This is a genomic window from Paenibacillus rigui (assembly GCF_002234615.1).
In the GTDB taxonomy this organism is placed as follows: Bacteria; Bacillota; Bacilli; order Paenibacillales; family NBRC-103111; genus Paenibacillus_S; species Paenibacillus_S rigui.
This window is the reverse complement of sequence record NZ_NMQW01000046.1, coordinates 1-57,671: the sequence shown is the minus strand read 5'-3', so window position 1 is coordinate 57,671 and position 57,671 is coordinate 1. Positions and strand designations below refer to the sequence as shown.

The window sequence follows — 57,671 nt, the reverse complement described above, 5'->3', positions numbered from 1 at the left end:
CTTTCCGCGCAAGCGGGTGGTCGTCCGTAATCAGTACGCGATATATCATCAAGTCTCTCTCCTTTGCAAGTTCCCTGTAACTGTCAGTTCGGTGCCGCCCTGCTTCAAAGAGTTCACCTGGAGCTCGGCACCCAGCGCCTCGGCATGCTTGCGCATTTGTACCAAGCCGTATCGGTTCGGGACAGAAGCCGGTTTGACGTCCGCACCCTCACCAGCTGTGCTGAACTTATCCGTAATGCCGATCCCGTTGTCGCGTATGGACAGCCTCCAATGCTGTCCGTCCTCCGCCAAACCCAGCTCGATAGACGCATGATCCGCCTCCGAATGCTTCCGGATGTTCGTAAAAGCTTCGCGGATGATGGCAAACAGCTGCACCTCCGTAGAAGGAGCAACCACCCCGGAATGGATCTCAACCGACTGCTCCACGGCAATGCCCGTGATCCCGCTCCATTCGTCGATCCATTTGCCGAGACGGGAAGGAAAATCTGCGGCATCCTCCGGCAAGCTTCGCAAATTGAAGATCGCTTGGCGCAGATGATGATCGATCTCGGAAACCGCGGAACGCGCCTCGTCCAGCTGGCCTTTTTTGAGCTGCACATTGAGAAAAAATAAAATCTGGGCAATATTATCATGCAGCTCCTGTGCAAGCCGTTCACGTTCTTCGTACACGGCACGCTTCGCTTCCTCTGCCGCGAGGCGCTCGTTCGTCCGCTCGATGCTGTGGAACATCCAGGTCGCGAATACATACGACAGCAGTAAAGTCAGAAGCGTTATATACAGGTTGCCGGATTCCATAGACAGCTCGGACAACAAAAAATCATGGCGAATATATTCAAACCCGCCAATAATGAGCGGCGGAACAATAATCGTGAGTCGTTTCAGCATGCGTAAGGACACAGGGAAAGCACCCGCTTTCATAGAATAGAGCATAGTGCTTGTAGTATAGCACAGCAGAAGCGCAAGGATAAGCGCCTTAGGCTTCCGAAGATTCCGAGGCTGACGCCACCTCGGCCAGCCCGGTAGTTAACGGCTGAGGCACTTTAATCCTTGCCAGTGCGACGACCTCGTCAATTCCTTTCAGGTGCCGCTCGAAGCGTTCCATCTCAGCCCGGTAGCCGCTCAGCATGGCTTGAACGCCGGGCCTGTCAGCACAGGCCTGGCTGACCATAATGTCCCCACCAAGACTAAGTCCTTGGGTCCTTGAGGCAAGGTTCACGGTACGTCCGAAGTAATCGAGCATCCCGTTAGAGTTCACCACTATGGCCGGACCGTGGTATAACCCGATTTTGATGACCATCGGCGTGCTTGACGGGTTGCCTTGGTTAAATTCATCGACATGCGTTTGAATGTCCAGCGCCGCTTTAACCGCATGCTCAGGGTGTTCAAACACAGCCATGACGGCATCGCCGATCGTTTTGACCAAGGTTCCCTTGTTCAAGTGCACCCAGTACAGCAGGAAATCAAAATGCTTCCTCACTTGACCGTAGGCAAGCGCATCGCCGACATGCTCATAGTAAGCCGTCGAGCCAAGCAAATCGCTGAACAGCAGCGTTACATTCTCGATGCCGACCTGCTGTCCTGGAGCCAGCACCTCGGAGGAGAACAAGCTGCGGAATTCATGCATGGTTGTTACCTTGGCCGCCGTCACCGTGTGTTCGTCCCAGTCATCCTTCTCTAACGCAACGATGATGCTGCCGCCGCTTCGATTCTCCAGTCTCAGCTGCGAGCCGGACTGCGGCCGTGTGGACAAGGCTGGCGACCACTCGGCGCCGTCATAAATCACATGATATGTATCCTTCAAGTCAGCGGCGCTCCTTTGGCTCACCCGCTCATGGTCATCGTACAGCGGCAGCATATGATTGTGGCGCAGCACACGGATGCGGAGCTTATCCTCCACTTCGGGGTAAACCAGTGTGGTCTCTGCTTGATCCGCTATTTCCTGCTGCGCATAAATATGCGGGGTTAGCATGGGGCCCCCTACACAAAATACGTGCTTGATAGCCCGGCGAATCGAAGGATGGACGGAAAAACACAGCTCCACATAACGGTCAAATTTAGCCTCATAATCAATACCGCAAAAATCACAATGGTACTGTGACGTCAGGCCTGACATCGTATCCGCTCCACCTTTAGTGACCCGGCAGTTCGGACATATTAAATGCCAGCTTAAATTAGTAATGCCGAGCTTGGTTGCATATAAAAACAAGCGAAGCACCGCTTCCCGCTCGGCTCTCCAACTGGCAGCCAACACATAGGGACGCATATCGATCACATCGTCGTCCCCGCTGACGCTAAGGTGCTCCGCCAGAAGCTGTACGAGCTTCTCCTCTCCCGGCAGGCTTTCCCTCAGCTTCGCAAGAAGCGGGTTCAGTTCCTCCTGCTGAACGGAGTAAGCTTGCGCAGGCTGAGGCAGCAAATGCTCCTTCATCTGCTGCTTCAACTGGACAAAGCTGTACAAATAGCGCATCGTTTTGCGCATGGAGCTCAAGCCTATCAGAGGAATCGCCAGCAATCCCAATGCATTGGCCGGGGTAAAATAGGCGAATAACCGCACCCGGGTCGCCCTCGTGCCATCGGGCAGCACCGTATCGGCATCCTCCAGCTCGATTCCCCCGTAGAATCGCTGCAACGGTCCTCCGCTATATTCACGTATTACGGCGTAACGCTCTTCCTTGACCCATTCAAAAGGATGCTCCTTCCATCGCATGGGGATCACTCCCGCCACTTTGGCCGCGAGCTCCCGAATGAACCCGCTCCCGCCCTTCCGCGTTTCCAGGCGGTTTGAACGAATGGGATACAGCCCGATCACCCGGTTTAAATGATCGGTTTGGCTTAACAGCTCCCACACCTTCTGACGGGACAGGGGGAATTCTTCCTCCAGTACATGCTTTTGCTCCTTTAGTCCCATAGACCTATCTCCACCCTCTCTATCTGTGACTAATTATACACGCGATAGGTCCTGTGCAAAATAGGCTCCTTCTTCATTCACGCGAGGTGAAACTAGGAGCAGGATCACATAAGGATAAACGGCTTCGCCATCTTTTAGGATGGCATGCGTTTGTCAAAGACGAAAGTTGTGAAGCTTATACTTTCCTATCTACTGAGAAAAACCGAAGGCTCCTTATGTGCCCTCGGCTTTAATGATGGTTAAGTCCAGTCTGCAGATGCTCCCAATGACCCATGTTACGCTATTCTTTACGAACACTGCTAGAGTATGCGGTCCACGGGTCCTTTATCTTAATAACGCGAACAGCCGTTTCCCTATGTCCATTCGGCCATACAGCTGTAAAATGAAAAGAGTAGTCCCCATCTGGCAGCGTTTCGAAATCCCCCCTCTCCAGCTGTCCTTTCCATGTCATACGGCCGGCAGCTGCTGTCAAGTTAGCCTGCATATTCGTATAACTCATACGTACAGTCACCTGATCGGCAGGCTGATTGGTCTCCGCCTCGACAACAAAGGCCTCCCCGGACCAAAACGTATCCGAAGATCTGGGCTGCTCCGTATTCCTGGATTTCATGAAATTATATGCTTTACGGTTCTCCTCCCACCCGGGCGTATGCTTCACATAACCGTCCAGACTTAAATCTCCTACAGGTACAGCTTTGGTGATGGTATCGGAAGCGCCATGGCTATCGTTAACGGTTAGAGTCACGATGTAGTCCCCCGGATACCCGTCTGTAACCGCAGCGGGAATGACCGCATGGATAGAAGTGTGTAGTGCTGCCGTGTTATAGCCTGGACCTGTCACCTGCCAGCTGTAGCTTAACGTATCGCCATCCGGGTCAGTCGACTGATTCCACAGGGTGACCTCATCTCCCTCAAAGGCCGGCTTCGGCGTCCAATCGAAATTCGCAGTCGGAGGCCGGTTAATGTACATCCATACCTGTGGCGACCATATCGACTCCGCGCCATATTGATCCCATACTTTAACCCGTACGCGCAGCTTTTGCCCGGACGGCAAATCATTCGGAACCACCCATTGATTGCTCCCGGCTGAAGTGTTCTGAGCCAATTTACCGCTGTCCAGCATCATGACATTGTTGTCCTCGTTCGTAATTTGAAGCTGAAAGTGTTGAAACAGGGTTCCGGCATCCGGATCGCTTTGTACCCACTGCAGCGTAGGCCGCAATGTAGTTACAATCGTCGGTTCAGCCTGCGTTCCATAAGGAAAGCTCATATATGCCGCAGGCGGGCTATTCGTAATCATCCAACCAACATTGCTCCACGCTGACCAAGCAAACCCGTCACTGACTTGGACAACTGTTTGGTACTTCTTGCCCATCTCGAGCGAATGATCCAATGTCCAGGACCAGCTCGTATCGGTTGTATTCATAGATTGATTCTGGATCGTATCTATGTCATTCCCCCATTCATCCTTTACTTGCAGATTAAATGCAGTGAACGTCGTTCCGGGGTCCGGATCACTTTGATTCCATAGAATTGTAGGATGTAATGAAACAGGCGTTGGATCGCTTTCTGTTCCATCCGGGAACGTTATTACGGCACTAGGAGGATTGTTCGGCGGCGCAGCATCAAAGTATACCGAAGCGACAGCCCAATCGGACCAAGCCCCATACTCGTCCTTGACAGCCTTGCGCAAAATATACATCCCCGGTTGATCCGGTCTTGTGATCTTACCGTCATGTGTAACTCCAGCTGTGTCGGTGTAATTGTATCTTTCATCATAAATTCCCTTATTGGCTCCATAACCGGCAATATAATTCCACGACGCCAACCAACGGTCCGGGTCATGGCTATCCTTGTCTGTCCATGAAATGGTGTAATCCGATCCCTGGCTGACCGAGAAATCCGCAATCGGCTTCCGGTGAACAAGCAAATTCCGGATATTGCCCGTCGTATCCTGCCTGTAGGCAGCATAGGCGCTGCTTAACCACGGTGCCGGTGCCGGATCATCCTGGGTAACATATTGCACCTTGTAGTTGCCGACTTTATCCAAAGAGGCTAGTGCCGGGTTTTGAGGCTGCCCGTTTCTGCTGAACGTTCCGCTGGCTCCATCACCGGCATCCAGAAATCCTCCCCCGTCCACTTGAGAGTAATAAAACCTGTCTTGATTCGGAAAATTCGGGTCTCCTTCGGGATCCGTATAGCTCGGTGTCGTCACAATCGGCATGTTGACAACGGCAATTCCGTCGATTTTTGTTTCTTTGGGCCTCGGTGTCGTCACGGTTAAACCCTTGAATTTGACTCCATACAGATTTAGAAAAGGTCCGTACTTCCCTTCACCGAAGGTTCCATCGGAAACGTCAAATACCGGTGAGCCGTTTACGGCCACTTTCATTTTGCTGCCTTTTGTAACAATTGAAATGCCGTACCATGTATTTTCCGCAAAATTGTAAGCCGCCTGCCCAAGAATGATCCGGTTTCCATCCACGATCTTACTTAGAAAAAGGGTTGTGCTCGTCGCTTCAAAACGATACATGTTCTTGTAATCCTGCATTCGGAAGGAAAATCCCGACGTCGAATTATTCGTTGTCACCCGTTGACCCAAATTCATGTAAAAGGCGTAGTCCCCTTCGGCAACCACATGATCCTCGTTTCGCAGCTGGCCTCCAGCGATCGTTTCATATGGGATACTTGCTGCCCCGGTTGCTTGAATCCGGTATACCCAGTACTCTCTGAAATTTTCGTTTGTCGGCTTATATACAATCCCGCGGGTTCCATCACGATACTTCGCATGGTCTCTTTGAGTTAAAGCTACCGTTAAGGTGCCGTCCTGTTCAAAATCAAAATAATGGAGATAAAACTGCTTCGATTCCTCACTACTGTCACTATTGTCGTAATGGAGATAACTCGAAAAAAACGATTTACCGATATAAAACGATTTAACGAACGCTCCATTCATATCGTATACTTCCACGGAATCTGCATTGACCAAGGCAAATACATATCCGTCAGAAGAGACCCGGATTTGGAACGATAAGTTTTTATAGGAGATCGTAGCGCTATCCTTTCCAACTGATGTGTACCCTTGGTTATACTTTACCTTGTCCCTTACTTTGACCGTTTTACTCGTTTTCGTATTGGCATCGTAATATTCGAGTGAAAAGGTGTAATAGTCGTCGTTGCTAGATGATGAGACCGGCTGAACGGTCGTTTTGGCCGTGACTCTCTTCCCGTTCAGCATATACGTCGGGCTCTCCCAAACCAATGGAACAGGTTCCAAAGTGACTCCTGCGCTATAAGGGATAGTGGATGTATACGAGCCATCCGATGTCTTGTAGAAATCAGTTTTTGTTACGCTGTAGCCACATGAATTATATTCATCATCCCAATATTGGCAAACATCGTAGATGAATCCCCAGTAAGAAGAGTCACTCAAATGCCGGATACCGCCGAATAAACCGGTGATTTTTGTCAAATCCGTCGTTGTAATCGATTGCCCGTTATGATATGGAACCGTATAGCCTCCCCCGCCTGCTAACTGGACCACAATGGAGCAAGTGTACTGGTAAGGTCCACTGCCGCTGTATAAACACTCAAAGGAAAATGTATTGCCGGCATTGTCCCTCCCCCCACTCATAGCAACGTTGGAGCCTAAATTACCGCTCAATATTTGCAGGTCCGCTTTATTGTCCGGATTCGATGCATTGGCCATCGTCCCAGCTACAGGAAACCTTAAGTCTGATCCTCCATAGGTAAATCCCTTTGGTAAGGCTTCAGGCAGGGCTACATCGACATAATCGTTCGCAAGCCCCTCATAACGGTAATGGGACGTCGCCATACTCCCGGGCAGCACGCCCATCGAATACGGATTGGAAGAATTAATGACGCCTAAAGAGTCGGTGGACAGGTTAAGCTGCAAACCATTTTGTCTAACCTTGTCCGTATCACCTATACCGATGATGGATCCTTTCCAGCTATCTTTGAGCAGCAAGTCCTGTGTCTTATAACGGATGATATCCAGTTCAGGCGGCTCCGGGTTGGAACCCATGATACTTACATCCGTTTCACCGGATTGGTTAATGACGTCTGCTGTGTATGTTTTAGAGTCGCTTAGACCATAGTCTTCGACCCCCCAAATGTAAAACTTGATCTTGCCCACGCTTGCCGCCTGGATCGAATACGATTGACCCGGCATAAAATGATCCACTACATACCCCGTTTCATCGTTAAAATTTCCATCATTATTACTGTCGAACCAATATTTCAGCTGACCATCCACAATGGTGTCTCCATCAATCGATCTGGTATTGTTCGTTACAGAGAACGTTCCTCGTGTCATGACAGATGGATATATCAGCTCTGCAATCGGCGGCTTGTCTTCAACCACGTTGATGACCTTGACTGCCTTATCCTCCGGTAAAGAGTGAACCCCTTTATTGTCCGTCACCTCCAAGGTGACTGTTTCGGGTCCGGGTGCCGGATACACATCCCGTTTGTTCGTCCATTCGTCTTTGGTGTGATCAATCGTTCTTCCGGGAGCGGCTGTACTGCAATCTCCATTAATCGCATTTGCAGCGAGTGTACGACCCGCTACGACTCTGGACGGCACGTTAATACAAGGAATCGGGTAAGGCGAAACGACATTCAACGTATCCGACTGTGTACTGCATAATCCGGAAGGATCGCAAGCCCTGGCCGTGATGAGATGGGCTCCCTTGGTTGTCGTAAGAAGATTTGTGAACTTTAGATCGTTTACGTTTAGACCGTATGTACTCTTCAGTCCTTGAACCCAGGTACTCGTGCTGCTGGAAAACTGCCAAGTCATGGTTACCGCATCACCGTCCGGGTCACTAATATTAAATGCCCTCAGATTGACCTTATCTCCAACCACAACGGAAGGGTCGTTATTCGCATCGGGCTGTGTTCCCGTCGTATTACTTGCTTTAAACCAGCCAATTTGAAAATTGGGCGGCCGGTTGGCTGGCTTGGGGCCGACCTCGAAATGGGCTCCGCCGATGCTGGTAATACAGTTGGTCCCCTGATCCCAGACCACAAATTCCACGGTGACATCTCCGTCCGCAAATCCGCCGGGATAAGCTCCATTTGTTTGCTTGTAATAGTTTGCTTCAAAACCTGCGGTGCCTTTGTTTGACCAAGTGCCGTCAGGTAAATCAGTGGATACCCCATTTTGCCAAAATCTAAACTTGAACTTGTAATTTACGCTGGTGTCCTGGAGAGTTCCGGTAACATAGTTGGCTTGCCCCCAGCTAATAAAGCTTTTATCAACTTTCACGGTACCAATCAAATCAGGTGCATAACAACCGCCATTCCCTCCACCGTTGCAATCCGATTGAGCGGTGACCGAAACAGTCGTACTGTTATTGGCTAATGTATTCGTCGCTTCTCCAACGGCATTGCCTGCATCAATCACAATGGTAAAATCCTGCGGTGCTGTAGTACTAAAAGAATAGGTGATTTTTTTTGTAAACGTCTGGCCGCTTGATGCCCCGCTGATCGTTTCCGTGTAGGATGGGTTGACGACTCCATTGACTTTATACTCGACTTTAAACGTGGCTGAGGTGCTCGGACCAAAGTTTTTGTAGTTAAAGGTGATCTCGGCTGAAGTGCCGGCTTTGATGCAGCCGGATGGGCCGGTGGCTGAGATGTAGCCCAGGTCGGGTTTGGTTGGTTCATCGTAGTTAATAGTGATCGTTGCGTCTTTGTAGAGATACGTTGTGGCTAGCCAATTCGTATATACTGCCATAACGTAGTTAAAAGGATATCCACCGTCAGAATCTATTCCAGTTGAAGGGTCTATATTGGTATTATCGAAAAGGCAATCTTGATCATCTACTTGAATACCAACACACCACGAATTTAAAACCCTTCTAACAGCAACTTGATTAGTTTGGTCGCTCGCTTTTCCCCAAAAAAAAGGTTCAGTACCATCTCGCATTTTATTGGCATCAACCATAATTACACTGCTTTTATCATAATTTTGAATTTCAATACCAGAACCTGATTCAATGTCATTTGGATCTGCGAAGAACTTTGTAGGCGGGTCAGGGGAATAAGATCGTGTTACCACTGCACCTATCATGTTCCAGTTAGGTGACTTATCTGATATACCACTACCAGAGTAATCATATTGAGGATCATATCTCAAATCCCTACCATTGTAAGATTCTGGGCCTGAGTTATATGATGTCAGAGTACTGTTTGCTTTATCACTGCCAGTGGGTCTTATCCATCCTTCTTGAGGAACATAACCAGGTTTATTCGTCTCCCCATTTGATAAAGTACTACTATCTACAAACTGATATATCGCACTCCTTTCACCTTTGTGCTCCCAACGAGCCCCATTAGGTAATCTATAAACATGATGCCCAGGATTAGTTTTTGATCTGCCATACAAAGTTTTTGTTTCACCTGAGATAGTATTTTGAACCTTAGTCCCCGAAAGCAAACAGGGACTAGTCTTACCATTGACGGATATATTACAACTAGTAATGCTACCGCTTAGATAACTTGCTAAATTGAAATCCAAAGTCTTTGTTTGAACTGAATCATAATACTCTGATGGAGCTGATGTTGGAGGTGATGTTGTTACGGTGTTATTTTTAAAATCAATAAAAAATGTTTTGGTCGTTGCAGCTTCGACTTTATCCTGAAGGTTTTCGGGAAGCAGTGGAAGAATAATTTCAAAAAACATCACCATAGACATAACATAAGATATCAAAAACCTCCGATATTTCTTCGACAAAACCAATCCCTCCAAACTACCTATAGCAAAACAAAAACATATATTATTATTACTTGTCGTATGACTCCGCTACAGTCGGATAACTTTCATTACCAACTTGATAATACGGTATAAATGCGCTTGCTTTATCAGCCTTGGCCTTATCTATCACAAATATCCGGTATGTTTCAAATGTGTAAACTTTACCATTATCAACAGCCCCGACTATGCCACTTCTAGCCACACTATCCCATCCTAGCATGTCAAAAATATCTAGGATTCTAATTGCCACCTGTGCAGGCGAAGTAATATCAAACTTCAACTTATAAGCAAATACATAACTATGCTCGAAATTATCACTCAACCCATAATAACCACTGCGCTTCGCCCCATCCAACATCCACTTAAACGGCGAGTCCTTATCCGTATCGATAAAAATAATTTCCTTAATCGTCATCGTACCGTATGGAATATCATACGTTATCGGCATCCGCCTTGCCGGAGTCACATTCTTCGTGCTCCGCAAATTCGTCCCCGTCGCAGCCAGCTCCGACAGCTCCTTCGCCGCCGCATCCGTCGGCAGCACCTCGCCTTGCTGCAGCTTCAGCACGCGCTCAATAATTGTCGTCGACTGGGCTCTTGTCGTCTGGCCACCGGGCTCCAGCGCACCACCGGACATGCCTTGGATCAACCCCAAGCCTACGGCGTTGTACATGATTTTGGAGCTGTCGGCATTCTCCGCCCCTTCCGGAACGCGGAATTCTTCCTTGACCGCACGCAGTGCGACGGTTGCGAGTTCCAGGCGCGTCATCGGAGCATTATAATCGTCGAACTGTCCGGCGTAGACAATATTGTCTTTTTGCAGGCCTGCGACGTAAGGGGCAAACCAATCGCCGCTGGCGTCTGTTTTTTTATTCAACGCCTTGGAAAGCAAGGTAATAAACTCAGCCCGGCTGATGCCCTGATCCGGCTTGAAGGTACCGTCGGGATAACCGTCGACGATCCCTTTGGAGATGGCGGCTTGGATGGCGTCATTCGCCCAATGGCCTTGAATATCGGACAAGGTGAGCTGCTGCACGGCAACGGCCGCCTGGCTGTCCGGAAGCTTCGGGGCGGCAGCACTCTCCCCAGTGACAAGACTCAGCGCAACAAGGGCTGGCATGATTATACGTTTACTCATCTGTTCATTCTCCTTTTCGACTGCAGCATGAAACAAAAAAAGCACCCCAAACATAGGCAAAATCCCTCTGATTGGCGGTGCTTCCGTCCACGTGTCTTATATGATTGTCATAAATTCCAAAACTTTCCTATGCAGATCGATTATACTCGAATCGTGTCCATTTTTGCAATAATTAAATGTATGAGGCATCCGTGGGGCTTGGGAGCAACAGCAGCATTAACCCCGCCAAATGATCGGCGCCGTCACTCATCCCATACCAAAATAAATCCCTCACCCTTCGGCTCGGCGTGAGTAAGTAAGTATCGCGATATTGTCGAATCGCTTCCCGTTCCCAAAGAATAGCCTGGCGCAGGCCGCCCTCGTATGTGCTAAAAGTAAGCGCAGCAGGCTCAGCCTTAGGCGGTACGCCCTGCAGCTCCACGAAAAATTGCTCGAGCAGGGCAAAATAAGCTTTTTCCTCCTGCATCATGCGCTCGAATTCATCAGCTTGCTCTGCCGTCGGAGCCAGCTTAACCAATGCCGCGTAGGCGCGAATGCGTGTTGCCGTATGGTTGACACTCCATTGAAGCTGGGCCATCAACCGGCGAAAATCCCGGTACGGAAGCTTGTCGGACAAGTAGGCCGTTTCGTGCGGGGAAAGGGCTTTTGTATGCATGCTGCAACCTCCATTTCCTGTACTGCAAGGATGGGTGAATGACTATAATATAGCGTATTCACGACAGCTTGCCCTTGTCACAGAAAAGATGGCACAGCCCGTTCCACCGCATAGAACTACGCATACTGGCTGCCCTAAAAGCAAACCGCGCTCGTTCCAGCACCAGAACCGAACTGCCCCTGTGATATGTCCCCGGGCCGGGCCGCCTCATTGACGCCGCAGCTTCTCATGCAACCATACCTTGCCCGGCTCCCCCCGGCGAAATTTACGGATGCGGATACCGGTCAGCTTCCCGGTCAGCTGCTTCTGATAGCTGCTGATCACTGTAAGCTGAGTCAGGAGCTGCTGACTCGCCTCCTCGCAGGAGCCCCGCTCCGCCCCCGAACGGAGGCGGTTGTGCTCAGGCCTAGAGCTCTCCTGCGCTGCATCGGCCATGCTTTCGATAATCCGGGCCAAAGCCCGCTGACTCCTCGCCAGGGAATGGAGGATATGGAGCTTCACTTTATTTTCCGCCTCATGCCAATTCATTTGGCATTGCCTCCGAACGGAAACATATCGCCGTAATCGCCTCCGCCTTGTTCATTCTCTTCGCTTTGCCCGAGCAGCACATGCATGTTTTTGGCCAGAGCCTGCTCCATCTTGGTGATCCCCTCGATCACCTCGATCAGCTGCTCGTGCATCTCGACGGTCTTTTTGACCTGAACACTGTGATCTTCAAAATGCGAGGATTTCATATGCTGGCAGATCCATTGGCAAGAGCGGGCGGCCTCCACCGCTTTGGCCTCAAGAATTAAAGAAATGTTCCACTGCAATTGAGCTGCGGCCTGCAGCATTTTGTGATAGGAGTCTTCTCTGTTCAAGGCTTACCCTCTTTTCCATGAATCATATTTAAAATGGGAGAAGCCTGCCGGCGTTCCCCGGCCGCTTATTCCTCCCCTTCGGGGATTTCCACTTCCTTCATGACGATGGTCAAATTATCAGCCAACGCATCTTCCAAATCAGCCAAGCTGCTTAAATACGCAGCAACATTTTTGGTGACGGCCATAGAGCTTTCAGTCAGCTCATCGATATCGCCAAAGGACGGGTTGCGTTCGGGGATAGCTTGAAACAGCTGCGACATGCGGACGGCGATGTGTCGCTTGGCTTCCAAAATTTTGGCCATCTCTTGTTGGGAGGCCGCCATGTGCTCTATGATTTTGGTAACTTGCCTGTGCACGTAAAATCCCCTCCTAAGCTCGAAACTTGCCTAGCCTCTACTTATACTCCCATAACATATGCGGGCAGAAGCTGAAGCGACCACGGCATCCGCCCAGACTCGGAGTGAAAACCTTGACGGCCGCTCAAATGAACTGGTGGGGATCCACCGCCCATTTCTCCATAAATTTGCGGTAATTTTGCTCGATTAGCTGCTTCACCGCCTGTTCATTCTCCTTCTGGAAGCTCGCGCTGCCGTGATGATAAATGAACGAATCGCCGGCAATCATGAGCCGGTAGCCTGCCTGACGGGCGCGATAGCAGTAATCGTCATCCTCAAAATGCCCTGGGGAAAATCGTTCATCCAGCAGCCCGATCCGGTCCAGCAGCTCCCTGCGGAATAAAAAACACAGACCTACAATACGTTCGACCTGCCGCCATTTGGCGCTGTTCGGCTGGTTGATCCGTGCCGCCATGTCCTCCACTGAGGTAAAAGGCTCCTCAAGCTGCTGTTTGCCGCTCGCATAATTGGTCATGGGACCCACGATACCGATGTCCTCGCTGCTGTACAAACAGCGCAGCATATTCTCGAGACCGCGGGGGGTCATCAGCGTATCGTTATTGAGCAGCAGCAGCGCATCCCCCCCGGCCACACGCAGCCCCAGGTTACAAGCCATGGGAAATCCCCGGTTAAAAGGTACGGAGACCAGCTTTAATTTGTGATCCAGGCAGTACTCGACAGAGCCGTCTTTGGATCCGTTGTCCACGACAATGACCTCATAAGGCGTGTGCGTATGCTGGCGGATCGATTGAACACAAGGCTTCAGCCAATGAAGACCGTTGTAGTTCGGAATAATAATGCTCACCATTTGCATCAGCCCGCACCTCCCGCAAGAGTGCGCTTGCGCATCTCGTCTCTAAAAGATAGCCGTTCGCCCGACAAGTCTCCGGCGAGCTTCAAAGCCTCGACATGATCTCCAATGATGAGATCCGCTACTTGATTGGTTCGGCCCGTATTTTCCGTACGGCGCTTATTGCTGCGAATGACATTGATGCTGCCGGAGGCCTTGATGTTCAAATGATGATGAACGGCCAAAGCTTGTGCCTTAGGCGGCACCATAAGGGCAGGGATGCCCAAAACATCCAAAGCCTTGCGCGACAGCGCATGAGGCACGGCGGTCAATGAATTCGCCCCCAGATCGCTCCGGCCGAGAGAAGCGTTAAGAAACTGCTTCATATGCGTCACCTGATCCTGCTTGGCAAATGAATGCATATACGGGGTAATGTCGTTCAACGCTACATCCAGCCCTTGATCAATCATTCCGATAAAAGGAAGCAGCTCTTCTGCGGTAACCATAATATCCCCATCCAGAAACAGCAAAATATCCGCGCTCGCAAGCTTTGCTCCCAACGCACGGCCTACATCATGGCCGAGCGGTTCGGGAAACGACAGTACCACGGCATGAGACCGCTCCCGCACCCGCTGGAAGCTGTGGTCAACCGACCCGTTTACAATAACATAGACCTCATCGAACGGCAGCCGGTTGAGCTGATGCATGATCGGGCCGATCGTACTTTCTTCATTGCGGACCGACACGATAGCGGCAACCGATTTGGCCGTAGGCAGGAGCACCCAGTCATGGGCATGCTGGCTTTTTGCCCGAAAAAATCCGTGCACATAGCCTTTGGACGCTTCACTGAACCTTCCCCACGGCGCACCCGCGAACGTCTTCGCTTGCGCATGCTGCATCCAGTGGCGGTTCAGCGCCTTCTTCTGGTACGGCTCCTGCTCGATAGATATGCGGGCGCCATCCTCCAGACCCGCTCTCCACCCGGCCTGGTAGGCGGCAGTGGATATTTTGGGTGTTAAAGCGCCCCGGCGGCCCCGTACGGCTCGACGGCTGCGGAGCAAAGGACCGGGACGTTGGCGCAAGCGTGCCGCCTTTTGCGTGCGGGCAGCCGTTCGCAGAGCGCCACCTGCCTTGCCGGCACGCCCGGCAGCACCGGTTCTCACAGCACCGGCCTTCACGTTCCTGGCCTTCGCGGACTTGCTCCTCGCTCCCCTGACTCCAGCTCTGAAGGCAGCCGTCCGTGAGGCTGCAACTTTCGCGATTCCGGTCCTCATCACACCGGCCCTTACTCTGGCATGAGCAGCAGTGCCTCCGGCTCCCGACCTAACGGCCCGGACCCGAGAGGCTGCATTTTTAACGGCACCCATCTTTCCGGCTCCGATCTTCACGGCTTTGCCTCTCACTGCACTGACCCCCGCAGCCGCAGCACTGGCTGTCTTTGCACTCACTCTGGCGGCACTTCCCCTGCCTGTCTTCGCGAATCCGCCCCCCGCTGCTCCAGCCTCGGCCGCAGCAGCTAAGTTCGCCCCCGTCACGCTTGTCTTCTTACGTAAACGCGCACCTCCAGGGACACGGGAACCCGGCGCAGCGATAGACCCAACAGACCCAGACCGTTTCAACCCGCCAGCGGCCAACCGTCTAAAACGATGTCCTTGCATAACATATCACCTCACCATGTGGCGATTTCTAAACAAATCCGTTCGCAGGCCCCGTTCATTCGTCGCCTCCGTATACCAACGGATCGCCTCCAAATGATCGCCGATAATTAAGCGCCCCAGCGGGTCGGAGCCTTTTTCACGCCGGCGTACCGGATTGATTCTTCCGACTTGCACCAGATGCACGGCAGCTACCTTCAGCTTCCTTTGAATGGCGATAGCCTGGGCTTTGGGAGGAACCGCAAGATGCTCGACGCCAATCGTTTCAACAGCCCTTCGGCTTAACGCGTGAGGAATGGTCGTCATGGAGGCTCCCTTTAAATCCGGGCGCCCCAATACCGCGTTCAACGCGTGTTTAGCCAGTACGACGGGGTGGACGGACGTCACTGCGACTTTGCCGTTATATTGATTCAAGGCGACATCGACTCCGCGTTCGACAGCATGCAAATAAGGCATCAGCTTCGCAGCAGGGATCACCATATCCCCATCCAAAAACAGGAGAATGTCCCCTGTAGCGTGCCTCGCGCCGATGCTGCGTCCCACATCATGCCCTAACGGCTGCTCGTAATGAATAACCTTCGCCCCTGACATGGAGGCAATGGCGGCCGAGCCATCGGTAGATCCATTGACAACAATAATCAATTCCAGCTGCGCCCGCAGCTTCTTGACCTCGCGAAGCACAGCCGGCAGTGTCGTGCGTTCATTCATTACAGGAATAATGACAGACACCCTGGAGCGGGGCGTCCACATCCTCGCAGAAGGGCCTTTGCGCAGAATACGCATAAGTTGAATCCACTCCCGTCTCTGCAGATTGTTTTGGCTTGGGCAGGCGCTTTGCCTGACCCTCTCCTTAGTTTATGTACTTCTATCACGAGAGCGAGGGCAGGAGCGTAGCAGAGGCAAAAAGGGCGGCAAAAGCCCGTCCGAAGCCTCGGCGAAGAGAAAACCTCTATCGAAGCCTTGCGAAGATGAGCGACCGCATTCAGCGTAAAATAGGCTGCCTTTCAAGGGCGCCAGTTCAGATTCAACTACACCCGTTGCACCCTATCGACATAAACTAGCAGAAGGATTGCCTGTGCAAATTCGCTTGACAGAAACAGGCCCACACGCTTGCATGCCGGAGGAGGTTTGAAAAAGGAATGAAGCTCTTATTCTCGTATTATCTTCCAAGCGGCGGGGTGGAAACCTTGCATCGCATCCGTGCGGAAAATTTGAAAAGGCATGGGATCGAATGCCATTTGCATTATCAAAGAATGGCTGCCGGAGTGCAAAATATTTCGGGCATTCCGACTTTTATTACGAATGTGGACGAAGAGCTGTACCAGCTGCTGCATAAGGAACGCTATGATGCCATTTTTGTTTCCTCCGACTTCATGATGATAGAACGAATGCGGGGATGGTCGTTTCACGGTCCCTTAATTTACGAGGTGCAGGGCCTCGGCCAAAGGGAGCAGGCGATTCAAACGTTAACTACGGCTTCGCCTTACCTGAAGCATTATTGCACGGCGGCGCTGTATCCCCAGACCCAGCATTTGTCGGAGCTGTTTCAGTCGATGTTTCCCGATTTGAGGCAGTTTTCCATTGCCAACTTTTTGGACACCCGGCAGTTTTACCACCGCCCCTTGGAACGTCTCCCTTATCCGGTGATCGGCTGGGTTGGGCGCATCGAGAAAAATAAAAACTGGCGGGACTTTGTCGAGATCGGCTTTCAGCTGCGCCAACGGGTACCCAATCTAAAGCTGTGGATGTTTGAAGACGCGCATTTGTATGAACCTGAAGAGAAGGCCGCCTTTGAGCAAAAAATCGTCGAGCTCGGACTGACGCCCCATATCATCCGGCATTCCAACATTCCGCACCGAAAAATGCCGGAATTGTACTCTATGATCGGCGATTCCGGCGGATTTCTTCTCTCGACATCGATCCTCGAAGGATTCGGCTATGCCGTTTCCGAAGCGATGAGCTGCCGCTGCCCCGCGCTATCCACCGATTCCGACGGTGTACGAAGCTTTATTTCTCATAATGCTACGGGCAAATTTTACCCGATCGGAAATATTGAAGAAGCCGTGAACCAGGCACTTCAATTAATGTACGACACGCCGCTTCGTGATCACATCCGGAATCAAGGGGCCGCCCAAATACACATTCACTTCAACCCCGAATTGTACTGTACCCGGTTTATAAACCTGCTGCGGGAACTAGGCTTAAACCCCTGATCGGCAAAGGCATCGGAGATAAACGGCTTCGTCTTATCTACTGAAAAAAGACATCCCACAACCGCGCGATTTCTGCGCAAGGGATGCCTTTTTTTGCTTTATCCGCTTAATTCCTGAATGTAAGCCCGTAAGCGAGCACCGTACAACGACTGGACCCACTGGATTTCATGTGTGATCCTCGCCTGATGGCGAACGGTTCCCATCTGGGCATGCTGCCGGTATTGAATCAGCGACTGGTCCAGAAATATGAGATCCTGTCTTGCCAAAATAATCCGCAGCCACAGATCGTAATCATGCGTAAAAGGAAGCGCCTCGTTAAACAGGCCCACCTGCTCCAGCAGCTCTTTCTTCATTATGACGGTGCAGCCGTTAATCGGGTTGGCGCTGAGCATGGCCGTATAAAATGACTGGACGTTCGGAAACCTCCCTGCCACCCCTTGCTGCGTGATTTGGTTGTGCTCATTGATGAGATCGAAGGCCGTAAAGCAGAAATTGGCACCGCACGCCTGCATATAGGGAATTTGCATGGACAGCTTGTGCGGATAGAACAAATCGTCCGAGCTGAGCCAGGCAATATATTCTCCCGAGGCCATGCGGATGCCGTGATTCAAAGCGCTGGCGGTCCCCCCGTTCGCCTTGCCCAAATAATGCACCCGATTTCGATAGGGCTGAATCAAATCCGCATGCCGCGTGGATCCGTCGTCCACGACGATAATTTCTACATTCGGATACGTCTGTGACAGCGCACTCGTAATCGCCTGAGGAATATACGGGTCGTTATAAAATGGAATAATAATGGAAACCAATGGAACCATCATCTGACCCCCTTCCCGATTTCGTTCCGGTAATAGGCAAGAATATCGTCTATCGATTTGCGAAAAGGAATCGCCGGCTGCCAGCCCAGCGCCCGCGTTGCCTGCAGATCGACGCGGGTCTGGGGGGCGTCCGCCGCCTCGCCGACCGTCAGCCGAAAAGGCACGGCGGTGCGCTCCAGCATCCGGCTCGCAACCTCGCCGAGCGTTCGGCTGTAGCCCGTGCCGATGCCGTACACGACGCCGGGCGTCCCCCGGCGTAAAATCAGCTCGTACGCGCGCACGGCATCGCGTACGTCTACAAAATCGCGCGCCTCGGTCGCCGAGGAGAGCCGGAATTCCGGCTCCCCGAGACCGGCTTCGGCGCGCGCGATCCGATCGGCCAGCAGCCCGCAGATGCCTGCGGAGTGCCCCGGGCCGATCAGGTTCGAGGGCTGCCCGATCATGACGGGCAGCCCGAACAGCGCGCCCCACCAGCGCGCGAGCAGTACCTGCGCCGCCTTGCTCAGCCCGTACGGGTGCGGCGGCAGAGAGGGCCTCGCGCTGGACAGCGCCGCAGCGCCGAGCATCGAGCCCGCGACGACGACGCGGCAGTCGTCGGCCCCGAGACGCCGCAGCGCGTCGAGCAGGCGCAAGGTGCCCATGACGTTCGTCTCCACGAACGTCATGGGCTCGCGCCACGACTCGGCGACGGCGCCGAGTCCGGCCAAGTGGAGCAGCTCCTGCGGGCGGGTATCCGCCAGCAGCTGCTCCACCTCGTCCGCGTGATCGAGGCTGCAGACAGCCTCGGTCACGCGGATCCCCGCAGCCCCGTCAGGGGGCTGCAGGCTGCCCGGTCGCCGCACGACAGCGACGACGTCATACCCCAAGGCGGCAAAATGCGCGCATGCATGCCGCCCGGTAAAGCCGGCAGCGCCGGTGATGACAATCCGGCGCGGGTTCATCGCAATGCCATCCAATCGCGCAGCTCCACCAGCATCGCGGCGAAGTCCTGCGGCGCATAGCCCAAATCCGTGCGGGTGTTTTTGAGCGTACGGTCGAGCACAATCGTGTCATCCGGACGGATGATGACGTCATCCTTTGCGAATACCGACTGGAACTGCTCCAGCATCCGGCATTTGCTGAGCGGCCGGGCAGCCGTCAGATGCACAAGCCCCTGAACCCCGCTCCCACCCTCAATCAAATGACAGACGAATTTGGCCAGCTCCAGCGTCGTTACCCCGTTCCAGGGCACCTGCAGGAAGCCCTTGATCTCCCCCCTCTGCTGCATAAACCAATGGAGCAGACCGATGCCGTTCGCCCGGATCTCCGGTCCGATGATAGAGGTTCTTATCGTGACATGAGGCGGCTTAACCACTTCCCCAAGCGCCTTCGTTTTTGCATATACCGAGGTCCCGTCCGGTACGTGCCGCTCCTCATAGGCCCCACGTTCGCCGGAGAAGACGCAATCCGTGCTGATATGAATGAGCCTGGCCCCTTGACGGTCCGCCAGCTCCGCAAGCAGATGCGGCAGCAGGCCGTTAATGCGATAAGCCTCGACCTCATGAAGCCGTGCAAAATCGTTCAAAATACCGATGCAGTTGACGATAATGTCCGGCGCTACTGCTCTGACCAGATGTGTTACAGCCTCGGAGTCTCTTGCATCCAAATACAGCCCGTTTGAACCGGCAAGCCGTTGTTCCCGCTGTCTGACGGTATAAAACAGGTCAAAAGACGTCTCACGCGTCATGTATTGGACCATCAGATGACCGGCCATCCCGTTCCCACCGATCACCAGAACCCTCATGACAAAAATCCGCCCTGCAGCAGCATCATCCGGATTTCTTCCTTATTCATCAGCGAATGCACGGAAGAATAGCTGTCGAGCCCTACCCTCGGATAGCGGCTGTAATACGCTTTTAACCCAGGGATGTCGAGCGTTGGTAAAATGACCAAATACTCATCGTCATAAACCACTGTATTTTGCGCCTCGTAATCTGAATATAAAATTTCATGAATTTTTTCTCCGGGCCTCACGCCAAGCTCTACAAATTCCACATTCCTTCTTCCTAGCGATTCGGCCAATACCTCGGCCAAATCCATAATTCTGCAGGTTGGCATCTTAAGCACGAAGGTTTCCCCGCCCCGGCCCTCCGCCGTCGCTCTCAGCAGCATGCCGACCGCTTCCTTCAGCGTCAGGAAAAACCGCGTCATCTCTTTATGCGTAATCCCGATCTGATTCTTCTCCATAATCTGCTTGCGGAACAAATGAATGACGCTTCCGTTCGTCCCGAGCACATTCCCCCCGCGAACGCAAACAAAGGTTGTTTCCGAACGAAGCAGGTTGGCATATATAATTAATTTTTCGCCGATCGCTTTCGTCATTCCATAGAAATTGGAAGGATTCGCGGCTTTGTCCGTCGAGATATTAATCACTTTCTTCACCCTTGCCTCGATAGCGGCCTCGATAACGTTTTGGGTGCCGACCACATTCGTCTTTAATGCTTCATAAGGCTGATCCTCGCACACCGGGACATGCTTAAGCGCAGCCAGATGGAATAAATAATCGATGCCTTGGCACGCCTTGACCAGCGCCTCCTTATCCCTTACATCCCCAATGCAGAAATGGAGCCTCGGGTCCTCAAACGTACGCTTCATCGCGACTTGACTCGATTCGTTGCGGGAGAACACGATAATCTCCTTCGGGTTATGCGTCAAAAGCTGACTGACCAATTCGTGCCCCCAGGAACCCGTACCCCCGGTGACCAAAATCCTGCTGTTCGCAAACATGTCATTTCCCTCCCAGTACAAATTTAAGAACCCTTCCGGAAACGTCCCGGTCCAAATACCCTTCCGGGCACGACCAATCCCGGGGCAGCTGGCTCATCAGCTTGACGGCCGACACGATGCGGTCGGATTCCAGACCGGTGACCACATTGCTTCCGCAGTCCACCGTTTCCGGGCGTTCCGTGCTGTTGCGGACCGTCACCGTCGGCACATGAAACAGGCAGCATTCCTCCTGCACCGTGCCGCTGTCCGTGATGACGCACAGAGCGTGCTTCTCAAGCAGCACAAAATCAAAAAATCCGAAAGGCTCATAAAACTCCACGAGAGGGTGCATCCCCATTCCCGGATTTTGCGTTATTCTCGACCGCGTACGCGGATGAATACTGCACAGCACCCGAAGCCCGGACCAAGCTGCCACCTCATTTAACGCATGCAGAATCGCTTGCAAATGGAGCGGATTGTCTACATTTTCCGCACGATGCGTCGTCACGAGGAAGTAGCGCCCCGTCTCCACGCCCAACGTTTGCATAATCCGGCTTGCTTCGATCCTTTCCCGGTAATGCTCCAGCACCTCATAGATCGGGTTGCCGGAGACCACGATTTTATGGCTCGGGATGCCTTCACGCAGCAGGTTCTGCTTGCTCTGCGGCGTATACGGCATATTCGTCGAGGAAATCGCGTCGATGACCCGCCGGTTTTTCTCCTCAGGCACCTCGAGATCGAAGCATCGGTTGCCCGCCTCCATATGGATGACGGGAATCCCCATCCGTTCAGCCAGTATCGCACACAACGCGCTATTCGTATCGCCGAGCAGCAGCACCTTGTCTGGCATCTCCCGCAGCAGAATCGTTTCGACCTCCTTGAACATGGTGGAAAGCTGATTCCCCAGCGTATGGCTCGTATGGTGCAGCATATAGTCAGGAGCCCGTAATTTCATTTCATGAAAAAAAATATCGCTCAGCGCAGGCGTAAAATTTTGACCCGTATGCACGATCACGTGCCGTTCCGCCAGTTCATCCAGCTTCGACATAATGAGACTCAGCCGTATAATTTCGGGACGTGTCCCGAGGATTGTCACGATTTTCAACACATGTCACCTCATTTAATAGAACGGTTCCGCCTGCTCCGCTGCTTGTTCTTTCTATTTCTAAGCGGCTGCCCGCTTCCTTTTTCCAGCCTTCGGACGCCGCTTCGACGAGCGTCCAGTCAGCTTTCGGCTTCCCCTCTTGCTCCTTCTCACTCGCTTTGGCTTACCTGCCTTTCGCAGGGTGCCCCGTCCTCCGGTCAACCGCCGCTTTCTCTTGCGGCCTCGTTTTGCCGGACTATTGTCATGAGCCAGCTCCTCCAATGGTTCCCCGACCCCGAGCTTTACCAGCTCATCGTCCGGAATCGTCACTATGGATTCGGGACGGAAGCCTCGCTGCCGAATGCTTCGCATTGAAACGAACGGAAACCTCCGGTCGGCTGTCAGCAAATACACAGTGGGTCCTCTACCCTTCGCCAGCATGACGGAAGGTCGATGCCGGTGGAACGGTGCCTCCATCGAAACCACAGCAGAGGTCGGAAATCGGTGAAGCACCGCGTCGGTTACCGGATGAATGTCACTCCAGCGGTACTTGAAGAAACGGAACGCCTCCGGCGACGCGAAGGGACGCTTGACTCCATTTTCGATTAAAAAGACGGCAGCTGCCGCCTCGCTTTTGTACAGCGCATTCGTCAACAGCGGAGGCAAAGGACTGCTGTTAGGCTCCGTGGCAGCCGATGAGCTTTTCGTCTGGAACAGGCTGACGAGGCGCAGCAATCGCTTGCGGTACGCCTCTATGCCAAAGGCGGCATCCGCCTCCCGGCGACTGGCCTCCTGCTCCGTTTCCGTCATCGGAGCTTCGAGCTTTTCCAGCATCTTCAAGGTCAGCGCATCGGCGTTGCCCTTTTCCACTAATCCGGATGCATGACCGGTGGTACGCAATATTTCATCGAGACCTCCTGCACGGTAAGCAATGACGCTTTTCCCGAACACAAGCCCCTCCAGCGCTGTCATGCCAAAGCCTTCCTCAATCAGGCTTGGAATGACCACATAATCCATAGCAGGATAGAGCCTCTCTATTCTCGGCTCGAAAGCCAGACGATGGAATCGGCTTGCATAACCGGACTGACTGATCCGGGTCTCGCAGCGCTCTACGTACTGTTTTTGGGTCGTGTTCCCCACGATCAGAAAGTGAACGTCCGGTGTGCCGGGGCAAAGCTTCAAGGCCATATGCAGGAAATGCTCGAGCCCCTTCTCCGGATGAAGGCTGGACGAAATGTAACCGACCACCCTTTGCTCAGGGGTCAGCCCCAGCTCCGATCGCCGAAGCAGCCGATAATACGGCCACATGTCGGGCTGCAGCTCTTCCATTTGCCAGGTTGGCGGGAGCAAATACAGCTTGCCTTCCAGTCCAACTTTACGGAACGGCTGGAGGGTAGATTCGGAAATCCCGATAATCCAGTCGGCATGCTGATCGATCCAGCGGACACTGAAGGCCCGGTCGGCCTGCTCCGCAATCTTTTCCGTAATACACCAGGCCACCGGGATACTTAATACCTTCGCGGCGGCAGCCGGTATCGGGTTGACAACCGTGTTCACAATCACCAGATCAGGCTGGTGCATATGAAGTAAATTAAGGATAGCTCCGTGCTCGTTGCGGCGTAATTTGCCCTCGAGCTCCTGCGGGCTGCTCATTTCCGGATTGAACAGGCTCCACACCAAAGGAATGGGATGAACCACCGTCTGGATCCCTTGCTGCTTGGCTTCCTGCAGCAGCACCCCCTCATCCGGAACGACAAGGATGCAATCAAAATGCCGGCTCAGCTCACCCGTCAGCCTTAACAAATATTTCTCTGCGCCCGTAATAAAGCTGCTGCCGCAAATGTGGGAGAACAGCATGACTTTGGCTCTGCCCATCGTATGGCCCACATCCCTTCAGTGGAGTTGTACCCAGGAGTTAACAACGGTTCACGCTGTGCTTTTATACCGTAATCATTTACACATGATGCGGCTGTATGAGACAAAGCAGCAGTATACTTCGTTTTGGACTGTCTAGGTATTACAATATATTAGGTGGACAACTGCATCGGCACGACACATATCCCCTGCCATTCGTACAAATTTCCTGATTGTACATGCTACGGGGCTGCACCATCACCAAGAGCATTCCTCTTGGCAAGAACGGCATGCCAAAGAACCGAGAGAAACCCCTTCCCTCGGCAGCGAACGGCAAATAGCCGTTTGTGATGTTCCGAATGCTCGGCAGCTGCGTTCACCGCTGCCAGCTGCATGGCCTGAACCCGTCCGGTCTTGTCAGGCAGCTTGCCGAAGCCTTCTTGGGGGCGGGCGACCCCGGTTATCCCGGAAGGCTAAGTCCCTCTTCCATCCCTCTGTTAAAGCCGGCGGCAAAGCCTTCGTTATAGGCCCGATCGAATGCGGTGTTGTACGCACTTCTATAGCTGGGTACCAGTCTTCCCTTGTGCCGGACGGTTCTAGCAATACGTCGGACCGTAGAAGTCCGTTGTTTACGGACAGGCTTGGCTGCCGGTTTACGGCTCGGTTTACGACGTTGGGCCGTCTTCCCCTTCAAAGCGGGTTTGCTGGATACAGCGGGCCGCTTTGCCATCCTTTTTACTCCAGGTCGTTTCATGCGAATGCCTCCTCTCGTGTAAGTTGGCTTAGCCAAACACCAGTCTCAGCATTTGGGAAAGCCTGTGGGCATAGGTATGCTCCCCGAAGGTGCGCCTTAGTGCGTTCAACGCGATCGCTCTGCGTTCTTCCTCATGATGCAAATAATAATCCAGCTTGTGCACCAGTTCCTCTGCCGAGGCATAGGTCACGATCTCCACATCCGGCGTGTAAAAGCGTAAAAGGTCACTTCGCACATCCGTCAGCTGGAGGGTGCCGCACCCTGCAATTTCAAATGTACGCGGATTGGGAGATACCGCCTGAATCCCCTGACTGTTATTGTTGAAATTTTTATCATCATGGGCACGATGCATATTAATCACAATCCTGCTGCCATTGTAAAAGCTTGACGTTTCTTCGGCGCCCATCCATTTGTTTAACTGAATCCGGGAGGATAACAGCTTATACTGGCGGAGGCGGTCCCACCAAATGCCGGATATATACGTATTCCTCGCTGCCAAATACGGCGCAATGCGATCGAAAACAGCGATCCGGTTCCAATATCCCGATCCGATAAAGCTGATTTCCTTGCGATATTGAATAGGAATCATTTTGGGACGAAACACGGAAGCATTGGCCCCGAATGGCAAATAGTGGGTCTGACCGACGCCAGCCCGCTGATAAAAAGCCACACATTCCAGCTCCAGTGTAAATACATAGTTGTAGTGGGTGACCATGTTGACAGTGATATCCGTATAATACGGGTCATCTGTAAGCCAAATCGCCGTACGGATCCCCTCCGCCCGCACCTTGTCGATCTCCTCCACGGATACATTCAGTCCGTCCAGCACGAGAACGTAATCAGGACGCAGCTTACGTGCTGCGCTTGTGAAATCCTGCATCGGCGTCAGGATAACAAGCTCGCGTACCAATCCCTTTAACGCCTCAATAATGGATTGATCGAGCGGTGAATACGGGAAGCCTTTTCCTGAGGTAATATAGAGCACGCGAATATTCCACCAGCCAAGAGGCGCAGGATTCATCTGCCGGATGACCGCCTCGCAGCGGCCAAAGTGGTAGCCGTAGCCATTCCCGAGCTGATAGCCCCGGTCCCAGCCTTTCCGCCAGGCCGCTGTCGATTGTATCGCAGGCGCTTGAGCGCGCGAAGCTTTTCTAGCCATGCCAGGACCCTCCTTCTTCATGTCATTGGTTTACGCCCGATGCCTTTGCTATTCCAAGCAGCTCCAGCAGCTCGCCGATCCGCGATAAGAATGTGTGCTGCGCAAGCGTGCGCCTGAGGCCGTTATAAGCGATTTCCCTGCGCTCCTCTTCGTGCGTTAAGTAATAATCCAGCTTTGCCATGAGCTCCTGAGGCGATTGGTACACCGCCACTTCGTTATGAGGCTTATATAAAGCAGGCAAATCGGCCCTCATATCGGATAACTGCATCGCCCCGCAGGCCATAATTTCATAAGTTCTCGGATTTGTAGACTGGGCCGGTATGGCCCGGCTGTTGCGATTATCGATTTCGTTGGAGAAACCGCGATGCAGGTTGATGACGATTTTGGCTCCGCTATAGTATTTGACGCTTTCCTCAATAGGGACCCAGCCTTCGCGAATGTGGGGACGCAGCAGCTTGTAATGCGCCAGTCGATCCCATAGGCCACCGGCCAAAACCACTCTCTTACCTGCCAAATATCGCGCCAAGCGATCGAAGACGGCAATCCGATTCCAGAAGCCCATTCCGATAAAGCAGATGTCGGACCGGTACATCGGCTCCACTTGCCGGGGACGAAACAGCTCCGTGTCCACTGCGAGCGGCAGGTAGCCTACCTCCCTGCACCCAAGCCCCCTGTACAATGAAACGCAGCTTTGCTCATGGGTTATGACCACATCATAATGCGGTGCGATCACCGCTGTATCGTCCGTAAAGTAAGGATCGTCCGCAAACCAGATCACCGTCCGGATACCCAGCTGGCGTATACGGTCGATCTGTTGAAGGTGGTCGGCTGGAAATACATGCAGCCCGTTCATAACCAGCACGATATCAGGTCTCGTCTGCTTCGCCAGCTCCAGCATCTGCCGGGGCGTTCCGACGATCAGCTCCTTCACCAGTCGCTGAAGCGCCTGTACAATCCCGTGATCGATAGCATGAAACCCTTGCGGAATATACAATATCTTTACCGGGGCGCATGGAGGAGCGGCCGGCTTATACCTGAGGCGTATCGCCTCGCAGCGGCCCAGATGGTATCCGTGTGCCCAGCCCAGCGTTCCGCCTGCGGCTTCCCCCATGCGTTGTCCGGCCATTCTCGTTTGCCGCATCGGCTCCCCTCCTCATCGTTAGCGCGCAGCCATCTTATGCCTTGTATTTATAGCGTCACGAAATTATTTAAACTTTGTCGTCCAGTCGAAGCCAATGGAAGGATCGTTGTATGCAATCCGGTACTCATCAGGCTGCGCCGGATCATACGCCATATTCGTAAAATAGACGATGGTGGCCGGTTCGTTCCCAAGCACCCTGTACCCGTGGGCGACACCACGTGGAATAAACAGCAGGTACGGATTCCCCGCGTTCATGTAATATACATCGGTTTGGCCGAACGTACCGGAATCCTCCCGCATGTCATGGAGCACGACCTGTGCATGCCCACTCGGGAAATACCAGATGTCATCCTGCAGCTTGTGATAATGAAATGCCTTGATGACACCGGGAAAGGACATCGACAGCGATGCCTGGCCGAAGCGGCCGAAGATCGCGTCATCCTCCCTCAGCAGCTCCATAAAATACCCTCGATCATCGCAATGCTTGATCAAGCTTTTTTGCTGAACTCCGTTAATTTTGCCCATTGCCGCTTCCCTCCCCTTGTTGATTTCCGGGTAAATCCTCCTCCAGAAACATGCGCAGCGCCTCCTGCCAAGGCGGGAGCGGCTCCAATCCGTTCTCGCGAATCGCCTTGGCATCAAAAACCGAATATTCCGGCCTGCGTGCCGGTGTCGGGAATTGATCGGAGCTGACAGGCTGCAGCTTGATGTGGGACTTCCCGGCAAGACGCAAAATTTCCCGGGCAAATTCCAGACGCGAGCAAGCTCCCCGGTTCGCCGCATGGTAAATTCCGTAATGCTCCGTCGCAATTAATTGATGGATGAACCGTGCCAAATCATACGTGTACGTAGGGGAGCCAAACTGATCATGAATCATCTTCAGCTCCTCTTTTTGCTCGGCCCAGGACAGCACTTTGGTCACAAAATTAGTCCCGTGCTTCCCGTACAGCCAAGAGGTACGGACAATATAGTAACGTTCGCAGGTGATTTGAACGAATTTCTCGCCGTGCAGCTTGGAATTTCCGTAAATACTGATCGGATTCGTCCGATCCGACTCGGTATAGGGGATTCGCTTCGTCCCGTCAAACACATAATCCGTACTGATATAAACGAGCTTCGCTCCTGTTTGCGCTGCTGCCAGCGCCACATTCCGGGTACCGAAGGAATTGACCATATACGCTTCCTCCATATGGCTTTCGGCCAGGTCCACCTGCGTATAAGCGGCGGCATGAATGATGACCTCCGGCCGGATGGCGGCTATCGCCTTGAATACGGCGTTCTCGTCGGTCACGTCCAGCTCCTGGCGGGACATGGCTGACACCCTGTGCTCCCCTGATGAACCAAGTACACGGATCAGATCGTGCCCGAGCTGCCCGCCTGCTCCGGTAATGACAATGTTCACGGGCGCTCGCCCCCATTTCGCCCTTCTGCCGGAACGGCAGCCCGTTTCAGCCACCACTTTGTATGGGCGGCATACCAATCCAGCGTACGCTTCAGCCCTTGGTCCAGCATACATTGAGGCTGCCATCCCAGCTCACGCCGCAGCTTGGAAGCATCGATCGCATACCTGCGGTCGTGCCCCGGACGATCCGTCACATAACGGATGGAGGATTCCGGCTTGCCGAGCTCCGCCAACAGCTGCTTGACGATATCGAGATTCGTCCTCTCATTCCCGCCCCCAACGTTGTAGACCTGCCCCGGATTGCCGTTATTGAGGACACAATCGATCGCTGAGCAATGATCCTCTACATACAGCCAATCACGCACATGCAGCCCGTCACCGTATACGGGAACAGGCTGGTCTTGCAGCGCCCGCGTAATAATCGTCGGAATCAGCTTTTCAGGATATTGATATGGTCCGTAATTGTTCGAGCAGCGCGTGATGACCACAGGCAGCCCGTACGTTTCATAATAAGCCCGCGCGATCAGGTCCGAGCCTGCTTTACTGGCAGAGTAAGGACTGTTCGGCGAGAGCTGCGTCGCTTCGGTGAATAGCCCGGCCTCTCCTAAGGTCCCGTATACTTCATCCGTCGATACATGAACAAACTTGGTTAGATTCCCCTGCCTGCGTGCCTCCTCCAGCAAGCACTGCGTCCCCAGCACATTCGTTCTTACAAATGCATCCGGCTGCAAAATACTCCGGTCCACATGCGATTCCGCCGCAAAATGAACGACATGGGAAACAGCCTCTTCTGTAAAAATACGGCGAACCGTCTCGGTGTCCGTGATATTGCCATGAACAAACCTGTAATTCGGGAGGTGCTCGACCTCCGCTAGGTTCTCCGGATTCCCGGCATACGTCAGCCCATCCAGATTAATCACGCGGTCCTGCGGATAACGGCTCAGCCAATACAAGACGAAGTTGCTTCCGATAAAACCGGCGCCTCCGGTGACGAGCAAGGTTCTCCTTGCCGTATTCATAGCTCCTCACGCTCCTGCAGCCGGGTACCGGCTTCGAATAAGGAGCTGTGCGTTCCGGCATCCGTCCACCAGCCGTCGAGTAAGGTCCATGTCAGCTTCCCCTGCTCCGCATACGCATTGTTGACGTCGGTAATTTCCAGCTCTCCCCGGTTGGACGGGTTCTGCTTGCGGATATAATCAAACACCGCAGTATCATATAAATAAATGCCGGTAACGGCATATTGGGAAGGGGGCTGCTCCGGCTTTTCCACAATTTTCGTAATGTGACTCCCTTGAAGAACAGGTACCCCATAGCGCTGAGGGTCCGCTACCTTTTTCAGGAAGACATGCGCTCCTCCGGACTGCTTCCCGAACCGTGACACGGCTTCCTTCAATGAATTTTCAAATAAATTGTCCCCAAGCAGCACAACGAGCCTTTCGTCAGGATAGACGAAGGATTCCGCTAACGCCAAAGCCTGGGCAATCCCCCCGGCTTCTTCTTGAATTTTATAGGTGACCTCGAGTCCCCATTGCCGTCCATTACCGATGTAATCAATATATAATCCCGCCGATTGCTTCCCTAGAACAAGCAGCAGTTCTTTCACCCCGGCCTCGGCCATTTTTGCGATAGCATAATGGATCATGGGATACTTTCCCACCGGCAGCAAATGCTTATTGACGATGTCCGTCAAAGGGCGTAATCTCGTCCCCGTCCCACCAGCCAATATGACGCCTTTCATGGTAATTCCCCTTTCCGTGCGAAATTTCGGCTTGCTGTTCAAATGCCTGCTGCTATGATATGCGTTTGCCGATGCCCGCAAATGGACGAATACCATGATGCTTGGAAAATTGGCTGATGACCCGTGTGGAGCAGTAACGAATTGAAAAGGGCTGGACTTCCGCTTTGCCTTGATGTGAAGACCGCTGCGGATCGTGGAGGGGAGGAGGGGGATGGTTCTGGCAGCTGACCGCACTCAAGCAGCCCGCCCGTTCCATGCAGACGAAAAAAACGCCTCTAAATCCACTTGGTACTGTGAATTTAGAAGCGTTGCTGAACACGTTGCTATCATCTGTTGCCTTTTCTGCCGGGTCTGCCGGGCTCACTCACAGCAGCCTGCCGCCCAGCCTTAAGCCTTCAGCTGCACCACAAACCGCTCTGTTCCCGGAGCGGGGCTAACCATGATGCCCGCAGGATCAGCATGCCATGCCGCTCCTTGGACCGACTCCAGCTCGTGGATGCCCCGCAGCTGCAGCTGCCATGGCTTGCCGCTGCCGCCTGCCGCCACTTCGATGGAGGAGCCGCTGCGCACGGCCGTCACTTCAAGCTCGAGCTCTAGCGATGGACTGTATACGGCTGTGGAAGCCGCAGCTCCGTCCTGCAGCTCGAACAGCTGCAGCACGGCTCCATCGGCATAATCGTAATCCGGCCGCGTCTCGTCCTTGCCGACAGCGATCAGGCTGCCGGGCTTCACAAGCAGGGGCAGGCTGAAATAATGATGCTGCTCCCGCACCCAGCGTCCTCCCTCCAGCGTCTCGCCGGTCAAGAAATGGGTCCAGCGTCCTGCCGGTATGTAATACGTGACCTCGCCATCCTCGCGGAAGATCGGAGCGACAAGCAGCGAATCCCCAAGCATATACTGGCGGTCCAGCGAATCGCAAGCCGGATCCTCGTTGAATTCAAGCACCATCGCCCTCATCATCGGCAGCCCCTGTACTGAAGCCTCATGAGCTGTGTTAAACAAATAAGGCATCAGACGGCACTTGAGCTTCGTGTAAAACCGCAGCACGTCCACCGCTTCCTCGTCGAACAGCCACGGTACCCTGTAAGACGAATTACCGTGCAGGCGGCTGTGGGAGGACAGCAAGCCGAACGCAACCCAGCGCTTGTATACGTCAGGCGTAGCCGTCCGCTCGAAGCCGCTGATGTCGTGGCTCCAGAAGCCGAAGCCGGACAAACCGAGCGAAAGGCCGCCACGAAGCGTTTCGGCCATGGATTCGTATGTCGAGGAGCAGTCGCCGCCCCAATGAACAGGGAACTGCTGCCCTCCGGCTGTAGCCGAGCGGGCGAACAGCATCGCCTCTCCCTGGCCGCATGTCTCCTCCAGCACCTCAAACACCGCTTTATTATATAATTGCGTATAATAATTGTGCATTTTAATAGAATCGGAGCCGTCATAATAGACGACATCGGTAGGGATCCGCTCGCCGAAATCCGTCTTGAAGCTATCGACGCCCATGTCGATCAATCGCTTCAGCTTCCCTTTGAACCAGGTCACCGCAGCCGGATTCGTGAAATCAACCAAACCCATGCCGGCCTGCCACAGGTCCCACTGCCATACGCTTCCTTCCTTATCCTTTACCAAGTACCCGTCCTGGGCACCTTCCTTGAACAGGTACGATTTCTGGGCGATGTACGGATTGATCCATACGCAGATCCGCAAGCCTTTGTCCTTAAGCCTCCGAAGCATCCCTTCAGGATCGGGGAATACTTTGCTGTCCCATTCAAAATTGCACCACTCATACTCCTTCATCCAGAAGCAGTCAAAGTGAAACACGTGCAGAGGGATATCCCGCTCCTTCATCCCGTCGATGAAATGATTGACCGTCGCTTCATCATAATCGGTTGTGAACGAAGTGGTCAGCCACAGCCCGAACGACCAGGCCGGCGGCAGCGCAGGCTTGCCGGTTAATGCCGTATAATTGGCCAGCACCTCTTTGGGTGTTGTGCCGCCGACGATGAAATAATCCAGCGCCTCCCCCGGAACGCTGAACTGCACCTTGGAGACGACCTCCGACGCAATTTCATACGATACCTTCTCAGGGTGATTGACGAATACGCCGTACCCGCGGTTCGACATATAAAAAGGAACATTCTTGTACGCTTGCTCGCTGGAGGTGCCTCCGTCTTCATTCCAAATATCTACCGACTGGCCGTTTTTCACAAAAGGAGTGAACCGCTCTCCCAGCCCATAGACATACTCGCCCACACCCAGGTCCAGCTGCTCGCGGACAAACGGCTTTTTATCCGCATCCCGGATATACGCCGGACCTTTGCTGTTCGTTCCGGTGAGCCTCCGCCCGTCGTAGAAGAACTCCGTTTTCCAGCCTTCCTGCTTATGAATGACTACGCAGGTTTTGCCGCTCTGCAAAGTCACAGTCTGCTCGTTGTCCTCTATGCTGAGCTGTCCGTGAGTCTGCTCGTTCAGCTCAAAGGCCGGACCCTGGCTTGCCTTCCCCTCATGATGGACCCATTGCACCCGGATCACATCCGGAAGCGGCGAGCTGAACTGCGCCTTAAGCAAAGCCCCGTTCAACGTATCGCCCTTGCGCGTAATTTTGCGGGTCGCCGCATAGACCGTGACCTTACCCGATTCGATCTCGATATCTCTGACGTCCTGTGGATTTTGAAGCTGAACCCCTTCTCTGACCATCCAATAGCCATCTGTAAACTTCATAAACGGAAAGCCTCCCCTGTTCTATTCTTTTACCGAGCCAAGCGTTATACCGTGAATAAAAAACCGCTGCAAAAACGGATATACGATCAAGACCGGAATCATCGCAATAAAAATTTTGGCGGCATTCAACGTCTGGTTCGACAGCTCACTCATCTTCTTGATCTGTTCGCTGTCCATTGTATTCGCATCAATGATGACGACCAGCTGCTGAATGTACGTTTGCAGCGGATAATTTTCCGCCTTGGACATGAGCACAAGCCCGTTGAAAAACTCGTTCCAGTGGTAGACGATACTGAACAGGGTCACCGTCGCCAGTACAGGAACCGCCAGCGGAATGAACACCTTGACCAGCATGTACCATGGGCCCGCTCCATCCACCAGAGCCGCCTCCTCCAGCTCCTTCGGCAGGTTGCGGAAAAAGTTAACGACCAGAATTACGTTGAATACCGGTACGCTGTGTCCCAGCACAAGCGCCCAGATGCTGTTGATCAAGCCCAGTGATTTGACTGTCTGATACCACGGGATCAACCCTCCGTTGAACAGCATCGTGAACACGAGAATCCACATGAAAATATTCCGTGCCGGAAAGCTTTTCGTGTTCTTGGACAGCGGATAAGCCATCAGCACGGTCACCACAAAGTTAAGGCTGGCTCCCAGTATGACCCGTTTGACCGAAATGCCGAACGAGTTGAAAAACTTGCTGTCCCCCATAATTTCCTGATACGAATTGAAATTAAACCCGACCGGCCACAATCGGACCAGCCCCGCGGAAGCCGCCGAATTTTCGCTGAGCGACACCGCAAGCGTATACCAAATCGGGAGCACGCATAAGAGCGAGATGCCGACGAGCAGCACAACCAACAGCACATCGAATGCTTTGGAGCCTAATGTTGTTTCCCTGACCATGTTCATGCTCCTTTCTTCAGACCATAAAAGCCGACCTTTATATTAAAAAATACGATAATTAGCAAATTTAGAGGCTAGAAAATAAGAGGTTGTAATCAGGATGAAGCTGATGACCGATTTCAGCAGGCCGGTAGCCGTAGCCAAGCCATACTGTAAATCCACTAGCCCCGTCCGATATACCCACGTATCAATAATGTCTCCGCTGGAGTAGACGAGGGGATTGTACAGGTTGAAGATTTGATCGAAGCCCGCGTTCAATACGTTGCCCAAGCTGAGTACAGCAAGCAGCACGACGGTAGCGGAGATGCCCGGAAGCGTCACGTTCCGCAACCGCTGCAGCCGTGTAGCCCCATCCATTGCGGCCGCTTCATACAAGGAAGGGTTAATTCCCGTCAGAGCCGCCAGAAAAATAATCGTGTTGAAGCCGAATTCCTTCCAAACGTCGCTCCCAACAATAATGAAGGGAAACAAATCCGCTCTTGCAAAAAACAATATCGGATCGATTCCAAACACCGATAAGCTTTGATTAACAGGCCCTTTAAACGAAAAGACATCCAACAAAATACCTGCCAAAATAACCCAGGATAAGAAATGAGGCAAATACACAATCGTTTGAATCCATCTTTTGAGCACCATCATTCTCAGCTCATTCAGCATTAAAGCAAATACGAGCGGCACGATCAGGTTCGCAACAATTTTCATGACGGCGATAAAGATCGTATTGAAAAAAATTGTTTTACTGTCGTTCAGCGTAAACATATATTTGAAATTGTCCAGTCCGACCCATTCGGAATGAAGCATGCCCGTGCCGGGATTGTAATCCTGGAAGGCTATGACGAAGCCGAACATGGGCACGATACTGAACAAGGTTAACCAGATCATCCCCGGCAGAAGCATGATATAATAATGTTTAATAAATCCTGTCGTTTTCACGCTTCACTCACTCCCTGTCTCCTGAATTAGCTCAGAAGGCGCCAGACTTGCGCCCGACGCCCCGTGAGCTTCTTTTTATTTCGAGCCTTCTTCAACTTCCGCCGTAATCTGGTCTCCGCCCTGCTTCTTCCAATCCTGTACGAACTGGTCAAACGTATCGATAGGCGCAGCGCCCATGATGATTTTCAGGAACGTTTCCTTCTCCATTTTATCGAGGGTTGCCCATTTGCCCTCCATCGTTTTCGTTTGAGAATATGTGAGGCTGTATGTCTTCTTGAACGGCTGCTGCAGCGGTGCCATACCTACGAAGGTGGAGTACATTCTTTTCCATACCCCCATATCGGCGGTTGGATTCCAGTACTGGACATCCACCTTGTCATAAGGCTCCAGCTTCACTTTTTTCACGTTTTGCGCGTCCGCCTTCAACAGCTTATATCCCGGCAGATCCAGCTCCTCCGGCTTTTTCGTCCCTGCCAGCACTTCCTTCAGCATCTTATAGGTGACGTCCATTTCGTCCATCGGCGCGTAGACCAGGCGAAGCGGATAATTATCCAGCGATACTTTGACGTCGAGCTTGGATTCGTCTCTTAAGAGCAGGTTCAATATTTTGAAGACCGCTTCCGGATGCTCATAGCCTTTTCTCACGACAACAAATCGATTGGAAGGCGTCCCCATATGCGGCGTGAACTCACCCTTCGCATCCAACGGCACGGCATACGCCTGCCAGTTCGCCTTCGGATCGTTCTTGATTGCATCTCCGAGAGGACCGTAGCCGCCCCACCACATACCGAACCAGATCCCCGATTTACCGCTTTTGATTAGCTCGGAAGCATCCTTGCGGACGCCCATCTCTTTATCGATGAGCCCTTTCGCATACAGCTCGCTCAGCTTAGCCAGCGCCTGCTTCGTTTCCGGTTGAATGGAGCCGTAGATCGCTTTGCCGTCTGCGCCCTTCACCCAGAAGCCGGGATAGGAGTGAAATGCGGAAAAGATCGGATCGAAGCCGTAGTTATTATTGTTCGGCGTTATGAAATTCGCATTGATCAGCCCGCCCAGCTGAGGCCCGGTGATCCCGATCGTATCCGCTTTGCCGTTGCCATCCGGATCCTTCTCGACGAAAGCCTTGGCGACTTTCTCCAAGTCGTCGAGCGTTTTGGGAACCTCGAGGCCCAGCTTATCCAGCCAGTCCTTGCGGATCCACATCATATGCACCATATCCGCTTCGGCGGTAACGTTCGGGATCGCCATCATTTTGCCGTTAAAGGTGACGGCTTTCATCGCCTGTCCCTTGGTCGTATCGATGATGCTCTTCATCGTCGGCGAGGCAAATTTGTTGTAAACCTCCGTCAAATCCGCAATCTGTCCGGCCTTAACCATTTGTCTGAGCTGGGTATCGTTCACGATCATCGTGTCCGGCAAATCATTGCTTGCGATCGACAGGTTCACCTTTTGGTCGTAATCCTTGCCCTTGGCCGCCTGCCAAGTCATTTTGGAATCGATATTCAGATTCTCTTTAACGTATTTCGTATATTGATTGCTTTCCGGTGTATCTCCGGTAGGCAGCGTTTTATCGGTAGGATCGACCTCTTTGCCAATATTCACCGTCAGCGGCTTGTCATATTTGCCGAACGGATCAGCGCTTGCCGCATTACCGGCCTCTTGCTTCGGCGCAGCCGGTTTCGCTTCCTCCTTGGCCGTATTGGAGCATGCTGTGATAACAACCAACATTGCTGCAAGTGCTATCTGTATGCCTGCCTTGGTTTTTCTGCGCATGAATTCCCCTTCTTTCGTTATCTTTTTATTGTTGTTGCCACACTTATAGACTAACATAAAAAAACCGCTTTCAAGGATAGAAAGCAGTTACGAGTATAGGGGGAATAATGACCGGAGCTGCCCGGGGCTCTGCAGCTTGAACCTGAGCCGGCTAACAATTGTCCCCCTACTTGGAAGACAACGGTCTACCTTCCCGGTTGGCTGTGCGAAACTCGCTTGGCAGCATGCCGGTCAGCTCACGAAACGTCCGGCTAAAATATTTCTCGTCGGAATAGCCAGTATTCTCCGCTATCCATATAATGGTTTTATTCGTATGCAGCAAATACTGCTTCGCTTTATCCACGCGGGCCTGCCGCAAATAATCGTTGAATGTTTTGCCTGCAATATCTTTAAAGCATTGGCTGAAATAGCTGCGGCTCATCGAGACTCTCTTGGCCAAGTCGGCTGCGGTAAGCTGCTGGTCCAACGCTTCATGAATCATCGTCAACGCCTTCATGATGGAATGAATGACCTCCTGGGAATAGGAGGTTTTATCCATTTGCCCCCGAATCATGTCTCGTACCGATTCATACCAGGCTGCCGTCTGAAACCAATAATGAAACGAAGCCGGCAGCCTCATCTCACTTACATGATGGAACACGCGGTTCCAATCATCGAATAGGGAGTACACGAGCCCGAACAATTTGGCCTGGGGCAGCCGAAGCCGCTTCAGCTTCTCCAGCAGCGAAACGAATTGCTCCTCTTGATGAATCCAGTCATAGGAAAGCCACTGCGCCTTCCAATCCGCCAGCCCTTCCTCTGACGCTGCGGGTTTCGGTTCCGCATCCCGGTTTAACGACAACCGGATCAGCTCGTGACGGGGAGCGTACTCGTAAAACAGCTCCTTCTCCCTGTATTCTCTTAATGCGCGATGCACGTCCTTAGGCTGCATGCCACTGAGCCCTTCCAGCTCCACAAGGGCCCAGCCCTCCAGCTGTGCTGCCTGCTGCCGCTTGAAAGCCTCCAACGGAAATTCGCTTACTCCCTCGTTCGAAGCAACCCACAGCCACAAGTTCAGATCGACCTCCACGATAGGACCCGACGCATCCGACCATTTGCCGAGCCAGCTGCCGTCCAGCTCGCTGTCCAAGGTAACAAAAGCATACCCTCGATCCGCGGTATAACCTCCTTGCTCCTGCACAGCATCGCCCGGCTCAATGCCATCGGCATGCGTCTGCACCCCGGATCCCTGCTGGCGATGATCCTGCTGGATCCGGTGAATAATGCGTTCGAGCACCTCTTCGAAACGCTCCTTCTCCAGCTGCACCTTCGCAATATAATCGATCGCTCCTAACCGAAGCGCCTCCTGCACATATTCAAAATCCTGATGCAGCGTCAGCACGACCATATGAATGTGAGGGTAGCTTTTACGCACCACCCGCATCAGCTCGATACCCGACATGACCGGCATGGCGAGATCGGTAAGCAGCAGGTCCACTGCATTCGACTGCAGAAAGTCCAGCGCCTTCTCCCCGTTATTGGCCTCCCCGACAACCTCCATCCCGAAATCGCTCCAGGGCATCGCGGAAATCAGCCCTTTGCGGACCAGCTTATCGTCATCAACTACAAGAACTTTGATCATACGTTATATTTCCTCCCTGATGGGCAGGTTTAAGAAGACGGTGGTCCCTTGCCCCATCACACTGTCAATGCGAAGCTCCGCATCGTTGCCATAGTGGGTCTCGATCATTCTTTTCACATAATTCATCCCGATCCCCATGCCCACCTTGCGGGATTCTACCTTCTGGCTATTGAGCAGGCTTTGAATCGTTTCCTCGGACATGCCGGTTCCGTTATCACGGATCGATATTTCAATGCAGCTCTGCAATCTGGCAACATTCACCCGAATGAAGCCTTCATCGTTTAACCCGTGGTAAAGGGCATTCTCTACAAGCGGCTGCAGCAAAAACCGGGGAATCGGCATCTTCAGCACCGCCTCCTCCACCTCAATTTTCACATCGAACTGAAAATCATACCGGATTTGCTGCAAAGTCAAATACTGCTGAAGCGCGTCAATTTCCTCCTCCATCGTTGCGATTTCGCCAAGCTTGCCCAGATTGTAATACAGCAGCTTATTCAGCGACAGAATGAGCCGGTCTATTTCACTTTGACCGTTCATCACAGCAAGCCAGTGCACCGTATCGAGCGTGTTCATCAAAAAATGCGGATTAATCTGATAGCGCAGCTTCTCTACCTCCAAGTCGACTCTGCGCTTCTCCTTCTGCTCCACTTCGGCGAACAAATCCCAGATTTGCTCTTTCATTTCTCTGAATTGATGGAGCAAATAATCAAACTCAGGGATTTTGGTCCGCACCAGCCCCGGCTGAGCATTGCTTTGGGCGAGCAGCTTGATTTCTTTATTGAAATTGTTCAACGGCCGGTACACCATTTTCCATAATAGCCACGCCAGCAGCAGGCTGATCGCTACGAACAGCAGGGCAATGAGCAGGATCTGGACGAACCAGCGGTTCATTTCTTTATTGTAATCCACCTTCGGGATAATGGAAATGACGCTCCAGCCCTGGTTGCTTGTCTCTTTAAACCACAAATAGCCATGAAGACTGCCCGACTTCTCCCCTCCCGCAAAGGAGGAAAAGAGCGAATCCCGCGGAAACGCATCCGTCACTTCGCTGTAGGCGATACGGCCGTCATTATCCAGAATAAGGTGGGATACGGTACCTCCAAACTGATTGTTGTTCAAAATATTTTGCGTCAGGCGGAAACCGCTTTCAATATAAACATATACATCATCCCGCTCCGGCAGGTCCACCTTTCTCAAGGCCGACAGCACATACTGGTTATCGAACCGGTTGTTGCTGATATGCGGCCCGTAATACGAAATGCCGTAATATTGCGCCAGCAGAGGCATCGTATCCAGTGAAAAATTACTTTTGACGCCGGAATTTTCAAATATATAGCTTCCGTCCTGTTTAAAATAATACATCGTCAGTCCAATGGACGGGTTCGTAAACGTAACGAGACTCAGCTCATTTTTCAGCTCATCGGCAATATAGGACCTCTCGAACGGCTGGTTTGCACCCAGCAGCTGATCCAGCTTTTTCCCGACTGTCCCCTGAAAAGCCAGCTGCTGTGACACATGGTTCAGATTGCTGATCGTATTCTCCAGAGAAAGCTCCACCTGCTTCAAATTGCTTTGGATGCCGCTTTGAATTTTGTTGGTCAGCAGCGAATAAATCGTATAATAAGAAATCAGCCCGATACTGATAAAAGGAATCAGCGAGCTGAATAAGAATATAATGAAGATTCTTTTTTTCAGTGTCAAATAATCATAAAGAAACGCCCGCATGATTTCCCCCCTTTACAAATTGTACGGCCGGAGAGTCGCCCGCACCATATCAAGTGACCGGGTTAAACTGCTCCTGCCTATACCTTTGCATGTAACTCCATAATACCTCACGATCCATCGGTTTGCCCAGCAGGTAGCCCTGCACACAATCGCAGCACATGCGACGGAGGCATTCAAGCTGCGCTTCCGTCTCGATGCCTTCGGCCAATACGTCAATGCCTACGCTGCGCGCAAGCAAAATAATCGATTCGACCAAGGCCTTCTCCTTGGAGGAATGAAGCATATCCTCGACGAAGGAACGGTCTATTTTCACCAAATGAATGGGCAGCCTTCTCAAATAGCTGAGCGAGGAGTACCCCGTTCCAAAATCGTCCAATGCGATCCGGACTCGCTGTGTATGCAGAAGGTTCAACGCGTGAAGCGCGGTTTCCCAGGAGTCGATCAGCTTGCTCTCCGTTATTTCCAGTTCCAGCTGCTCCGGGGAATGCCCCGTCTCCTTCAAGATGCTCAGAACATGTTCTGCAAAAAAAGGAGCCTGCAGCTGCACCGCCGAAATGTTGACGCACATCACAAACGGCTCAACCCCCGCCTCCTGAAGGAGACGGTTCGTTGTACAGGCTTCGCGCAAAACCCACTCGCCTATCGGCACGATCAGCCCCGTTTGTTCGGCAATCGGAATAAAAGCATCCGGCGGAATAAAGCCCAGCTTGGGATGATGCCAGCGAAGCAGCGCCTCGAAGCCCCTGATATGCCGGGATTCCGTCGAGAACTGAGGCTGGTAATGCAGCATCAGCTCGCCCCGGTCCAACGCTCCTCTCAGCTCTTGCGCCAAGCGGTCGGAGCAAGAGAAGTCGTCACCTGTGTCCAATACCGCTTCTGTATCCGGTGACGGCCCCGAAGGGCCTTTTTTCCATGACCCTGCCGTCGTGTGAAGCCATGGGTATATAAGTAAACATCCCAGAACGGTGCAGACGCCTGCCTGAAGCAGGGTCTGCATGTCGGGCTCTTGCTGAATAAACAACCATCCGAGTACGATGAGCAGCAGCGTTATGCCATAAATCGCCGCAGTGCCCATCCGTCTCCAAAGTATGGGCCAATGCGGTGTATGAACAGACAACCGGTTCACCGCAAAGACAGATACAATGAGCAGTGACGTATGATTGGCAAGCTGAACGATGACTTTCACAACCTCCAAAGCAAAATCCTCCCTCATCATGAACTTTGAAAAGAGCCCTGGATGGATGGTGAAAGTCTGCTCCGTTTGACCGGTGTACGAATGTACATGCTGTCAGGGTTCGAAATGTATTATGGCAACAAACTGTGCAGTAAATTGATGGATCGGTATGAAATTCGTATTAAATTTCTTTGCAATGTCACTTTCGACGTCAAGTTTCGACAGGATTCGATCCTTCTATCTTGTTCCCGCTGTTTCTCGAACCAATTGTTAACAAAGTGTTAGCCCTTCTCTCCGATCCGCTAATCAAATAAGGGATGAATCGCGGTCAGCAGCTCCTGCAGGCATGCCTCAATTACGTCCATGGCTTGGTCCAGCTCCCGACTTCCTGTTGGCTCCATGTCCCCGGAGGAGGCCTTGCTGTCTGCCTTCTCATCGGGCACTGCAGCCGCCAGCGCGTCCTCCATCTTCGCTGCCGCTTCATAAAGTCCCGCTGCAGACAAGCTGCCGGCGGCGCCTTTGAGCGTGTGCACGAGACGTCTCGCGTCCTCCATTCTTCCTTCCTCCAGCGCCGCATGAAGCTGGGCCGTAAAGTCATTGTAATCCTGCTCGAAGGTGTGAAGCATTTTCATCAGAATGGTTGTTTTCCCATTCACCCGAGCCATCGCCTTGGAGACGTCCATTCCCGGCAGAGAAGGGAGCCGGACCGGGGCGCTTATCGCTAAACCGTTCTGGCCGCCGTTTCGCAGCAAGCTCGCGTTCGGCTCCGCTTCTCCCGCCCATTTCCGGATCGTGGCAAACATCGGCTCACTCTCCAACGGCTTTGTAATGATGTCGTTCATCCCGATCCGCAAATATTGTTCATGATCCGCTTTCATCACGTTCGCCGTCATTGCAATGATCGGAAGCTTCCGATAGCGGGAATCGCTTCGGATGATGCGTGTCGCTTCGATGCCGTCCATCTCCGGCATATGGATATCCATCAGCACCAGATCCCATGCGCTCTGCTGCAGCTTCAGCAAAGCCTCTTTGCCGTTCTTGGCGACTTCGACCCTGTAGCCCTGGGCGGTTAACATTTCTACGGCAACCTGCTGGTTAATTTCGTGGTCCTCCGCCAGCAATATGCGTTTGCCCGTATCGCTGTGGACGGATGCCGATGCCTGGCGAGGGGAGCTCTTCACCAGCGTCGGGTCCTCCTCATTCGCCAATCGGCTGCGCGACAGCACGGCTTCCAGCGATTGGAACAAGCCGAGCCGGCTGAACGGCTTCACGATAATGCCATCCGGCCTGTCCTCCGGCGGCATTCCGAGCATCTCATCCCGCCCGTAGGCCGTCGTCATGACGACAGTAATCATCCCCGCTGCTTTGGCGGCCTGCTGAAAATGAATCCATGTCTCCGGCCCGTACATATCGGACATCTCCATATCCAGCATCGCAATCCGGCAAGGCTTCCCACCTTCGGGCGCTATCCGCTCCTCCTCCAGCAAAATCGAGGCCGCTTCCTTCCACGAAGACAGCGTATGCGTCGGAACAAGCGCAAAGGATTCCAGCACTCCCGTCAGGTGCGCTCTCATCGTATCATCGTCTTCCACAATCCAGACCGGCAGCCGCTGGTACTGCTGCCTCATCGTATGCTCGACCGCATGGGATTGCGGAGAGCGCCGGAACGGAAGGACAAATTCAAACAAACTTCCCTCTCCCGGCTTGCTTGCCACCTCCAGCTGCCCCCCCATCATCTGGATCAGACTGTCCGAGATAACAAGCCCCAAGCCCGTCCCCCCATACTTACGGCTTGTAGAGCCATCAGCCTGGGTGAATGGCTGGAACAGCTTGCTTAGCTGTTCCTTCGAAATGCCGATACCGGTATCCTTGACCGCAAATCGAAGCTTTACCGAATCGGCCTGTTCGTCCACAACCTCCAGCGTGATGCGCACATACCCTCTTTCCGTAAATTTGATCGCATTGTTGGACAGGTTCAGCAATATTTGCTGCAGCCGGATGGGATCGCCGATCAAGGCGTCGGGAACGGACGCGGGGGTTTCGATAATAACTTCAAAATGCTCCTTCCCGCCCATAAATACGCTCAGCAGCTCCGATAACCGGTTCATAATTTTCTCCGGATGGAACACCACCTGATCCAGCTCCAGCTTACCGGCCTCGACCTTGGAAAAGTCAAGGATGTCATTAATGATACGCAGCAGTGCGCGCGAGGAGGATACGACTTTCCGCATGTAATCCGCCTGAATTTCCGACAACTCCGTCTTTTGCATCAGCTGGGACAACCCGATAATCCCGTTAAGCGGCGTGCGGATTTCATGGCTCATCCGGGCAAGAAAATGCCCTTTGGCCATATTGGCCTCCTCCGCCTCCTGCTTGGCCTGAATAAGCTCCTGCTGCACCCTCTTATGATGGGTAATGTCGCGTGAGATGCTGACGACCCCGATAAAGCCGCCGTTCCGGTCGCGAAGCCCGTTCGTATTGTGAGCAACCGGAAAGCGCGTCCCATCCTTGCGAACAAAAGTCCACTCTCTGTCGTACGTAAAATGCAGCTGTCTTAGTTCTTTAAATACAGAAATATCCGGAGGGATGGTTCGGCCTAATTGCTCGGACAGCTCCTGCGCCGCCTGAGCAAGCTCCTCCGGTGCGACGAAAAAGGAGGGATCCTTCTTGTACAGCAGCTCCTCCGCCTTATATCCCAGCATTTTCTCAGCGTTTCGGCTGAAATAGTTAATTTTATAGTTTTCATCGAGCGACATCATCGCAAAATCATTTTGATTAATAATCGCCTCCAGCCGCTCGAACATTTCCTTCAAATGGGACATCATCCCGTTCACCGAGAGCGCCAAAGCCCCAATCTCATCATGATGCTCGATCGATATCGGGTTCAGGTCAAAATGCCCTTCCGCCACCTTTTCCGTAACCGATACGATATCCCGGATTCTTTTGATCTCCCGGTTGAAGGATACGATCAGCAGCCAGATCATGACGAGCTCCGTCGCCATAATCGTCAATACCGTTTTCCACAGAAGTGAGGCAAGCGGTTTCTCGAATTCCGTCACCGGAACCTCGAGCACCATCGTCCAAGGGGTGCCTGCCACCTCCGAATAAAAAACCTGCTGCTCCCCTTTGCCTTCACCTGCTACACCGGAGCCTTGTTTATTGCGCAGCATATCCCCGGCCAGCTCTTTCAGAATGGAGTCGTTATCATTAATATTGCTGTTACCGATGGATAGAGGATCCGGATGGTAAATAATTTGGCCGTTTTGCGTGAACAGCAGAATCGTATCCTTCTGGCCCACCTTGAAATTGGTATACTGCTGAAAGGCCGTCTCCACCCGAATCGACGCATTGACAAGCCCGATCACCTTGTTGGAATCATCGTAAACCGGTACCTGAATGGTAAACAGCATGTCGTGCGTAGCCTGCCCGCGGAATGCATCCGACAGTACGCTTCTTCCTTTCAATGCTTCGGCAAAAGCCGGCTCCTGGCTTATGTTCATTTGCTTTCCGATAGTCAGCTTTAAATTCCCTGCTAGATCGGCGAATCCGATCCAATCGAAATTGCCCGGACTTCGTTCCATCTCCTTTTGCAAATATTGGAGACGGTCCTCGTCCCTCCCGAAACGCACCTTCTCCGTACGGCTCATGACCTCGACCTCGGCCATCCGGTTCTGAATCCATACGGATAAATTATAGGCCCGCGTTGAAATTTTGGCATTCGCATTATCCTTCAGTGAATCGCTGATCAAATACTTAGCGGATTCATAGTTGGTGACGCCAACCAATATGAACGAAATGCTGGTAATGATGAATACAAATACCATCATTTTAAATCGCAACGACCGCGTTTTCATAAGCTGCCTCCCATCAATTCTTGCCCCAAATAAAAACTCTTAAGAAGTTTCCCTCTTAAGAGCTGCCACCCATATATTTGTAACCGATTCCCCACACCGTCTTAATCAATTTCGGTTCTTTCGGATCGTGTTCGATTTTTTTGCGCAGATTGGCTATATGTACATCAATGGACCGGTCGTTCACGAACGAATCGATCCCCCGCAGAGCATTAATCAGCTCGTCTCTGCTAAATACCTTCTCTTTATTTACGACAAAAAGCTTCATAATTTCAAACTCCGAGTACGTCGTTTCCACAAATTGTTGATTGACAAAAATAGCTCTCCGTTCATAATCAAGCGTAACGGGATCCCCATCCTCCATCAGCTTCAGAAGCGGCATCGACTGATAAGCATAATCCTGAGGGTTCATATGCGTACGGCGAAGCAATGCAGCTACCCGGGCCGTCAGCTCGCGCATGCTGAACGGCTTGCACAAATAATCGTCCGCTCCGGCGACCAAAGCATCCACCCTGTCCAGCACGTCCGTTCTCATAGAGACAGCAAGAATAGGAACAGGAGAAACCTTACGCAGCTCCATGCAGAGATCAATTCCGTTTACGTCAGGCAGCACGATGTCCAATATGATCAGATCCGGCTGAAATTGCTCCAGCTGCAGCATTCCCTCTTTACCGTTGGCGGCTCTTTTTACAGCGTAACCTTCTTCCGATAAATACATTGTAGACATATCGCCGACCATATTATCGTCTTCAATAAGCAGAACTTTGTACATCTTCTGAACCACCTGTTTCCAATCAAATGTTAGTAAAGTGTTAGTAAACATAGGAGTTAATTCATATTCAATTGATACTTATTACACGATTTTTAAGTAAAATGTAGATTTGAGTCACCCTAGATAAAATTACCTATCCATACTATACTATATGTCGCAAAAGGTCGTCCATAAAATTAGACGAAAAAGTCCGCCTCCGCGCCGACAAAAAAGAAGAAGCCTCTCTGATATAGCAGAAGGCTTCTTTCACTATGGGTATTTGTTCCTATATGTCCGGTGAATACGTGCCTGCTGCGCGGGCAGAACGTTCCCCCAACCGCTGCCTCACGCTTCTCCGCAGCGATTCCACCGACTCCGCTGCGTTTTACCGGACCCCGAGTCTACCTCGTCGCAGCTCGTTTTCCGGCCGATAGAGCACTGCCGATAATGCCCGCATCATCGATATTTTGCGCTGTTGCAATGGCAAGTCTCTCCCAGTAGCCGCTGTATACCGATTGCTTCAACTGCTCTCTCATTGGAGCAAACAGGCGTTCGCCCGCTAATGCCCCGCCTCCGCCAATAACAATCATATCCGGGCTGTACATGGTAACCGCATAGGCCAGCCCTCTGCCCAACAAACGACCGGTGTGGTTCATCACTTCCACAGCTACAGGGTCGCCCAGATCATACGCTCTGGACACATCTGCCGCGGTAAGATGATCGATAGAGGTGTCCTTGAACCATTCCTGCAATACGCTCACTCGGCCCCCGCGAAGGAGGTCCTTAGCCTGTCGGGCCATGCCGGTCGCCGAAGCGACGGTTTCCAGGCATCCTGTCATGCCGCAGCCGCACACATAAGGAATGTGCTCCGGGAAAGTAAAGTGACCGATCTCCCCGGCCATATAGCCTCCGCCATAGTAAAGCTCTCCGTTGTTGACAACCGCCGCTGCCAGCCCGGTGCCGATCGTAATGCCTAACACATGCTCATAACCCTGCGCCGCACCGCGCACCGCCTCCCCGTACGCATACATCCGGACGTCGTTGTCGATAAAAGCGGGAATCCCAGTCCGTTTGCGAATTTCCTCCGCCGTCGGGACATCCTTCCATTTCAGATTGCCCGCGAACAAAGTGACTCCGCGAACCGGGTCGATAAAGCCCGGCGTTCCTGCTCCGATAGCGGAAATATCCGTAAGCGGCACATCGGATAATTGGAGCAGCTCCTTGATCATGCTTTGTATTTTATCAAAAACGTACTCGCTTCCTTTATGAGCCTCTGTCGTCTTCTTGATTTTGTTCATCAGACGGCCTTCTTCGTCCACAAGGCCGCACACAATGTTCGTGCCCCCAATATCCATTCCAATCAGCAATCCCATGCCTCTTCTCCTCCGCTCCCTGTTGCCTCGTCTATGCTATGATGAAAAGCCGGCCCTCTCGGCTACATATAAAGCTACGTTCGCTGCCTTCAGTGCGGCCTCCAGCTCCGGTGCCAGCACGGCATCCGTAATACAGCCGTCCAGAGCGGTCAGAGGGACAATACCGAATAAAGACGCTTTCCCCATCTTCGAATGGTCGATGACCGCAATGGTTTGGGCAGACCGCTTGATCAGCAGTTTGGCAATCTGCGCTTCCAGCTCGGAATAAGTCGTCACTCCCTGCTCGAGAGCAAAGCCGTCGGCGCCCATGAACATTTTGCCGATGTTCAAGTCCTCGACAATCTTTTCCGCGAGAGGGCCGCACAGCTCAAAGCTGTTTTTACGCAGCACCCCGCCCGTCAAAACCACCTGAACCCCGTCGCTGTCCGCCAGCTCCATGGCTATATTGACAGCGTTGGTAACGACTGTTATATTTCGGCGGGACTTAATCGCCTTGGCAATCAAATAGGTTGTGGTTCCCCCAGTCAGGCCTATAACGTCTCCTTCTTCGATTAAAGCTGCGGCCTTCAGAGCAATCGCTTCTTTCTCCACCCAGAGAAGCTGTTTCTTCTCATCAAAGGAAACTTCTCTCATGCCCGCTATGCCTTCAAATTGGGCGCCGCCGATGGTCCTTATGATCGCTTCGGTCCGGACCAAATAATCAAGATCACGGCGAGCCGTAGCTTCCGAACAATGAAATTTCTCCATCATTTCTTGTATTGTAATGCGTCCCTGCGTCTTTAGTACGTTCATTATTTTATTGCGGCGCTCTTCACCCTTGGATAATTCCTGATCACTCATACAACTCACTCCAACCGCTCGGGCATATCCCGGATTATGACGCTATTATATGGTTTTTCATTGACTTTTTCAATCAAAAGTATGCATTTTTATTGCAAAGGGTTTCATTGTTTGAGCGTGGGGAGGGAGTCAGGTATGGGGTTCCGGCCGCTGTCCGCAGCCCCGAAATTGTATAAATTCTGGCGTGGATACAAAAACGGGAGCCGTCCTTTAGACAGCTCCCGCTTTCGTATCATTGCATAATATTATTGTTGAATACCGGATTGAACCAAAGTGCTGATGGCATTAGCCGCATCTTGCTTGATTTGAGCCACTGCTTCTGCATCCAGGTTAGCGGCATTCGCATCGATGAATTGATTCAAGGAGGCTGTCAGCTTTTGTGTTAGCTCGGAAGCGCTAAGTCCGGCTGCGTCCGCCAAGCCTGCGCCTTGCTTCAGCGCATCCTCCACTTCATACAATTCCTTGTCCGCTAAAGTAGCCGCTTCGGAAGCAGCAAGCTTCAGCTGGTCTTGTACCTTCGCCTTAAGTTCTTCAACAGATTGTTTATTGGCGGTTGCCGTATAACCTGCGGTATGAATAATGGTTTGAATTTGTTGATGTGCTTCCGTTTGAGCCTGGCTTAAAGCGTCGGCTGCGATAGAAGCCTTGTTGGCCGCTTGTTGAATATCAGCATCCATTAATTGAACCAACGCATCGTACAGTCCGCTTTCGGACAAGCCTGTTGCCTGAACCAACGTACCGCCGGCTTGCAGCACATCCGTTACATCAATATAATCTTTGTCTGCGATCAGGGAAGCATCCGCTACAATGCGGTCAATTCTTCCGTATACGGCTTCGTATACTGCAGCCGTCACACTGGAGGAACCTGTCACCGAAGAGCCGGAAGTGCCGTGCGCAACAACCTCTGCAATCAGGAGCGCGCCTTGCGCTTTGGCCGCCTGAACGACACTTGGAGCAACATGTTTGTTGTTCACTGCATTATCTATGGCCTGATTCAATTGGGCAGTCAGCTTGCCAGCCAGGTCGCCTTGGGAAAGTCCGGAGGCTTCAGCAAGCGATTGACCTGCTTGAACACGGGACTCAATGTCGCTTGTCTCCTGATCGGAAATCGCAGCGGCTGTTGAAACAGCAAGCTTCAATTGATCCTGAACCAGAGCCTTCAAGTCTACCGCAGCTACAGGAGCAGCCGGTTTAAAGCCTTTTTCGGAAACGGCGGAAGCAATGGCTTCAGCGCCTTGAGTCTTTAACGCATCGACTTCAGACGCAGGGGCATCTGAATCTTCGTACAAGTGTGCAATGTCTTCATTCAAAAGCGCCGTCAGCTTGTCGTTTAATTCCGCAGCGGTCAAGCCTGATGCTTCAGCCAATGTTTGACCTTTGGCCAGTGCTGCATAGATGACAGCTTCCTCTTTATCAGCTAACCAAGCCGTATCACGTACAATGCTGTTAAGATGCTGCGAAATCAATGGTGAAGAGCTGTAGGCTGCCGAGATTTGCACCGCTTCCGCTGCGTACGCTTGTTGATTGAAGCTTCCTGCTGCCGCGAAGCTGCCCAGCAGTAACGCACAGGCTACGCCTCCGGTAATTGTTTTTCTTGCCAGTTGGTTTTTTCTCATTTTGTTTCTCTCCATTCCCACTATCTGTCTTTACTATTTCGTACGAGAAATATTTATGTAAAAATTTTTAGCTCAGGAAATACTTCTCGCTAAATAGTTTCTACACGAAATATATCACAATCAAAGTTAGTTGTGAATCCTTTTTTGAGGGTACTTTGTGAATAAAATGTGAAGGAATAGGGGCTAATTTTTATATTTCCTCGCATTGTCCCTGATTTTCATTAAGGTTTCGTTAAGCCCCCGAAGCTCATGTACATCAATCCCGGACAGCCATTGCGCAACCAAGTCCCGCTCCTTGCATTGCAGAGCCTCGAGCACTTCCTTCCCCTGCTCTGTAATCAGCATACAAACAACTCGACGATCGTCCTGAATCCGCTCCCTTCTCACATATCCGTTCTCTATGAGCTTGTCGCACAACAAGGTCACTGCGCTTGAGGAAAGAGACAGCTCCTCGGCAAGCTCGGATACCTTCAGGGGCTGCTTGGCCAGAATCGTTTCCAACGCGCTGACCTGTGAACCGGAAAAGCTGTTGTCCATCATTTTGTTGTAATGAACCATTTTTCGCATCACGTGCTGTAAGGTTACTTCCAATTGTTCGATCACTCGGCTTGTCAGCATATTCGCTTCGCCTCCATGGGGTCAAGCAGTGAAAACCCGCGCTCTCCTCAAAGAAGAAAACGCGGGATGCTCACCTGCTGTGTATTATTTATATACAGCCAAAAGCCGCTTGGCTTCGCCGAATTCGGTGTTTACAGACTCGTAAAGCCGAAGCGTCATATTGTTGTCCTGCTGCTCTGCTTTCACATTATCGAAGCGGATGTTGAGTTCACCGCTAACAACCTGATTCACACCGCCGCTTTGGGTAAAGGACAGATTTTGCTCCGCAACCGTGCGTCCGGCGCTATCCACCAGAGCCGCTTTCATTTTGGAAAAATCCTGATCCACCACGACATTGTCGGTTTGTGTGACATCTAAATGAAGCTTGAGCTTATAACCGTAAGTTAATTGCGTATTCGCAGCTGTCACGATGCTCGTTGTGGCCCCAATAGACCAGCTGTCCACCTTTACTTCAAACGGATAGAAGGACAGCACATCGCCCATTCCCGTCTTCGGCTGAGGCTCGGGCGTTACCGCAACATTCAGAGCGGCAATCGTCGATTTAAACGGGGCTGCCGTCTGAGGATCGGAAAGCTTCAGTACCAGATGATCCCCCTGCTCGGAGCTGGGAATAATGAATGCATAGCTTATGACCTGCGTCAGATTAGGCATCAATTGCTTAAGCCCGCTTACCTGACGGCTTCCAGCATAGCTGATGCCTTGCGGTGTATCCAATTCGGTGCCGAATATGGGAACCGGAATCGGCGATGTGCTCGTATTGGTCAGCTTGAACTTGGCCACAGCCGTTTTATAGCCGACACCCTGACTTTCATTCATCGTCACGTCCACTAAAGAGATGGCGACGTCAGGATTGATCAACGCATTCAACGGATCGAAGGAAATCGCGTTCTTCACTGTATAATCCACCGGTTGAATCTGCGAGACAGGCAGCCCTGCTTCCGGCAAAACCAATTCGATGCGGCCGATATTGTATTGGAATGGAACGCTTTGGCCTTTCGCATCTGTGATGGCGAAGCTTTCCGGTGTCAACACGCGAATCGTTTTGAGTACGGAATCCGGATCCGTTCCGATGGCGAAATGAATATACTTCTTCTCCTTGGGCTCGATCGTCACGCTCTTCTGTTCCACACGCGGACCTTGGAACGACGTGGTTCCATCTTTGCCCTCAAGAATAAGCTCCGGTACGGTTTCCGTCGAATCGCCTGTATTCTCCACAAGCATTTTGACAACATAATTTGTTTTCTGACCGTCATACTGCTTGCTTAGATCTACGGGAGTATAGGTCAGCGGAAGGCTGCTTGCTGCAATGGTAAAAGCTTCTCCCCACTGCTTGATCGAAGCCGGGTCCTGGATGACGGCATCCGCTCCGGCCCAGGCCTGCCCGGATACAGGTGTAGTCAAGACAACCGTTTCCGCTTTCGGATAGACGTTCCAATCGACATCAATCCATTGCAGCTCCGTCAAACGGATCGTTTTTTTATGCTCCAGCTTGACGAGGTAGCTCAGTTCATTCTCGGATTGAGGCAGTGCAGAACGGATATTGCCCGCACTGGGCAGCAGAGTGTACACGGCTCCGTCTTCCGTCCTCACCCGCAGCTCGTAGTCCGGAACCCGCTTCGTTTCATTGCTGTCGTTTTTCAATCGAATGACCACGCCGATTTTGACGCTGTCTGAAGTCCGCTCATTGAGTACACTTTTAACCTGCACCTGCAGTGCATCCGTCAACGCCTGGTATCCCGGAGCCTTCGCCTCGGCCACGTATCCTGGCTGCTCTGCCCCTACGGAGCCTGCGTATATGGATGCAGACGATAAAGCCAGCGATAGCGCCAGCGCCGTTTTTCCCCACATTTTATACATATATTGTTGTCTCCCACCTATTCAGCATAAATCGATTAATCTATCTATTTATACTTTTACTGGCTCAGGCCCCTTCATTCCCGGACCTGCCGCAGGACCTCCCTGCGATTCAACGGAGGCCGTCCCTGTACCAGGGGCTGGTTTCGCCTGCTCAACCGGCTGTTCCTTCGGCTTCTTCTTCTCCATCAGCAAAAACATGAGCGGGATACAAATAAACGCCGGAATCGAGGAAACGAAAAAGGTATCTGCGATACCGCGAACCAGCGCTTCCTTCGCCATCAATCCCGCAATCGTCGAAGTGGCACTGCCTGTAGCAGTAGCCGTATCCACCCCGCCCTGAGCCAGCAGCCCGGTCAGCTGCGAAATCAGCTGGGTCGCCGGCTCGGAGGTGGAAGGAACATTTTCCGCAATTCTTGTGTAATGGAACGTTTGACGGCTGCTCATGATAGAGGTCAGAATAGCAATCCCCATCGTAGACATGACCTGGCGAAATACGTTCGACAAAGGAGAGGCATCATTAATATGCTGCTTCGGAATTGACGCTAGACCCGAGCTCGTAATCGGCATCATACACATTCCAATAGCGGTTCCCCGAATCGTAAGCAATACGTTAATCCAAAGATGGGATGTATCTCCTGCGAGCCGATGAAGCTCATAAGTCGTCACGCCAAGCACGGATAGTCCGATAAGGGCAAGCGGCACGAGGCCGAACTTTTGCGCCAGCTTTCCGCTTAGCGGCATCATCAGCGCCATGGCTACCGATTGGGGCAGCAGCAAAATCCCCGAATCCAGTGCAGTCATGCCCTGGGCATTCTGCAAATAAATCGGCATCAGGTACGTCCCGCCCATCATTGCCATCATAAGAAGGCCGGAAATCAGCGTACTGGATGAGAAGCGCACATTTTTAAATAAGGATAAATCCAGCAGGGGACCTTTCTTTGTCAGCTCCACCCAGAGCAGCAGAGCAAAGCTGGTGCCTGCAATATAGAACAAGGTCACGATAAATAACGAACCCCAGCCTTCGGTCTGTCCTTTACTCAATGCCAGCAGCAGTGAGCCGAAGAACACGATCGAAAGGATAGCGCCAGGGATATCGAATTTCAAGTTTTTGTTTGTCGGGCTCTCCTTCAACAGCGCAAAGCATAGAATTGCAGCCAATACGCCGATTGGCACATTGACGAAGAAGAGCAGTCTCCAGCTGAAATATTCGACGATATATCCGCCGAGCGTCGGTCCAAGGGCCGGAGCGACCATCGCCGCAACACCCCATACCCCCATCGCCGAGCCAATCTGCTCCCGAGGCACGATAGTATACATAACCGCCATCCCGACGGGCATAATAAATCCGCCGGCTAGCCCTTGAAAAATACGGAAAGCGATAAGACTGGAATCGTTCCACGCAAATCCGCACAGCAATGAGCCAATGGTAAAGCCGATAACGGAAAGCAGCAGCAGCCGCTTGCTGCCGAATCTTCCGACGAGAAAGCCGCTCATCGGAATCACTACCGCAGAGGCGAGCATAAAGCCTGTGCTGACCCACTGAATGGTTGTTGTGGGCACGCCGAACACCGTTGCCAGCTTCGGAAGCGCTACGTTCGCCAAGCTGCTGCTGAGTACGGAGACGAAAGTCGCCATAATGATGGCAATCAGAGGAAGCCAGAAATTATTTTCCTTTTTATCGGCTTCCCCTTTTCCTGTGGGAGCTTGAGCTTGTTGAGCATCGTCAGCCACGTGATCTCCCCCTATTCGACTTTCACTTTACTGCCGTCCGTCAATGCTTCCGAAGGATTAATTATCAATTGCTGTCCTGACTTAATCGAAGCATTGTCTTTCATATAGGCCCAGTCCGCATTCTTGTCTTCTACACTCACTTCTACAGCCTTGGCAGTCTGGTCTTGCACGATATAGACGATGGTTTTGTTATCTTTTTTGACAATAGCGGATTTCGGGATTTCAAGTCCGCCTTGCTTGGAATCCTTCAAATGAACCTCAGCCGTCATACCGGCCAACAGAAGACCGTCGGGATTCGCAGCCGTTACTTTTACAGGGAATGTACTGGTATTCGTATTGGATACAGGGGAAACAAAATTAATTTTGCCCGGGAAGGTTTTGTCCGGTACATTGCTTACCTTGACATCCACATCCGTACCTGCCTTCAATGAACCGATCAAGGTATCCGGTACACTGAGCTCAATTTGAACCTGATCCATCTTCACCAGGGTCACCAAGGCAACCCCCGGCTGTGCCATTTCGCCAACGGAAATACTTTTCTTCACAATGACGCCATCCATCGGAGCCACGATCGTCGCATTGGTAAGAGCATTGTTGGCAAGCTCCAGGCTGGCATTCAGACGGTTCACATCCGCCTGCAGTGCTTCAATCGTATTGCCTGTCGCCCCGCTCCGAGCCAAATCCAGCTTCGATTTCGCCGCAGATACTTGAGCCGCAGCCGATTGCTGCAGAGCCAGGGCCGACTGGTAGGCCGCCTGCGCTTTTTCGTACTCCGTCGTCCCTTTATCCATATCCTCTTTTGTTACGGAAGCATTCGTATCGTACAGGTTGCGAAGCTTGTTGTAGGTTTTTTGGGCCAAATCAAATGAGGCCTTCGACGAATCGGCAGATGCCTTGGCTTGATCCGCTGCACCTTGAGCCTGCTGTACGGCGCTTTCCAAGCCTTGAATTTCCTGGCTTCTAGCTCCTGCCTGGGTATCGGCGAGCTTCGCCTGGGCAGCGATCACACCCGCCTCCGCCTGCTTTACTTGCTGTGTAAGGTCATCCGTTTCCAGCTGAATGATGACATCGCCTTTTTTGACCATATCGCCTTCATTGGCTTTCATTTCGGACACCTTGCCTGAAGTTTTGGCAACAATCTTCACCTCTTGATCCGGGATGACTTTCCCGCTCAAGCCGGAACCGCTGCTTTGACCGATCTTGATGGCTTTCACCGGCAATTCGGCTGCAGCTGCTTTTGGCGCCGCCGTTCCTCCACAGCCGGACAATGCTGTAATAACGACTAATGAAAGGATCGCAGGGATCCATGTTTTTTTCTTTGTTCTCATGGTGTTCGTCCCTATCCTTTCAAATGAATTTTGATGATTGTACTCATACCGGGAGCTAACGAAAGCCCTTCTTGATCATCAATCGAAATTTTAATGGGAACGCGCTGTGTTACTTTAGTAAAGTTGCCGCTCGTATTCGTCGCAGGAAGCAGAGAGAACGTCGATGCCGTTGCTTCGCCGATTTCCTGCACCTTCCCCATCAGCGTAACGCCCGGGAACGTATCGACGGTAAATTCAACCGGCTGACCTACCTTGACGCGGTTAATGTCGCCTTCTTCAATGTTTGCGTTCAGGTACAGCTTTTTCTTGTCAACCACCATGGCAACGGTTTGCCCCGGAGATACGACCTCGCCGGCTTTGGCCATCGTCTTGATGATGGTTCCGCTGATCGGGGAACGCAGCGACGCTTGATCCAATACGCTGGTCGCCAGATTCGTGCTGTCCTGCTGTGCAACGATTTGATCGGCAAGCACCGTGTCTCCTTCTTCCACCTGCAGAGCCGTCATTTTCGCGGAAATACGCGGCATCACTCTGTAGATATCACCCGCCACACGGGAATCCTCGGATTTAATGAAATAGTGCGATTGATACCAGAACCAATAGCCCCCACCCCCTGCGACAATAATAGCCGCAGCAAGGATGAGATAAAGTACTTGTTTCTTCTTCATAGAATCTCCTCAGCCTTCTTTATTTTCCAAGTATGAAGTCAGCAGCTCCAAGGAACGGATGATCGTATCCAGCTCTTCCGAGCTTAAATCTGCAAGTAATTTTTCATAAAAGCTCTCTTGGAAAAAGTGCAATTTTTCTTTTAAGCCTTCAATTTTCTCCGTTTTCTTAATCCAAACAATGCGCCGGTCATCCTCGTCACGAACCCGTTCCAGCCACCCGTCCCGCTCCAGCCGGTCGATAATGCCCGATACCGTACTATAAGAAAGCTGGGTATGCTCCGAAATTTGCCCAATCGTCTTAGGCCCGAAATACACTTGACCCAAGGCTGCAATCTGTGGTGTCGTCAAGCCCAGCTCCTTCAAATCCTTGCTCATAATCACATTAAAAATTTTCGTCAGTTTTCGAATGGAATGACCAATTTGCATTGCACGACTCATGATTTGTCCGCCTCCACTTTATTTCGCAAGCGAAATATTAATAGTTAAAAATATACCATAACATAGGTTATGGGACAACAGAGTCGTAGCATAACAATTGACCGCAATGCAGGCCCAAAGCAGCAAAAGAACTAGGCTTTTGGCGTAGTTCCAACATCCGTGCCGTATAACGGGCAGGCGTGCTCCATTCTTCTATGTACTCCCCCTTCATGACAAGGATAAACAGCTTCGCCAGCTTTCCAGATGGCATGCGTTTGTTAAGGCACTTCAACACTGAAGTCTTTTACCCTTATATATTTCGCATAGGAAATAATTCTATAAGAAATATACCATGACCTTAATGATTTGAAAAGTATATTTTTTACGAGTAAACGATATTTTAAAAATGAAAAATAAGCTGCTATAAGATGAAGCCCTATTCAACAAAGCCGAGAACGGCTCCCGCACGAACAGAAGCCGCCTTTTTTCAAAGACGGCTCTACCGGTTTATTCAGTTCATTGCATTTCCAATGCACCTATCGCAATCCAGTTCAGTACCCCTTGCAGCTCCGGTGAATATTTGCTCCGCACAACCTCAATAAGTGCACAATCGTTCTGCTTCTCCAGCACTGCAGCGTAGCAAGCCGATTGATTCGTCATCGCCACAACCGCATAATTATCGTCGGCAAAGGGCTGGTCGAACTGAATCAAAAGCTCGATAAACTCCTCCTCCACCCTCAGCTGGAACGGGACCAGCCCAAATTGCTGCACCGTTGGGGAAGCTAGCGGCGATTGCACCGGATTGAAGGAGAGATGCTTCGATGTCACAGCTCCCTCTGCGATATGCCGGGATTGTACCGACTCATCCGGCAGCTCCTCAGGAAACCGCTGAGCCTGTGCCTCTGGCTGCACTTCCGAAGCTTCCGTCACTGCCTGCTGTTCCAGCTCGGCATCCTCCGGCTCAGCATCTTCCAGCTTCGAAGGAACAGGCAGATTTTGCAGCTGCTCGAGCAAGCCAGGCTCCAGATGCAGTGCGGAAATGCTTCCGGGCAGCAGGTGATAACCGGAGATGGACTCCTTCTTAATATGCAGCCCATCGATTGAATCGTTAGTCAAATGCTCGGTGCCGATCGTACCTACCGCCAGCTTCGAGCCCGTGATGGAACGCTCCCTCAGCTTCGAGGTATCGACCGACTCTACCGCCAAATGGCGTTCTTCTACGGCGCCCGATGCCAGCTTCACTCCCGTCACGGACTGATCCTGCAGCTTCGCTGTGCCGATGGCCTCTACCGCCAAATGTCGGCTCTCTACCGAAGCGGCCGCCAGCTTCGCTCCCGTTACGGATTGATCCTGCAGCTTCGCTGTGCCGATGACCTCCGCTCCCAAATGGTCGCTTTGGATCGTCCCCAGAGCTACATGCCCTGCATGAACCGCTCCTGCCGCCAGCTTCGCTCCGGTGACAGCTCCATCCTGCAGCTGTTCCGGGCCGACTGCACCTTCGCCCAGCTCCTCGCTGCCAATCGCTCCTGCCGCGATATGCGCCGATTCCACGCTGCCCTGCGCCAGCTTCGCTCCCGTCACCGCTCCGTCCTGCAGCTGCTCCGCTCCTACCGAGCCTTCGCTCAGCTCCGCGCTGCCAATCGCTCCTGCCGCGATATGCGCCGACTCCACGCTGCCCTGCGCCAGC

45 protein-coding genes (1 of these 45 running past the window's edge) are annotated in these 57,671 nt (G+C 52.2%); 1 reads left to right on the top strand and 44 read right to left on the bottom strand.

What is annotated here, in order from left to right; translation table 11 throughout:
• The 12 genes from CF651_RS25600 to CF651_RS25545 form a co-directional block, all read right to left on the bottom strand.
• Positions 1–49 carry the start of a response regulator gene (locus CF651_RS25600; RefSeq protein ID WP_094017714.1) on the bottom strand. The gene continues 623 nt to the left of window position 1, outside the view, so only the first 49 of its 672 coding nucleotides appear in the window; the start codon lies at positions 47–49; the stop codon falls past the left edge of the window.
• Positions 49–897, bottom strand: a complete 849-nt coding sequence (locus CF651_RS25595; protein ID WP_094017713.1) for a sensor histidine kinase — start codon at positions 895–897, stop codon at positions 49–51. Before CF651_RS25595 ends, CF651_RS25600 begins: the two co-directional genes overlap by 1 nt.
• 76 nt (positions 898–973) lie before the next feature.
• Positions 974–2,908, bottom strand: coding sequence for a DUF5939 domain-containing protein (locus CF651_RS25590; protein ID WP_094017712.1), 1,935 nt, complete (start codon positions 2,906–2,908; stop codon positions 974–976).
• A gap of 280 nt (positions 2,909–3,188) precedes the next feature.
• Positions 3,189–8,669, bottom strand: coding sequence for a glycoside hydrolase family 78 protein (locus CF651_RS25585; protein WP_179232995.1), 5,481 nt, complete (start codon positions 8,667–8,669; stop codon positions 3,189–3,191).
• A gap of 1,048 nt (positions 8,670–9,717) precedes the next feature.
• Positions 9,718–10,827, bottom strand: coding sequence for an S-layer homology domain-containing protein (locus tag CF651_RS25580; RefSeq protein ID WP_179232994.1), 1,110 nt, complete (start codon positions 10,825–10,827; stop codon positions 9,718–9,720).
• Between the two features lie 172 nt (positions 10,828–10,999).
• Positions 11,000–11,482, bottom strand: a complete 483-nt coding sequence (locus CF651_RS25575) for a ferritin-like domain-containing protein (RefSeq protein WP_094017709.1) — start codon at positions 11,480–11,482, stop codon at positions 11,000–11,002.
• A 207-nt stretch (positions 11,483–11,689) separates the two neighbouring features.
• Positions 11,690–12,010, bottom strand: coding sequence for a hypothetical protein (locus CF651_RS25570; RefSeq protein ID WP_094017708.1), 321 nt, complete (start codon positions 12,008–12,010; stop codon positions 11,690–11,692).
• Positions 12,007–12,342 (bottom strand): alpha-helical endospore appendage domain-containing protein, encoded by a 336-nt coding sequence (locus CF651_RS25565; protein ID WP_094017707.1) that lies wholly within the window; start codon positions 12,340–12,342, stop codon positions 12,007–12,009. The genes CF651_RS25570 and CF651_RS25565 overlap by 4 nt, the downstream gene beginning before the upstream one ends.
• A 65-nt stretch (positions 12,343–12,407) precedes the next feature.
• Positions 12,408–12,698 (bottom strand): nucleoside-diphosphate sugar epimerase, encoded by a 291-nt coding sequence (locus tag CF651_RS25560; RefSeq protein WP_094017706.1) that lies wholly within the window; start codon positions 12,696–12,698, stop codon positions 12,408–12,410.
• A 124-nt stretch (positions 12,699–12,822) separates the two neighbouring features.
• Positions 12,823–13,551: a glycosyltransferase family 2 protein gene (locus CF651_RS25555; RefSeq protein WP_094017705.1), complete on the bottom strand. Its 729-nt coding sequence runs from the start codon at positions 13,549–13,551 to the stop codon at positions 12,823–12,825.
• Positions 13,551–15,185: a glycosyltransferase family A protein gene (locus CF651_RS32965; RefSeq protein ID WP_245856154.1), complete on the bottom strand. Its 1,635-nt coding sequence runs from the start codon at positions 15,183–15,185 to the stop codon at positions 13,551–13,553. Before CF651_RS32965 ends, CF651_RS25555 begins: the two co-directional genes overlap by 1 nt.
• A 6-nt stretch (positions 15,186–15,191) precedes the next feature.
• Entirely contained in the window at positions 15,192–15,965 is a 774-nt protein-coding gene (locus CF651_RS25545) for a glycosyltransferase family 2 protein (protein ID WP_094017704.1), read from the bottom strand.
• A gap of 356 nt (positions 15,966–16,321) precedes the next feature.
• On the opposite strand from CF651_RS25545, the gene CF651_RS25540 reads away from it, so the two are divergent.
• Positions 16,322–17,395, top strand: coding sequence for a glycosyltransferase family 4 protein (locus CF651_RS25540; protein ID WP_094017703.1), 1,074 nt, complete (start codon positions 16,322–16,324; stop codon positions 17,393–17,395).
• 98 nt (positions 17,396–17,493) lie between these two features.
• On the opposite strand, the gene CF651_RS25535 is transcribed toward CF651_RS25540, so the two are convergent.
• The 32 genes from CF651_RS25535 to CF651_RS25380 all read right to left on the bottom strand — a co-directional run.
• Positions 17,494–18,213, bottom strand: coding sequence for a glycosyltransferase (locus CF651_RS25535; protein ID WP_342746616.1), 720 nt, complete (start codon positions 18,211–18,213; stop codon positions 17,494–17,496).
• Entirely contained in the window at positions 18,210–19,166 is a 957-nt protein-coding gene (locus CF651_RS25530; RefSeq protein ID WP_245856153.1) for an NAD-dependent epimerase/dehydratase family protein, read from the bottom strand. Before CF651_RS25530 ends, CF651_RS25535 begins: the two co-directional genes overlap by 4 nt.
• Positions 19,148–19,993, bottom strand: a complete 846-nt coding sequence (locus tag CF651_RS25525) for an SDR family oxidoreductase (protein WP_094017701.1) — start codon at positions 19,991–19,993, stop codon at positions 19,148–19,150. The genes CF651_RS25530 and CF651_RS25525 overlap by 19 nt, the downstream gene beginning before the upstream one ends.
• Complete coding sequence (locus CF651_RS25520; RefSeq protein WP_094017700.1) at positions 19,990–20,976, bottom strand: SDR family NAD(P)-dependent oxidoreductase; 987 nt, start codon at positions 20,974–20,976, stop codon at positions 19,990–19,992. Before CF651_RS25520 ends, CF651_RS25525 begins: the two co-directional genes overlap by 4 nt.
• Before the next feature lies 1 nt (position 20,977).
• Positions 20,978–22,060, bottom strand: coding sequence for a non-hydrolyzing UDP-N-acetylglucosamine 2-epimerase (gene wecB, locus CF651_RS25515; RefSeq protein ID WP_094017699.1), 1,083 nt, complete (start codon positions 22,058–22,060; stop codon positions 20,978–20,980).
• A gap of 60 nt (positions 22,061–22,120) precedes the next feature.
• On the bottom strand, positions 22,121–23,914 hold the full coding sequence (locus tag CF651_RS25510) for a glycosyltransferase (protein WP_094017698.1): 1,794 nt from the start codon (positions 23,912–23,914) through the stop codon (positions 22,121–22,123).
• 439 nt (positions 23,915–24,353) lie between these two features.
• Positions 24,354–24,647, bottom strand: coding sequence for a hypothetical protein (locus tag CF651_RS25505; protein WP_094017697.1), 294 nt, complete (start codon positions 24,645–24,647; stop codon positions 24,354–24,356).
• Positions 24,648–24,675: 28 nt separating this feature from the next.
• On the bottom strand, positions 24,676–25,806 hold the full coding sequence (locus CF651_RS25500; RefSeq protein WP_094017696.1) for a CgeB family protein: 1,131 nt from the start codon (positions 25,804–25,806) through the stop codon (positions 24,676–24,678).
• 22 nt (positions 25,807–25,828) lie between these two features.
• Entirely contained in the window at positions 25,829–26,947 is a 1,119-nt protein-coding gene (locus tag CF651_RS25495) for a CgeB family protein (RefSeq protein ID WP_094017695.1), read from the bottom strand.
• A 63-nt stretch (positions 26,948–27,010) separates the two neighbouring features.
• On the bottom strand, positions 27,011–27,472 hold the full coding sequence (locus CF651_RS25490; RefSeq protein WP_094017694.1) for a dTDP-4-dehydrorhamnose 3,5-epimerase family protein: 462 nt from the start codon (positions 27,470–27,472) through the stop codon (positions 27,011–27,013).
• Positions 27,459–28,349 (bottom strand): dTDP-4-dehydrorhamnose reductase, encoded by an 891-nt coding sequence (gene rfbD / locus CF651_RS25485; RefSeq protein ID WP_094017693.1) that lies wholly within the window; start codon positions 28,347–28,349, stop codon positions 27,459–27,461. The genes CF651_RS25490 and rfbD overlap by 14 nt, the downstream gene beginning before the upstream one ends.
• Positions 28,346–29,368 (bottom strand): dTDP-glucose 4,6-dehydratase, encoded by a 1,023-nt coding sequence (gene rfbB, locus CF651_RS25480; protein WP_094017692.1) that lies wholly within the window; start codon positions 29,366–29,368, stop codon positions 28,346–28,348. Before rfbB ends, rfbD begins: the two co-directional genes overlap by 4 nt.
• Positions 29,365–30,087 (bottom strand): sugar phosphate nucleotidyltransferase, encoded by a 723-nt coding sequence (locus tag CF651_RS25475; RefSeq protein ID WP_094017691.1) that lies wholly within the window; start codon positions 30,085–30,087, stop codon positions 29,365–29,367. Before CF651_RS25475 ends, rfbB begins: the two co-directional genes overlap by 4 nt.
• Before the next feature lie 387 nt (positions 30,088–30,474).
• On the bottom strand, positions 30,475–32,802 hold the full coding sequence (gene yicI / locus CF651_RS25470; RefSeq protein ID WP_094017690.1) for an alpha-xylosidase: 2,328 nt from the start codon (positions 32,800–32,802) through the stop codon (positions 30,475–30,477).
• 21 nt (positions 32,803–32,823) lie between these two features.
• On the bottom strand, positions 32,824–33,708 hold the full coding sequence (locus CF651_RS25465) for a carbohydrate ABC transporter permease (protein WP_094017689.1): 885 nt from the start codon (positions 33,706–33,708) through the stop codon (positions 32,824–32,826).
• A gap of 42 nt (positions 33,709–33,750) precedes the next feature.
• Positions 33,751–34,641, bottom strand: coding sequence for an ABC transporter permease (locus tag CF651_RS25460; protein ID WP_094017688.1), 891 nt, complete (start codon positions 34,639–34,641; stop codon positions 33,751–33,753).
• 75 nt (positions 34,642–34,716) lie between these two features.
• Positions 34,717–36,414 (bottom strand): extracellular solute-binding protein, encoded by a 1,698-nt coding sequence (locus CF651_RS25455; RefSeq protein ID WP_094017687.1) that lies wholly within the window; start codon positions 36,412–36,414, stop codon positions 34,717–34,719.
• A 166-nt stretch (positions 36,415–36,580) separates the two neighbouring features.
• Positions 36,581–38,035 (bottom strand): response regulator, encoded by a 1,455-nt coding sequence (locus CF651_RS25450; protein ID WP_094017686.1) that lies wholly within the window; start codon positions 38,033–38,035, stop codon positions 36,581–36,583.
• A gap of 3 nt (positions 38,036–38,038) precedes the next feature.
• A complete protein-coding gene (locus CF651_RS25445) occupies positions 38,039–39,760 on the bottom strand; it encodes a sensor histidine kinase (RefSeq protein ID WP_245856152.1) in 1,722 nt (573 codons plus the stop codon).
• A 49-nt stretch (positions 39,761–39,809) separates the two neighbouring features.
• Positions 39,810–40,946: a putative bifunctional diguanylate cyclase/phosphodiesterase gene (locus CF651_RS25440; RefSeq protein ID WP_245856156.1), complete on the bottom strand. Its 1,137-nt coding sequence runs from the start codon at positions 40,944–40,946 to the stop codon at positions 39,810–39,812.
• A gap of 290 nt (positions 40,947–41,236) precedes the next feature.
• On the bottom strand, positions 41,237–44,788 hold the full coding sequence (locus CF651_RS25435) for a response regulator (RefSeq protein WP_094017684.1): 3,552 nt from the start codon (positions 44,786–44,788) through the stop codon (positions 41,237–41,239).
• A 55-nt stretch (positions 44,789–44,843) separates the two neighbouring features.
• Positions 44,844–45,557: a response regulator transcription factor gene (locus tag CF651_RS25430; RefSeq protein WP_094017683.1), complete on the bottom strand. Its 714-nt coding sequence runs from the start codon at positions 45,555–45,557 to the stop codon at positions 44,844–44,846.
• Positions 45,558–45,937: 380 nt separating this feature from the next.
• A complete protein-coding gene (locus CF651_RS25425) occupies positions 45,938–46,909 on the bottom strand; it encodes an ROK family protein (RefSeq protein ID WP_094017682.1) in 972 nt (323 codons plus the stop codon).
• Between the two features lie 36 nt (positions 46,910–46,945).
• Entirely contained in the window at positions 46,946–47,749 is an 804-nt protein-coding gene (locus tag CF651_RS25420; RefSeq protein WP_094017681.1) for a DeoR/GlpR family DNA-binding transcription regulator, read from the bottom strand.
• A 245-nt stretch (positions 47,750–47,994) separates the two neighbouring features.
• A complete protein-coding gene (locus CF651_RS25415) occupies positions 47,995–49,365 on the bottom strand; it encodes a hypothetical protein (RefSeq protein ID WP_094017680.1) in 1,371 nt (456 codons plus the stop codon).
• 183 nt (positions 49,366–49,548) lie between these two features.
• Complete coding sequence (locus CF651_RS25410) at positions 49,549–49,983, bottom strand: MarR family winged helix-turn-helix transcriptional regulator (RefSeq protein ID WP_094017679.1); 435 nt, start codon at positions 49,981–49,983, stop codon at positions 49,549–49,551.
• Positions 49,984–50,067: 84 nt separating this feature from the next.
• Positions 50,068–51,840 (bottom strand): hypothetical protein, encoded by a 1,773-nt coding sequence (locus tag CF651_RS25405; RefSeq protein WP_094017678.1) that lies wholly within the window; start codon positions 51,838–51,840, stop codon positions 50,068–50,070.
• Positions 51,841–51,888: 48 nt separating this feature from the next.
• Positions 51,889–53,571, bottom strand: coding sequence for a DHA2 family efflux MFS transporter permease subunit (locus CF651_RS25400; RefSeq protein ID WP_342746615.1), 1,683 nt, complete (start codon positions 53,569–53,571; stop codon positions 51,889–51,891).
• Positions 53,572–53,582: 11 nt separating this feature from the next.
• Positions 53,583–54,899: an efflux RND transporter periplasmic adaptor subunit gene (locus tag CF651_RS25395; protein WP_094017677.1), complete on the bottom strand. Its 1,317-nt coding sequence runs from the start codon at positions 54,897–54,899 to the stop codon at positions 53,583–53,585.
• Between the two features lie 11 nt (positions 54,900–54,910).
• The gene (locus CF651_RS25390; protein ID WP_094017676.1) at positions 54,911–55,567 is read right to left on the bottom strand and encodes an HlyD family secretion protein; all 657 of its coding nucleotides are present in this window, start codon (positions 55,565–55,567) and stop codon (positions 54,911–54,913) included.
• Positions 55,568–55,576: 9 nt separating this feature from the next.
• A complete protein-coding gene (locus tag CF651_RS25385) occupies positions 55,577–56,005 on the bottom strand; it encodes a MarR family winged helix-turn-helix transcriptional regulator (RefSeq protein ID WP_094017675.1) in 429 nt (142 codons plus the stop codon).
• Positions 56,006–56,500: 495 nt separating this feature from the next.
• Positions 56,501–57,671: WIAG-tail domain (locus CF651_RS25380; protein ID WP_179232992.1), on the bottom strand; the 1,171-nt coding region annotated here is incomplete at its 5' end.

Excerpts from the sequence above, each read along its gene's own strand:
- CF651_RS32965 (WP_245856154.1), bottom strand. The coding sequence starts at position 15,185 with ATGCAAGGACATCGTTTTAGACGGTTGGCCGCTGGCGGGTTGAAACGG.
- CF651_RS25420 (WP_094017681.1), bottom strand. The coding sequence starts at position 47,749 with ATGAGTGATCAGGAATTATCCAAGGGTGAAGAGCGCCGCAATAAAATA.
- CF651_RS25395 (WP_094017677.1), bottom strand. The coding sequence starts at position 54,899 with ATGAGAACAAAGAAAAAAACATGGATCCCTGCGATCCTTTCATTAGTC.
- CF651_RS25435 (WP_094017684.1), bottom strand. The coding sequence starts at position 44,788 with ATGAAAACGCGGTCGTTGCGATTTAAAATGATGGTATTTGTATTCATC.
- CF651_RS25525 (WP_094017701.1), bottom strand. The coding sequence starts at position 19,993 with ATGAGGGTTCTGGTGATCGGTGGGAACGGGATGGCCGGTCATCTGATG.
- CF651_RS25510 (WP_094017698.1), bottom strand. The coding sequence starts at position 23,914 with ATGGGCAGAGCCAAAGTCATGCTGTTCTCCCACATTTGCGGCAGCAGC.
- CF651_RS25535 (WP_342746616.1), bottom strand. The coding sequence starts at position 18,213 with ATGATGGTTCCATTGGTTTCCATTATTATTCCATTTTATAACGACCCG.
- CF651_RS25455 (WP_094017687.1), bottom strand. The coding sequence starts at position 36,414 with ATGCGCAGAAAAACCAAGGCAGGCATACAGATAGCACTTGCAGCAATG.
- CF651_RS25540 (WP_094017703.1), top strand. The coding sequence starts at position 16,322 with ATGAAGCTCTTATTCTCGTATTATCTTCCAAGCGGCGGGGTGGAAACC.
- CF651_RS25475 (WP_094017691.1), bottom strand. The coding sequence starts at position 30,087 with ATGAAAGGCGTCATATTGGCTGGTGGGACGGGGACGAGATTACGCCCT.
- CF651_RS25430 (WP_094017683.1), bottom strand. The coding sequence starts at position 45,557 with ATGTACAAAGTTCTGCTTATTGAAGACGATAATATGGTCGGCGATATG.
- CF651_RS25505 (WP_094017697.1), bottom strand. The coding sequence starts at position 24,647 with ATGAAACGACCTGGAGTAAAAAGGATGGCAAAGCGGCCCGCTGTATCC.
- CF651_RS25570 (WP_094017708.1), bottom strand. The coding sequence starts at position 12,010 with ATGAATTGGCATGAGGCGGAAAATAAAGTGAAGCTCCATATCCTCCAT.
- CF651_RS25445 (WP_245856152.1), bottom strand. The coding sequence starts at position 39,760 with ATGCGGGCGTTTCTTTATGATTATTTGACACTGAAAAAAAGAATCTTC.
- CF651_RS25425 (WP_094017682.1), bottom strand. The coding sequence starts at position 46,909 with ATGGGATTGCTGATTGGAATGGATATTGGGGGCACGAACATTGTGTGC.
- yicI (WP_094017690.1), bottom strand. The coding sequence starts at position 32,802 with ATGAAGTTTACAGATGGCTATTGGATGGTCAGAGAAGGGGTTCAGCTT.
- CF651_RS25590 (WP_094017712.1), bottom strand. The coding sequence starts at position 2,908 with ATGGGACTAAAGGAGCAAAAGCATGTACTGGAGGAAGAATTCCCCCTG.
- rfbB (WP_094017692.1), bottom strand. The coding sequence starts at position 29,368 with ATGAATACGGCAAGGAGAACCTTGCTCGTCACCGGAGGCGCCGGTTTT.
- CF651_RS25585 (WP_179232995.1), bottom strand. The coding sequence starts at position 8,669 with ATGGCAGTATATACGAATTGGCTAGCCACAACGTATCTCTACAAAGAC.
- CF651_RS25545 (WP_094017704.1), bottom strand. The coding sequence starts at position 15,965 with ATGCGTATTCTGCGCAAAGGCCCTTCTGCGAGGATGTGGACGCCCCGC.
- CF651_RS25465 (WP_094017689.1), bottom strand. The coding sequence starts at position 33,708 with ATGGTCAGGGAAACAACATTAGGCTCCAAAGCATTCGATGTGCTGTTG.
- CF651_RS25490 (WP_094017694.1), bottom strand. The coding sequence starts at position 27,472 with ATGGGCAAAATTAACGGAGTTCAGCAAAAAAGCTTGATCAAGCATTGC.
- CF651_RS25580 (WP_179232994.1), bottom strand. The coding sequence starts at position 10,827 with ATGAGTAAACGTATAATCATGCCAGCCCTTGTTGCGCTGAGTCTTGTC.
- CF651_RS25500 (WP_094017696.1), bottom strand. The coding sequence starts at position 25,806 with ATGGCTAGAAAAGCTTCGCGCGCTCAAGCGCCTGCGATACAATCGACA.
- CF651_RS25450 (WP_094017686.1), bottom strand. The coding sequence starts at position 38,035 with ATGATCAAAGTTCTTGTAGTTGATGACGATAAGCTGGTCCGCAAAGGG.
- CF651_RS25410 (WP_094017679.1), bottom strand. The coding sequence starts at position 49,983 with ATGCTGACAAGCCGAGTGATCGAACAATTGGAAGTAACCTTACAGCAC.
- CF651_RS25405 (WP_094017678.1), bottom strand. The coding sequence starts at position 51,840 with ATGTATAAAATGTGGGGAAAAACGGCGCTGGCGCTATCGCTGGCTTTA.
- CF651_RS25575 (WP_094017709.1), bottom strand. The coding sequence starts at position 11,482 with ATGCATACAAAAGCCCTTTCCCCGCACGAAACGGCCTACTTGTCCGAC.
- CF651_RS25390 (WP_094017676.1), bottom strand. The coding sequence starts at position 55,567 with ATGAAGAAGAAACAAGTACTTTATCTCATCCTTGCTGCGGCTATTATT.
- CF651_RS25520 (WP_094017700.1), bottom strand. The coding sequence starts at position 20,976 with ATGTTTGCGAACAGCAGGATTTTGGTCACCGGGGGTACGGGTTCCTGG.
- CF651_RS25385 (WP_094017675.1), bottom strand. The coding sequence starts at position 56,005 with ATGAGTCGTGCAATGCAAATTGGTCATTCCATTCGAAAACTGACGAAA.
- CF651_RS25495 (WP_094017695.1), bottom strand. The coding sequence starts at position 26,947 with ATGCGGCAAACGAGAATGGCCGGACAACGCATGGGGGAAGCCGCAGGC.
- CF651_RS25555 (WP_094017705.1), bottom strand. The coding sequence starts at position 13,551 with ATGCAAATGGTGAGCATTATTATTCCGAACTACAACGGTCTTCATTGG.
- CF651_RS25415 (WP_094017680.1), bottom strand. The coding sequence starts at position 49,365 with ATGAGAAAAAACCAACTGGCAAGAAAAACAATTACCGGAGGCGTAGCC.